The organism is Providencia sp. PROV024 (genome assembly GCF_032709665.1).
In the GTDB taxonomy this organism is placed as follows: Bacteria; Pseudomonadota; Gammaproteobacteria; order Enterobacterales; family Enterobacteriaceae; genus Providencia; species Providencia huashanensis.
Map to the genome: position 1 here is coordinate 2,191,517 of NZ_CP120545.1, position 57,671 is coordinate 2,249,187.

53 protein-coding genes (2 of these 53 running past the window's edge) are annotated in these 57,671 nt (G+C 35.9%); 30 read left to right on the top strand and 23 right to left on the bottom strand.

Annotated features, from left to right (window positions below; translation table 11 throughout):
* Window positions 1-158: the 5' portion of a GNAT family N-acetyltransferase gene (locus P3L56_RS10100; RefSeq protein WP_042843802.1), read on the bottom strand. 301 nt of this gene lie to the left of the window's left edge; the window shows 158 of its 459 coding nt (coding positions 1-158); it begins with the start codon at window positions 156-158; its stop codon lies beyond the left edge, outside the window.
* Between the two features lie 418 nt (window positions 159-576).
* Here P3L56_RS10100 and P3L56_RS10105 point away from each other — a divergent pair, with 418 nt between their 5' ends.
* Together P3L56_RS10105 and P3L56_RS10110 are read left to right on the top strand one after the other, a co-directional pair.
* Complete coding sequence (locus P3L56_RS10105) at window positions 577-963, top strand: cytidine deaminase family protein (protein ID WP_048607185.1); 387 nt, start codon at window positions 577-579, stop codon at window positions 961-963.
* A gap of 23 nt (window positions 964-986) precedes the next feature.
* Window positions 987-1,451: an NUDIX hydrolase gene (locus tag P3L56_RS10110; protein ID WP_166684926.1), complete on the top strand. Its 465-nt coding sequence runs from the start codon at window positions 987-989 to the stop codon at window positions 1,449-1,451.
* Window positions 1,452-1,470: 19 nt separating this feature from the next.
* On the opposite strand, the gene P3L56_RS10115 is transcribed toward P3L56_RS10110, so the two are convergent.
* Window positions 1,471-2,085: a LysE family translocator gene (locus tag P3L56_RS10115; protein WP_272685997.1), complete on the bottom strand. Its 615-nt coding sequence runs from the start codon at window positions 2,083-2,085 to the stop codon at window positions 1,471-1,473.
* Window positions 2,086-2,233: 148 nt separating this feature from the next.
* Between P3L56_RS10115 and P3L56_RS10120 the strand changes: the two genes are divergently transcribed.
* Together P3L56_RS10120 and ddlA are read left to right on the top strand one after the other, a co-directional pair.
* A complete protein-coding gene (locus tag P3L56_RS10120) occupies window positions 2,234-3,112 on the top strand; it encodes a LysR substrate-binding domain-containing protein (protein ID WP_071548078.1) in 879 nt (292 codons plus the stop codon).
* 138 nt (window positions 3,113-3,250) lie between these two features.
* Entirely contained in the window at window positions 3,251-4,354 is a 1,104-nt protein-coding gene (ddlA, locus tag P3L56_RS10125) for a D-alanine--D-alanine ligase (RefSeq protein ID WP_042843797.1), read from the top strand.
* An 80-nt stretch (window positions 4,355-4,434) separates the two neighbouring features.
* Here the strand turns inward: ddlA and P3L56_RS10130 are convergent, their stop codons facing one another.
* Genes P3L56_RS10130 through P3L56_RS10145 form a run of 4 tightly spaced genes read right to left on the bottom strand, consistent with a single transcriptional unit; the run spans window position 4,435 to window position 7,324 of the window.
* Window positions 4,435-4,977 (bottom strand): AAA family ATPase, encoded by a 543-nt coding sequence (locus tag P3L56_RS10130; protein WP_210831786.1) that lies wholly within the window; start codon window positions 4,975-4,977, stop codon window positions 4,435-4,437.
* A 12-nt stretch (window positions 4,978-4,989) separates the two neighbouring features.
* Entirely contained in the window at window positions 4,990-5,463 is a 474-nt protein-coding gene (locus P3L56_RS10135) for a GNAT family N-acetyltransferase (RefSeq protein ID WP_210831785.1), read from the bottom strand.
* Entirely contained in the window at window positions 5,447-6,220 is a 774-nt protein-coding gene (locus P3L56_RS10140) for a GNAT family N-acetyltransferase (protein WP_042843795.1), read from the bottom strand. Before P3L56_RS10140 ends, P3L56_RS10135 begins: the two co-directional genes overlap by 17 nt.
* A 3-nt stretch (window positions 6,221-6,223) precedes the next feature.
* Entirely contained in the window at window positions 6,224-7,324 is a 1,101-nt protein-coding gene (locus P3L56_RS10145) for an NAD(P)/FAD-dependent oxidoreductase (protein WP_042843794.1), read from the bottom strand.
* A gap of 152 nt (window positions 7,325-7,476) precedes the next feature.
* Here P3L56_RS10145 and P3L56_RS10150 point away from each other — a divergent pair, with 152 nt between their 5' ends.
* Complete coding sequence (locus P3L56_RS10150) at window positions 7,477-8,304, top strand: PhzF family phenazine biosynthesis protein (protein WP_042843793.1); 828 nt, start codon at window positions 7,477-7,479, stop codon at window positions 8,302-8,304.
* 54 nt (window positions 8,305-8,358) lie between these two features.
* On the opposite strand, the gene P3L56_RS10155 is transcribed toward P3L56_RS10150, so the two are convergent.
* A complete protein-coding gene (locus P3L56_RS10155; RefSeq protein ID WP_198861410.1) occupies window positions 8,359-9,519 on the bottom strand; it encodes an MFS transporter in 1,161 nt (386 codons plus the stop codon).
* A 469-nt stretch (window positions 9,520-9,988) separates the two neighbouring features.
* Here P3L56_RS10155 and P3L56_RS10160 point away from each other — a divergent pair, with 469 nt between their 5' ends.
* Window positions 9,989-10,909 carry an alpha/beta hydrolase family protein gene (locus P3L56_RS10160; protein ID WP_166696743.1) on the top strand — a complete coding sequence of 307 codons (921 nt, stop codon included), beginning with the start codon at window positions 9,989-9,991 and terminating at the stop codon, window positions 10,907-10,909.
* A 53-nt stretch (window positions 10,910-10,962) separates the two neighbouring features.
* Here the strand turns inward: P3L56_RS10160 and P3L56_RS10165 are convergent, their stop codons facing one another.
* Window positions 10,963-11,745, bottom strand: a complete 783-nt coding sequence (locus P3L56_RS10165) for a GNAT family N-acetyltransferase (protein WP_210831925.1) — start codon at window positions 11,743-11,745, stop codon at window positions 10,963-10,965.
* 177 nt (window positions 11,746-11,922) lie between these two features.
* Here P3L56_RS10165 and yqfB point away from each other — a divergent pair, with 177 nt between their 5' ends.
* Window positions 11,923-12,246 carry a N(4)-acetylcytidine aminohydrolase gene (gene yqfB / locus P3L56_RS10170; RefSeq protein WP_042843790.1) on the top strand — a complete coding sequence of 108 codons (324 nt, stop codon included), beginning with the start codon at window positions 11,923-11,925 and terminating at the stop codon, window positions 12,244-12,246.
* A gap of 197 nt (window positions 12,247-12,443) precedes the next feature.
* Here the strand turns inward: yqfB and P3L56_RS10175 are convergent, their stop codons facing one another.
* From P3L56_RS10175 to P3L56_RS10195, 5 genes are all read right to left on the bottom strand, one after another.
* Window positions 12,444-13,310: an SDR family oxidoreductase gene (locus tag P3L56_RS10175; RefSeq protein ID WP_166684929.1), complete on the bottom strand. Its 867-nt coding sequence runs from the start codon at window positions 13,308-13,310 to the stop codon at window positions 12,444-12,446.
* 21 nt (window positions 13,311-13,331) lie between these two features.
* Window positions 13,332-13,853, bottom strand: coding sequence for a GNAT family N-acetyltransferase (locus tag P3L56_RS10180; protein WP_042843786.1), 522 nt, complete (start codon window positions 13,851-13,853; stop codon window positions 13,332-13,334).
* 141 nt (window positions 13,854-13,994) lie between these two features.
* Window positions 13,995-14,984: a D-cysteine desulfhydrase gene (locus P3L56_RS10185; protein ID WP_210831926.1), complete on the bottom strand. Its 990-nt coding sequence runs from the start codon at window positions 14,982-14,984 to the stop codon at window positions 13,995-13,997.
* Between the two features lie 16 nt (window positions 14,985-15,000).
* Complete coding sequence (locus tag P3L56_RS10190; protein ID WP_048607201.1) at window positions 15,001-16,428, bottom strand: Na+/H+ antiporter NhaC family protein; 1,428 nt, start codon at window positions 16,426-16,428, stop codon at window positions 15,001-15,003.
* A gap of 177 nt (window positions 16,429-16,605) precedes the next feature.
* Window positions 16,606-17,148: a GNAT family N-acetyltransferase gene (locus tag P3L56_RS10195; RefSeq protein WP_210831896.1), complete on the bottom strand. Its 543-nt coding sequence runs from the start codon at window positions 17,146-17,148 to the stop codon at window positions 16,606-16,608.
* A 147-nt stretch (window positions 17,149-17,295) separates the two neighbouring features.
* Between P3L56_RS10195 and P3L56_RS10200 the strand changes: the two genes are divergently transcribed.
* The gene (locus tag P3L56_RS10200; RefSeq protein ID WP_210814279.1) at window positions 17,296-18,150 is read left to right on the top strand and encodes a helix-turn-helix domain-containing protein; all 855 of its coding nucleotides are present in this window, start codon (window positions 17,296-17,298) and stop codon (window positions 18,148-18,150) included.
* Window positions 18,151-18,155: 5 nt separating this feature from the next.
* Here P3L56_RS10200 and P3L56_RS10205 read toward each other — a convergent pair whose 3' ends face one another.
* Complete coding sequence (locus P3L56_RS10205; RefSeq protein WP_071548845.1) at window positions 18,156-19,052, bottom strand: LysR family transcriptional regulator; 897 nt, start codon at window positions 19,050-19,052, stop codon at window positions 18,156-18,158.
* A gap of 115 nt (window positions 19,053-19,167) precedes the next feature.
* Here P3L56_RS10205 and P3L56_RS10210 point away from each other — a divergent pair, with 115 nt between their 5' ends.
* On the top strand, window positions 19,168-20,346 hold the full coding sequence (locus tag P3L56_RS10210; protein ID WP_272685996.1) for an MFS transporter: 1,179 nt from the start codon (window positions 19,168-19,170) through the stop codon (window positions 20,344-20,346).
* Between the two features lie 103 nt (window positions 20,347-20,449).
* Window positions 20,450-21,508: a bifunctional DNA-binding transcriptional regulator/O6-methylguanine-DNA methyltransferase Ada gene (ada, locus tag P3L56_RS10215; protein ID WP_048607206.1), complete on the top strand. Its 1,059-nt coding sequence runs from the start codon at window positions 20,450-20,452 to the stop codon at window positions 21,506-21,508.
* A gap of 212 nt (window positions 21,509-21,720) precedes the next feature.
* On the opposite strand, the gene P3L56_RS10220 is transcribed toward ada, so the two are convergent.
* On the bottom strand, window positions 21,721-22,953 hold the full coding sequence (locus tag P3L56_RS10220; protein ID WP_129465910.1) for an MFS transporter: 1,233 nt from the start codon (window positions 22,951-22,953) through the stop codon (window positions 21,721-21,723).
* A gap of 523 nt (window positions 22,954-23,476) precedes the next feature.
* Between P3L56_RS10220 and P3L56_RS10225 the strand changes: the two genes are divergently transcribed.
* Window positions 23,477-24,643 (top strand): MFS transporter, encoded by a 1,167-nt coding sequence (locus tag P3L56_RS10225; protein ID WP_129465911.1) that lies wholly within the window; start codon window positions 23,477-23,479, stop codon window positions 24,641-24,643.
* A 24-nt stretch (window positions 24,644-24,667) separates the two neighbouring features.
* Here the strand turns inward: P3L56_RS10225 and P3L56_RS10230 are convergent, their stop codons facing one another.
* Together P3L56_RS10230 and P3L56_RS10235 are read right to left on the bottom strand one after the other, a co-directional pair.
* Window positions 24,668-25,858, bottom strand: coding sequence for an MFS transporter (locus P3L56_RS10230; protein WP_105881025.1), 1,191 nt, complete (start codon window positions 25,856-25,858; stop codon window positions 24,668-24,670).
* A gap of 595 nt (window positions 25,859-26,453) precedes the next feature.
* Window positions 26,454-27,611, bottom strand: coding sequence for an iron-containing alcohol dehydrogenase (locus P3L56_RS10235; RefSeq protein WP_071548089.1), 1,158 nt, complete (start codon window positions 27,609-27,611; stop codon window positions 26,454-26,456).
* Window positions 27,612-27,919: 308 nt separating this feature from the next.
* Here P3L56_RS10235 and P3L56_RS10240 point away from each other — a divergent pair, with 308 nt between their 5' ends.
* Entirely contained in the window at window positions 27,920-35,620 is a 7,701-nt protein-coding gene (locus P3L56_RS10240) for a C80 family cysteine peptidase (protein WP_272685995.1), read from the top strand.
* 244 nt (window positions 35,621-35,864) lie between these two features.
* A complete protein-coding gene (locus P3L56_RS10245; RefSeq protein WP_071548846.1) occupies window positions 35,865-36,749 on the top strand; it encodes an ATP-binding protein in 885 nt (294 codons plus the stop codon).
* 51 nt (window positions 36,750-36,800) lie between these two features.
* On the opposite strand, the gene P3L56_RS10250 is transcribed toward P3L56_RS10245, so the two are convergent.
* Window positions 36,801-37,691, bottom strand: a complete 891-nt coding sequence (locus P3L56_RS10250; protein WP_210831781.1) for an alpha/beta fold hydrolase — start codon at window positions 37,689-37,691, stop codon at window positions 36,801-36,803.
* 245 nt (window positions 37,692-37,936) lie between these two features.
* On the opposite strand from P3L56_RS10250, the gene P3L56_RS10255 reads away from it, so the two are divergent.
* Complete coding sequence (locus P3L56_RS10255) at window positions 37,937-38,473, top strand: metallophosphoesterase (protein ID WP_129465914.1); 537 nt, start codon at window positions 37,937-37,939, stop codon at window positions 38,471-38,473.
* Window positions 38,474-38,483: 10 nt separating this feature from the next.
* Here the strand turns inward: P3L56_RS10255 and P3L56_RS10260 are convergent, their stop codons facing one another.
* From P3L56_RS10260 to P3L56_RS10270, 3 genes are all read right to left on the bottom strand, one after another.
* Window positions 38,484-39,113, bottom strand: coding sequence for a transcriptional regulator (locus tag P3L56_RS10260; RefSeq protein WP_129465915.1), 630 nt, complete (start codon window positions 39,111-39,113; stop codon window positions 38,484-38,486).
* Window positions 39,114-39,195: 82 nt separating this feature from the next.
* Window positions 39,196-40,161 (bottom strand): threo-3-hydroxy-L-aspartate ammonia-lyase, encoded by a 966-nt coding sequence (locus tag P3L56_RS10265; RefSeq protein WP_071548092.1) that lies wholly within the window; start codon window positions 40,159-40,161, stop codon window positions 39,196-39,198.
* A gap of 27 nt (window positions 40,162-40,188) precedes the next feature.
* The gene (locus P3L56_RS10270; protein ID WP_210831780.1) at window positions 40,189-40,578 is read right to left on the bottom strand and encodes a RidA family protein; all 390 of its coding nucleotides are present in this window, start codon (window positions 40,576-40,578) and stop codon (window positions 40,189-40,191) included.
* A 264-nt stretch (window positions 40,579-40,842) separates the two neighbouring features.
* On the opposite strand from P3L56_RS10270, the gene alkB reads away from it, so the two are divergent.
* From alkB to P3L56_RS10290, 4 genes are all read left to right on the top strand, one after another.
* The gene (gene alkB, locus P3L56_RS10275) at window positions 40,843-41,478 is read left to right on the top strand and encodes a DNA oxidative demethylase AlkB (protein ID WP_071548093.1); all 636 of its coding nucleotides are present in this window, start codon (window positions 40,843-40,845) and stop codon (window positions 41,476-41,478) included.
* A 187-nt stretch (window positions 41,479-41,665) separates the two neighbouring features.
* A complete protein-coding gene (locus P3L56_RS10280) occupies window positions 41,666-42,691 on the top strand; it encodes a threonine aldolase family protein (RefSeq protein ID WP_166684937.1) in 1,026 nt (341 codons plus the stop codon).
* 394 nt (window positions 42,692-43,085) lie between these two features.
* Window positions 43,086-43,547 carry a YaiI/YqxD family protein gene (locus P3L56_RS10285; RefSeq protein ID WP_042843771.1) on the top strand — a complete coding sequence of 154 codons (462 nt, stop codon included), beginning with the start codon at window positions 43,086-43,088 and terminating at the stop codon, window positions 43,545-43,547.
* A 107-nt stretch (window positions 43,548-43,654) separates the two neighbouring features.
* Window positions 43,655-44,299, top strand: coding sequence for a LysE family transporter (locus P3L56_RS10290; RefSeq protein ID WP_272685994.1), 645 nt, complete (start codon window positions 43,655-43,657; stop codon window positions 44,297-44,299).
* Window positions 44,300-44,361: 62 nt separating this feature from the next.
* On the opposite strand, the gene mnmH is transcribed toward P3L56_RS10290, so the two are convergent.
* The gene (mnmH, locus tag P3L56_RS10295; RefSeq protein WP_071548847.1) at window positions 44,362-45,453 is read right to left on the bottom strand and encodes a tRNA 2-selenouridine(34) synthase MnmH; all 1,092 of its coding nucleotides are present in this window, start codon (window positions 45,451-45,453) and stop codon (window positions 44,362-44,364) included.
* Between the two features lie 159 nt (window positions 45,454-45,612).
* Between mnmH and P3L56_RS10300 the strand changes: the two genes are divergently transcribed.
* Entirely contained in the window at window positions 45,613-45,876 is a 264-nt protein-coding gene (locus P3L56_RS10300) for a DUF3811 domain-containing protein (RefSeq protein ID WP_042843769.1), read from the top strand.
* A gap of 125 nt (window positions 45,877-46,001) precedes the next feature.
* Here the strand turns inward: P3L56_RS10300 and P3L56_RS10305 are convergent, their stop codons facing one another.
* Window positions 46,002-46,253 carry a hypothetical protein gene (locus P3L56_RS10305; RefSeq protein ID WP_042843768.1) on the bottom strand — a complete coding sequence of 84 codons (252 nt, stop codon included), beginning with the start codon at window positions 46,251-46,253 and terminating at the stop codon, window positions 46,002-46,004.
* 633 nt (window positions 46,254-46,886) lie between these two features.
* Between P3L56_RS10305 and P3L56_RS10310 the strand changes: the two genes are divergently transcribed.
* The 11 genes from P3L56_RS10310 to P3L56_RS10360 all read left to right on the top strand — a co-directional run.
* On the top strand, window positions 46,887-47,621 hold the full coding sequence (locus tag P3L56_RS10310; RefSeq protein WP_042843767.1) for a type IV pilus major pilin: 735 nt from the start codon (window positions 46,887-46,889) through the stop codon (window positions 47,619-47,621).
* A 65-nt stretch (window positions 47,622-47,686) separates the two neighbouring features.
* Window positions 47,687-49,336 carry a prepilin-type N-terminal cleavage/methylation domain-containing protein gene (locus tag P3L56_RS10315; RefSeq protein WP_198861417.1) on the top strand — a complete coding sequence of 550 codons (1,650 nt, stop codon included), beginning with the start codon at window positions 47,687-47,689 and terminating at the stop codon, window positions 49,334-49,336.
* An 18-nt stretch (window positions 49,337-49,354) separates the two neighbouring features.
* Entirely contained in the window at window positions 49,355-49,807 is a 453-nt protein-coding gene (locus P3L56_RS10320; RefSeq protein WP_052219277.1) for a TcpQ domain-containing protein, read from the top strand.
* A 15-nt stretch (window positions 49,808-49,822) separates the two neighbouring features.
* Complete coding sequence (locus P3L56_RS10325; RefSeq protein ID WP_042843765.1) at window positions 49,823-51,298, top strand: hypothetical protein; 1,476 nt, start codon at window positions 49,823-49,825, stop codon at window positions 51,296-51,298.
* 3 nt (window positions 51,299-51,301) lie between these two features.
* On the top strand, window positions 51,302-51,844 hold the full coding sequence (locus tag P3L56_RS10330; RefSeq protein ID WP_071548096.1) for a hypothetical protein: 543 nt from the start codon (window positions 51,302-51,304) through the stop codon (window positions 51,842-51,844).
* Between the two features lie 10 nt (window positions 51,845-51,854).
* Window positions 51,855-52,676, top strand: coding sequence for a hypothetical protein (locus tag P3L56_RS10335; protein ID WP_042843762.1), 822 nt, complete (start codon window positions 51,855-51,857; stop codon window positions 52,674-52,676).
* A complete protein-coding gene (locus P3L56_RS10340) occupies window positions 52,664-53,179 on the top strand; it encodes a hypothetical protein (RefSeq protein WP_166684941.1) in 516 nt (171 codons plus the stop codon). The genes P3L56_RS10335 and P3L56_RS10340 overlap by 13 nt, the downstream gene beginning before the upstream one ends.
* A gap of 173 nt (window positions 53,180-53,352) precedes the next feature.
* A complete protein-coding gene (locus tag P3L56_RS10345; protein ID WP_210814873.1) occupies window positions 53,353-54,726 on the top strand; it encodes an ATPase, T2SS/T4P/T4SS family in 1,374 nt (457 codons plus the stop codon).
* On the top strand, window positions 54,710-55,738 hold the full coding sequence (locus P3L56_RS10350) for a type II secretion system F family protein (protein WP_042843760.1): 1,029 nt from the start codon (window positions 54,710-54,712) through the stop codon (window positions 55,736-55,738). The genes P3L56_RS10345 and P3L56_RS10350 overlap by 17 nt, the downstream gene beginning before the upstream one ends.
* Window positions 55,739-55,752: 14 nt before the next feature.
* A complete protein-coding gene (locus P3L56_RS10355) occupies window positions 55,753-56,973 on the top strand; it encodes a hypothetical protein (RefSeq protein ID WP_129465923.1) in 1,221 nt (406 codons plus the stop codon).
* A 1-nt stretch (window position 56,974) separates the two neighbouring features.
* Window positions 56,975-57,671, top strand: partial view of a prepilin peptidase gene (locus tag P3L56_RS10360; RefSeq protein WP_166684943.1) — the 5' portion only. The gene runs 137 nt beyond the window's last position; only the first 697 of its 834 coding nucleotides appear in the window; it begins with the start codon at window positions 56,975-56,977; its stop codon lies beyond the right edge, outside the window.

Below are 57,671 nucleotides of genomic sequence, written 5' to 3' on the forward strand. Positions count from 1 at the left end.
AGTATTTGCGGGTTGTCATGACTACAGCGTTCTATTAGCCGCATACGAATGGCAGAAATATTTTCCCATGGGGGTAAATGCCGCCATTCATGATGTAAGGCACTGCTAATTTGTTCAATAAGTTGTGTGTCCTGAGGTGTAACGACGATAAAGTGCATAGCATCCCTATTGAGCAGATAATATAAGTAATGGTGAAAGGGCGTCTAGTAGACTGAATATTTGCCTATAAATATAACTTATCACTTTATTTTTTTTATGGTTATACGTTTTTATGTGGCAATTCCCAGTATGTACCTAGGGTTTCGCAACGATATAGCGTGTCCATCATCTAATTGGTGAAGTAACAAATGTAGGGTAAATATTAAGTCTGGGTCGCTCCAATAGTGCGAAAATCTGTTATAGGTTATTTTTTCGCAACAGCACAGATAATAACGTCCTATGTTGTAATAATCATTAACCTACAACAGCAAGTGATATTGTTGTGACTAGGCTTACAATAACGCACGAAAAACTTGATGGTTTTTATTCGATTAGTTTTTAATAGTGTTGAATTAAAAGATAAATCTGGGGTTATTTATGCTAAAACATCTAATAGAAATTGCTAAAAATTATGCAAAGCCCGCAACCTTTAATGGGTATATAGAAAGCGGGCATGTAGCAGCTGCATTAGAAACAGAAGATGGTGAAATTTATAGTGGTGTGAGCATTGATTCAGCATGCTCATTGGGTTTTTGCGCTGAGCACGCTGCTGTCGCTGATATGTTAAAGGAAGGTAAGTCAGTAATTAAAGCTATTGTTGCTGTTGACTCATCAGGTTGTATCGTACCTCCTTGTGGACGATGCCGTGAGCTTCTTACTCAACTGTCGGATAAAAATAAAGAAACGATTGTGGGTGTGAGTGATGATGTGCAAGTGACATTAGCACAGTTAATGCCATATGACTGGAAGGTAGCGCGTTGTTAATCTAATAAAAGAATGGTTACAAAATGAATAATGAAGTGAAGCACTATACAGCTACTGCGATGATCCGTAATGATAAAGGTGAGTTTTTATTACATGAACATCGTAAATTAGGGTTTTGGTTACCCCCCGGTGGCCATATTGAAGCGAATGAAGAACCACAGCATGCTGTTTTTCGAGAGGTTCTTGAAGAAACGGGGTTGGAATGCAAGGTTATTGATTGTAGTTATCCTTTTAAATCAAAGGTAAAGGGTGTTCCTCCGACACAAGTATTGCCTTTACCTCTCGCGATTTTAAAAGAATTTATTGCTGATAAAACGCAAGGGGATCATTGGCATATTGATATGGTGTATTTGTGCGAATTATTGTCGCCAGCACAGCCTCCCATTACGCCATTCAAATGGGTTGCATATGAGCAACTCGCCAAACTCAATATTCCTGAGGATGTGATTGAGTTGGCGAAAATGGTCAATGAATATTATCAACAGTGACTGGCAAGCCAACGCAAAATTAGCTCACGTTGAAAAACAACAAAGATAACCCTAACACGATAAGTAAAAGACCAATAACCTTATCCATCACAAGTTGGTAGTTAAGTACTTTATTACGTACAGTTGGGGTTGCAAAAAATAGGGCAATTAAACTAAACCAGACTAAATGGGCAAAAGAGATAAATAACCCGTAGCCTAGGTTTAACCAAACAGAGTTATTCACTTGGATGACTTGGCTATAGACAGAAACAACAAAAAACATTGTTTTGGGGTTTAACGCATTAGTTAAAAAGCCCGTTTTAAACGCGACAAAATGTGATAGCGACTGACCTTGGGAAGCACCTGTTGTTATCTTTGTTTTATTTATAAATGACTTAAAACCTATATAAACCAAATAAAAAACACCAAGAAGTTTCACCACTAAAAATAAAGTGGGTGAGTTCATAATGATCACTGTAATGCCGAAAATAGTATAAAAAACATGCACTTGTACACCGATAGCAATACCTAACGCACAAATTAACCCTGTCTTAACCCCATAGGTATAGCTACTGCGCGTCACCATAGCAAAATCGGGGCCTGGACTAATAACGGCCAAAATAGTAATAGTGGCAACAGCAATAATTTCATTCATATTAATTCCCTAAATGAGTAATAAAAACTTACTGAAAAGTCTTTGTTTTATCTTTCTAAGCTGGCTTATTATTTTTTATTATCAATAGATTGATTAAAACTAAAAAGCGATTTATCCTGACATAAATCTGTCAGTTTTTATTACCTATATGAAACTACCACCTTTAACTTCATTACGTTTTTTTGACGCTGCAGCTAAAGCAGGCAGCTTTGTTAAAGCTGCCGAAGAGTTAAATGTCACTCACAGCGCAATTAGCCGGCAAATTCGTTTATTGGAAGAACATCTTAATGTCGAGCTATTTGAGCGCAGAAACCGAGCTGTTTTTTTAACTGCAGAAGGGGCATTATTACTACAAACAACCACTTCTATATTTGAGCAATTGCGAGAAAGTGTCGAAAAAATCACCGCAAATAACACCTCTAATGTGGTAAGTTTATCTTGTGAGCCGACGATTGCGATGAAGTGGTTAATTCCTCGGTTGACTGATTTCTATCAACATTATCCAGATATTACGGTGCACTTGGTTGCCGCTGGAGGGCCTATTGATTTTACTAAAACCAATGTTGATTTAGCGCTTAGACGAAATGATTTCACATGGGATATGCACATTAGTGCGGTAAAAGTGTGCTCTGAACATATGGGGGTGGTTATTAGGCCCGAAATAGATTTTGCAGGGGGAATTGGCGACGCGACATTGTTATCAACAGCGTCGCGGCCAAATGCATGGCAAACTTGGCAGAAAATGAAAGGGGTATCTTTTCAAGGGAATAAGGTAATCACTTATGAACATTTTTATCTATGTATTCAAGCCGCATTAGCAGGGCAAGGTGTCGCATTGGCATCATTTTTGATGGTCGCTGATGAAGTTAAATCGAAGCAACTTTGTGCTCCAGATGGGTTTATGCAAGATGGCTCAGCGTATTATTTATTGTCGGTAAAACCCATCAAGCCTAAGAGTGCAGCAGATATTTTTACCCAGTGGTTAATCGACCAAGTGAATACAAGTATTAAAACAATCATAAATTAATATAGTTAACTATCAAAAAAGGATATTTTGGTTATTAATTCACCGAACCCCCCTGTCATATAAAGATTTTATGACATAACTATTTCCGTGCGTGCTATATTTCTCTGCTGGGTTTTATGTCTTATGTTGGAGCAGATAATGAGCAAAATACGGGTAGGTGTTATTTTCGGTGGTAAGTCAACGGAGCATGAAGTTTCTTTACAGTCCGCTAAAAATATTATCAATGGGCTAGATCGTAATAGGTTTGATGTATGCCTTTTAGGTATTAATAAAGAAGGGCAATGGCATGAATATAACGAAGCCGATTTCTTATTGCATGGTGATGACCCATCTCGTATTACATTAAATACACCAAAGCGTAGTATTGCGATTGTTCCAGGCAAGACTTCCGAACAATTTATTTCTTTAGAAGACGCAAAGCCGCTCCCTCAAATCGATGTTATATTTCCAATTGTCCATGGTAATTTAGGTGAGGATGGGTCCTTACAAGGCCTTTTACGTATGGCTAATTTACCCTTTGTTGGGCCTGGAGTATTAGGTTCTTCGGCTTGTATGGATAAAGACGTAACGAAAAGGTTACTAAGAGATGCGGGTTTAAAAATTGCACCCTTTGTTACCGTTTTAAACAGTGAGCGCACCACAGTTAACTATGATGAAATAGTGGCTCAGTTAAGCCTACCTCTGTTTATTAAACCCGCTAATCAAGGCTCTTCAGTGGGTATTAACAAAGTCAGTAATCTAGCTGAATTTAACCAAGCCCTCGATTTTGCATTTTTATTCGATACTAAAGTGTTAATTGAAAGCGCAGTAAAAGGCCGCGAAATTGAATGTGCAGTGTTAGGCAATGAAAACCCACTAGCAAGCCCATGCGGTGAGATTGTTTTACATGATAGCTTCTATGCGTATCACACTAAGTATATTGATGAAAATGGTGCTTCTGTGGTTGCTCCAGCTCAGCTAGATGAAGCCGTTAGTGATAAAATTCGTGAGATTGCGTTATCGGCATACAGGGCATTAAATTGTAGCGGTATGTCGCGTGTTGATGTTTTCTTAACAGAAAATAATGATGTAGTTATTAATGAAATCAATACATTGCCAGGCTTTACGAATATCAGTATGTATCCTAAGCTATGGCAACAAGGCGGTATGACATATCAGCAATTAATTAGTCGTTTGATTGAGTTAGGCATTGAAAAGTTCCAACAAACGGCGATGCTGAAAACAGCATGTGATGAAATTTAATCGTTGATTTATACTACCTCGGTAGTCTTTATGGCTACTGAGGTGATCCCAGACTACCAGCGTTAACCTATTAATCTCTCCTAAATTTGCGACTTTATATGTTCAAAAAATAGGCGGGCCTCCTTTGGCGAAGTCAGCCGAACAAACTGAATATGGCGCAAATTGATATTAGCCATATGTTTTAGGTTTCTTCTTTTATTTGGGTAGTATGTTTTTAGCTGCCATAAAATAATCGAATCACGGCTGAAAAAGGCGTTCTTCCAGCTTTCTTTATTACCTGTATTTTCCCACAGTTCTTGCCCTGAACGAATACGTGATAACGTGCGTATAATAGACTGATAAAGGGTTCGAGGTAATGAGTAATCCAGCCAAACCACCATATCAACCTCTTTCCATTTAATGGGTTGAGTCCGTGTATAGTTTCCATCGAGCACCCAGCCTGATACGGATTCATTCAAGGCTGCGCTTAGTTTCTGGTTAAGCGCTTCATCCGAAGAACCTTGCCAATTTTCCAGCCAATATAGGCTATCCAATTCGATTGAAGGCACGTTTAATAGCGATGCAAGTTGTTGGCAAAGAGTCGTTTTACCGCTGCCACTGGTACCAATGATATTAATTTTCATGCAATGTAAATGTCAGATATATTTGTGGTAAATACGTAGAGAAGGCTGACTTAATGATAAATTTAATTGCCATCCACAGCGAATAAGTAAGTTATCAGCCACTGTGGTTGCACAAAAAATATGAGGGTATTGCTGTTTATCAATAACCCATTCAAGTTGTTCAAACAAAAACTTCCCGATACCCTGATTTCGTTTTCTGGGGATAACAAAGGCAGCATCAACCCATGGAAATGCGGTGTTATCAGAAAAAAAAGTATCACTTTTCAATGCAATAAAACCACAAGGTATATCATGTTCAAAGGCGATGATCCCCATACCGACCCCTTCACGATGGCGATAGGAAGCAATATCTTGCCAAACATCACCTTTACCTAGAGGACCATAATGGGAGGGCAACTCTTGAAGGAACCACTGTACAAGCAATGGTTCCAGCTCAGGGAGGTCGTGCAAATAACGCCAATGACGTGAACTATTTACACCAGACATAGTTAATATAGCGGAACAAGGGCTCAAAACCGAATTTTTTATACAGGTCAAACCCTGCTTCTGAGGCATCAAGGAAGCAATGTTCGACACCTTGCTGGCGGCAAAATGCTAAGGCGTAATCAATAAGTTGTGAAGCATACCCATGGCCTTGGTGCTTCGGCTCAGTACCGATATCATCGAAACGAGCAAGGGTACCTTCTATGGTCACTGTCATTGAAGTCGCTGGCTCACCATTGACGAGCAATACGAGGTGAAATTGTGGCGCACCTTGCTGTAATGCATCTTCATGGTAACGAACATACTCTTTAATGACTTCATCGTGTTCTTCAGATAAATAAAATGCAGCCACGAGAGGAGCGGCCCAGAGCGATAAGTCATGATTAGCCAGTACGATATCAACTTGGTTATTGGGCAGAGTGACCTCATTCTGTTTTGCAAGGGTCAACGCCATAGCGGTTGTGACGCTGTCACGTTTGTAGTTTAATGATTCAGCCTGTTGCACAATTTGTGGCAACATTTCTTCAGGGATAACTAATGTGTGGTTTTTTCTTTGTGATATAAATAAGTTATGTGCCTGCATAAATGCATGGCTGGTGGAGTCAGGTTGCAGATAAATGAAATTAAACGCAGGGGAGTTTAAGGGCGTCAAGTAGCAAATGGTATGCTGTGCTATTTGAATACTATGTTCACAAATTGAAGTCCAAAACGTTTTTTCGATCGATTGGTAGTGTCTTAAGTAATAAAGCGGAATATTCATTTGTCAGTTACCTGATGCAAAACGAGTTAATCGATATGGGCCTAAAGCAGCGTGTTTTACACCATGTAATATTTCACTTTGAGCTAACTGGCATATCAAAGGCGCTAATGTAATTGCTGCGTGCATACTGATAATATATAAACCTTCAAAATCAGCAACATTTCCAACAATTGGCATCTGATCTTTAGGCATAGGTCTCATTCCTATGAAAGTTTTATCAAGAGTTAGTGTATTACTACCTATAAATGAATTCTTGATTGTTGTAAGGGCATTTTGTGCGATATTGACTGCACTATGTATAGGCTGCTCATCAATATAATCTTCAGCGCAAACAATTTTACCAGAAGTCTCTGGGCGAAGCTCCATTGCGGGTGTTGAAATGATATGTTGAACCATTTTGACGGTATCTTGTTTCGTAAAATGGACAATAATTGAAGGAGATGCTGAAACTGGCAGCGTTATTCCTAATGAATTAATGATACCAGTTGCTCCAACTCCCGCAGTGACGACGGTTTGATCTGCGATGAAATTACCCTCGCTAGTCTTGACTCCTAAAATACGTTTATCACTAACATTTAAGGATAATACTTCGTGCTCAGGTAAGTATGTTACACCTTGTTTAATAGCAAGTTTTAACAAGGTTTGTGTGGTATTGACAGGGTCAATGCTACCTTCATCAGGGCAAAAAGCAGTAATAGCAGGTGAGATTTTTAAGTTAGGTTCCATCGCTTGCAACTCAATACGGTTTAACGCTTGGATGTTAAAACCTTGAGATTGGTGGCTATTGATGAATTCTTGGGTTTCTTTATCAGTCTTGTGCCAACTGATAGCACCAGACCAATTAATTTTTATTTCACCATGGGTTAATTTTTCCAACTGATGCCAACTCGCTAAAGCTTGCTGACGAAGCTGGCTATAACCATCTGGTCGCCCATATGAAACATTTAACCATGCGAAAGAGTGCTGTGTTACCCCTTGAGCAACATGGCCTTTATCTAGCAAAATAATCTTGCTATCACTCTCTTTTGATAAATACCATGCGAGTGTCACTCCGACAATGCCTGCACCAACGATAACAATAGTTTTTTTATGTTCAGAATGCATAAATTACCCAGACAGTCGCCATATAATGAAAACTACTATAAAGTTAAGGCAACAATTAATAAGCTATTATTTTAATTATATCCGATTAATTCATTAATGGCGCATTATTATTCGAACATTGATGCAGCATAGAAGTAAAATAGGGAAAGTAAATGAAGTACATTTTTGAGCAAGTAACGGTTTTTTCATCTAAAAAAATGGATGGCAATGCTTTGGCTGTTGTTGTAGGGGCTGACGATTTAACAGAAGAGCAAATGAATAAATTTGCAAAATGGACTAACTTAAGTGAAACCGTCTTTTTATTAAAACCAACAACACCTAAAGCGGATTACCGTGTGAGGATTTATACCACGGAAGGTGAACTCCCTTTTGCTGGGCACCCAACTTTAGGCAGTTGTTTTGTATGGCAGCAAACTTATGGTCGACCACTAGACACCATAGTCCAAGAGTGCGGAGTGGGCTTAGTAACAATAAAACGAATAAATGGTAAGCTGGCATTTATGGCGCCACCACTAATTCGTGGTGGTGAAATAGAACAACAAGAAAAAAATAAAATTTTTAAAGCACTTGGGCTTACAGATGATGATGTCGTTGGCTGCAAGTGGCTCGATAATGGTCCTGGTTGGCTTGGTATTGAACTTAAATCTGTTGAAAAACTATTGCACATTGAACCTGACTATTCCCAATTAAAGGGATATGACATTGGATTATGTGCCATTTGCCCTGAAGGTCATGATAAACAATTAGAGGTTAGGGCATTTTGTTGTTCCATAGCCGAAGAAGACCCTGTGACGGGAAGTTTTAATGCGGTGGCTGCACAGTGGTTAATCCCTCAGGGGAAATTACCGCAACAATATACTGCTGGTCAAGGTCAGTGCATTGGGCGCAATGGGTTAATTTATGTAACCGCTGATGATGAAGGGATCTGGGTTGCCGGTGATGTTGTTAACTGTATTAGCGGGACAGTAGAACTGGATTAAGAATGCATCATAAGGTGACTGACTTTGGTCAATCACCTTATGATGTTAAATCGATTACACGCGAATAAAACGTGTCACGAAAGCGATAATAATAAGTAATGCAGAGATCATCAGTAATGAGGTGGCTAATGATAGATGAAAGGCAACAAAACCGATTGCGGCAGGGCCTGCAAGAATACCTAAATAACCTAAGGTTGAAATTGCCGGGACAGCTAGTGATTCAGGCATAGTTTTTTGTTTCCCAGCAGCGGAAAACATGACAGGAACAATATTGGATGAACCAGCACCGACTAAAGCAAAGCCGATGATCGCCAATGTTAAAGACGGTGATAAAACGGCAATAACAAAACCAGAGCAAGCAATCAAAGCCCCTAAAAAAACCACACGTGCAGAACCTACTCGCATAACAATCTTGTCGCCGAATAACCGGCCAATAGTCATCATGGTTGCGAAGGCTGCAAAACCAAGTCCCCCTAAGGTTTCTTTTAAACCGTGATGCTCAATAAGAAACACGGCTCCCCAGTCTAATACTGCACCTTCAGAAAGAAAAACGGCAAAGCAAACAATCCCGATGATGAGCACAATCCCTTTAGGGACCGCAATCAGTGGCCCTGACGGCGCATTGGCATAAGGGAGCAGACCGTTATAGCAAACCATGAGTAAAATGAATGCAATTACAGAGATAATAACTGATGCAAGCACCGCTGAAGCGCCGAGGAGTAATATTAGGCTCATCGTACCGGCCCCCGCAATACCACCAATACTATAAAACCCATGAAATCCTGACATGATGGGTTTATCGGATGATTTTTCGACGATCACGGCTTGTATATTCATGGCACAATCTGTTAAACCGATAAAAATACCAAACAGTAATAAGCCGATTACTAACAAATTAATTTGCGATATGAAAGATAAAATAGGGAAGAGTAAACAAAACGCAATTGTTGAAAAAACCATTAATCGCCGACAACCATATTTTGCAGCCAGAGCGCCAGTCATTGGCATGGCAACGAGAGCACCACCCCCAAAGCAGAGCAGTAACATACCAAGGGTGGCATCATTTGCTGCCGTGTTAATCTTAATATAAGGCACTATAGCGGCCCACGCAGCGGTTACAAAACCTGCAATAAAAAAGATAATTCGTGTAGAAACTTGTTCTTTTTTGGCTGGCGCAGCGTGAATATTAACGTTTAATTGTTGGGTAGAGTGCATTTTTAATTACTTTACAATAAGATAAATAAAATTAACCATTATTTAAAATAGCGAGAATCTGCTCGTGGAGAATAGAGCAATCAAAGACAATAATGGCTCTTTTGCCATCAAAGTACTTGCCTTTAAGTGTACATCAGTAGGTTTAATCATAGGGACTAATAAAACAATATCATAAGGTTCTAGTGCGAATTTAACGCAAAAATAAATTTTTTTGTGGTTAGTGTCATCACTGAATAATATTCTCAGGTATTATGAGTCAATAAGACTAGTTAGGTCAGTATGAACAATAATTAGGCGGGAAAAACTAGTTTGGGAACTCTGGATAGAAGATAGCTTGCTTAATCGGTGGCTAGACTTTTATTGTTATTTATCATTTTTCTAAATTCATATCTTTATTAAGGCATTTTTAGCACCTAATTTACAGGATGGTTTAATATAATCACCTGACTAAAATTTATTTGGGCATATTATGAAGCTAAAAATTGTTGCTTTCTTGTTTTCTATTTACAGCTTAAATGCATTTGCACAGGGAGATAACTGGCAAAAGCAAACTTTACTCCATGAAGGAAAAAAAGTTGATTATTACGTTATTAAGCAACAAGCATTAAACTCAAATGATTTGTTAGTATTATTGCAAGGGTCTGATTGCATAAGCGTGACAAACAACCCTAATATGGTAAAAAATTTTGCTATCGCATTCCCTAAGAATGATATTTTATTAGTTGAAAAAACAGGCTTGACTCGGCAAGTTGGTATTGATGGAAACCCAGTTTCGGAAGAAAATTGCCCCGTTGAATATATGTCCCAAGATTCCCCTTTAGAAAGGGCGGATAATTATATTGCGGTGTTACAGCAGCTAAAAAATGATTACCGGAATATTATTTTATTAGGAGGGAGCGAGGGGGCAACAGTCACTAATTTGATTGCGTCTAAAGTAGATTTTATAACTGCCTCCGTCGCTATTAACGTTGGAGGGCAATTTTTTATTAATGACGTTTTATACAGTATTAAGAATAATACCCCTGCCGACGAAGTCGATAATTCTATTGAGGGTTTTAAACAGTTTGCAGAAGCCGTCAAACAAAAGCAATTAAGAAAAGACCAGTTCGTGAGTGGTCATGGAGCCATGTGGTGGTATGAAATGTTAACCATTGATAATTTAAAATTAATTCAATCGATAAAAACGCCGCACTTAGTTATCCAAACTATGGCCGACACCAACGTTGATGCTTATGCTACGGAAAAAATGATACAAAAAAACCATAATACCAATGTGAGCTTTAAGCAATATCAAGGGTTAGACCATTTTTTCCAAGATAATAAAGGGCAATTACATACCAAGGAAATTATTAGGGATATTCAGAGTTGGTACCAAACAATCAATAACTAATCTTTTCCTATGATGAATAGTTACACCTTAATTTTTAAAGTGTAACTATTAGATTACTCAGCAATAAAACTGTAGTAATTAAATATAGGTTCGAAACCTAATTTCTTATAAATAGATAGCCCATCTGATGATGCTTCGAGTACACATTGCTCTATACCTTGCTGATGACAGAAGAAAAGAGCATGTTTAATTAATTGAGTCGCTAGCCCTTTGCCTTGGTATTGAACATCAGTTCCAATATCATCAAGGCGAGCAGTTTTTTCATTTATAGTTAAGGTTAGAGTAGAAACGGGTTGTTGCTTATCAAATAAGACGAAATGCATCATATTTGTATTTTTATCCATAGCTCTTTGGTGATAACGAATGTATTCGTTAATGACGGTTGAATCGTTTTCCTCTCCTTCAGCTTCAATTGGGAAAGCTGTAATTAAAGGTTGTGCCCAATTAGTTAATTGTTCATTACAGGTTTCAATTCGGTAATCTGTGGCAAGCGGTAGTGCTATAGAATATTGAGATAATGATGCTTGAGGAAGAAACATGGCCGTTGATTCACCATCAGCAATTAAACTTAATTTGGCAATTTCAGATTTGACTTGATGAAGTGCTTGTTCATGAACGACTAGTACATAAGGTTTAGAGCGTTGCTTAAATAAATGTCGTGCATTTTCAAAGCCTGTAATAGTTGCGTCTTTATGTAAATAAATAAAATTAAAAACAGGCAGAGGAAGCTCAGAAAAATAAGCGATGACATGGTCGTCAATATGAGCGGTTTCTAAGCAAATTGCTGACCAAAAATGATTTTCTTGTTGGTAAAATAAACCTTCTTTGTTATTCATTGTAGACCCTGTGATTTATTACGGCTAGTTGCTTTTGGGTTACATTGTATATAATACAATTCAATCGCTATAGCGCTTGAGCCTCTGACAGCACGATTGGAACCATTGCATTTACTGATGGATTTAAAAATTGGTTTTTATGATAAGGTATTTCACTGACAATATAAGGAGAATAATATGAAGAGTGCAGCACCAGAGACCATCACGTTTTTTGAACGTTTACTGCCATTAGTCGTATCAGGAGAAAAAGTTATCACTATTCGTGATAAAAGCGAAAGCCATTATGTGCCAGGTAGTTTTGTTAAAGTATATGCATTAGAAACAAATAAATACTATACGGATATTGAAATTCTTTCGGTACAGCCTATCTCTTACGATGATATTTCTGAATACCATGCTCAGCAAGAAGCGATGACATTAGATACATTGAAAAAACTGATTAGAGAAATTTACCCAACAGAGCAATCTTTGTATGTTATTAGTTATAGGCTAATAAAATAGAGTTATTAATTATGAGTTAGAGTTTCTTACTATTTTAATCAAAAGCCTCTTTTGGTTGTAGCGAATACCATAGGCCACTTGCAAAAGAAATTTTTGTGATTTTTGCTGCCTCTGTTAGCTGGAGGAAGGGCATCGTTATAGGTAAAATGTTCACTAATAAATGTTAGCCCACTATTACATAGTGAGCTGGGTGAGGCTCATATAAAGTATCTTTGGTGTTTTAAAATAAACTGCTTTAATGAGGTTGGGGGCTTACCAGTGATGGTTTGAAAATTATCAAAAACAATACCTGTGCGATCTAACTTACCATTTGTAAAATCTACATAATGGTCATAGATACTTTTCATATAGGCAAGCTCTAGATTGTTATTTAGGGCATGTTGCCAAAATTCATCTGGGTTTTCTGCTTGATACTGAAAAGTTATACCTAATTGTTCTGTAATGAGTTCAGCAATCTGAGTGTAATTTTTATTTTCGTAACCAAGACGATAAATATGACCAGTATGTTTTTCAGGAGCAAGTAAACAATGTGCAGCTAATTCGGCAACATCTGCGCAATCAACCCAACTTAATACAGCATGGCCAAAATAAGAACGTAATATCCCTTTTTGTAAGTTATTATCCCCTTGGTATCCTAATAGATTTTGCATATAAGATTCAGGGCGAAGATGAGTATATTGCATTCCAGACCATTCAATATAACGCTCGATTAACTGATGCCAAGCCCAATGAGCAACTTGCGCATTATCATCGCCACAAGCACCTAAATGAACGATATATTTAACCCCTGATTTTTTTGCCATATCAATAAAAATTTTACTTTGTACAAGCATATCAATGGTATAGCCAGTCATCATGAAAACAGAATCAATACCCTGCAAAGCATTTTCAATGGTTTCAGGCTTATCGTAATCCATGACAACGGTACGATAGCTGGTGTTAGTTATTTTGTTTGGAACCCTAATAGCTAAAACGACATCTTGGTATCCTTTTTCATGTAATGACTGGGTCAAATAACTACCGACTTGACCCGTAGCACCGGTGATGAGGATAGTATTTTTCATAAATATTCCTGATTAAATAAATTAAAGTGTTTTACTCATAATATATTCAAGTGTTTGCTGAGTTTTACTTTTGAATAACACTTCCTTCAGGATGTGTAATCCATTTGACTGATAAAGTTTGATGGCTCTCGCGTTGCTAGCCAAAACATCTAACCATAATGCTGTGCTGCCAGATTGTTTGGCAATATTTTCAATTAATCTGAAAACGATCATTCCATAACCTTTACCTGTGACGTCGGGTGAGAAATAGAGTTTGTTGAGTAGTGTTCCTGTTATTGAGGATTCAGGTATGGAAGATTGGTGAGTTAACTTAACTAACCCGATTGGAGAACTATGTTCTATTAGGTACCATTCAATATTTTGTTGGTTGATATCATTAATAATTTTAACTGGGCTATATTCTTGGTCTAAATAATCTAATAGCTCATCTTGATTATTCCATAAAGCAGCAAAATGGTGGCAATAGCTGTTGATACCTATATCACTAAGTATTGATGCATCTTGTTCAGTGGCTTTTCTCAGTGTAATAGAAACTTGAGTCATAAATATTATCTCCTGTATATCATCAGTTTATAGCAATATGCAGTGAGATAGCTACAGAGGTGAGGGGGAAGAGCATTTTTGGATATAAAGGATTATGCAAGCAAGATAAAAGGGCAGATAAGCCCTTTTGCACAAAGTAGGTTATTTAATTTTTTGGCTAATATCTGAATAAGCAAATAAGGCTTGAGCACCGCCAGTATGTATAAATAATACGGGGGTATTTTCGGTTGACGTTTCTAAGTAATGAATTAACCCAGCCATTGCTTTACCCGTATAAACGGGGTCTAACAAAATACCTTCTTGTTGAGCTAACAGTCTAATTGCCTCTAACCCTTGGCAATTTGGCATTCCATACATAGGCGCAAAAAAATCATCCCATAATTGGATTTCTGGTGTTTGAGTAAGCGCAAACATTTGCGCTAGCTCATTTTGTAGCTTCTCTACTTTAGGGGATTGGTCTTGTTGCTTTCTTGAAACGGTGACACCGATAACCTGGCTTTGAGATAATAATTCTTGTATCCCGATAGCGAGGCCAGCGTGGGTTCCCGCACTACCGGAAGCGACGATAATTTTATCGAATTCAATATGTTTTGGCTTTTGTTGCGCGATTTCAATAGCACATTGAATATACCCTAATGCACCTAATGCATTTGAACCGCCTACCGGAACAATATAGGTGTCTTTAAGCGCTAATGTTTCAATTAACGTTTCCATCTGTGACTGTGGGTCAGTTAATTCATCACACATGACACAACGGGCGCCAAATAAATCAGTTAGTAATTTATTCCCATTATGCAGAAAATTAGGGTTATCACTTTGAATTGGGTTCTCTAATAATGCGACACACTCAAGACCGTACATTGCAGCAACAGCCGCGGTTTGCCTAACATGATTCGATTGTATCGCCCCTGCAGTTACGATGACTTTAGCCTTTTTTGCAAGGGCATCTGCCATCAAATATTCAAGCTTACGTAATTTATTACCTCCCATCGCTAAGGGGGTCATATCATCTCGCTTAATATAAATTTCACGATAAAATTTACGCGATAAATTGTTAAGCCGGTTAAGCGGAGTTGGTGCGTTGAGTAAATCTATTTTTGCATATTGGCTTAATTGTTGTTGAAGAGACATTTAAACTCCCAATAAATTAATAAGAGAAACCAAGGTAAAGGTAAATGGCGAGCACAATGCTGGCAGTGACTAATGCATATGGCATTTGAGTGCGGATATGCTCAATATGTTCACAGTCTGTTGCCATCGAAGCAACAATTGCATCGGCAGAAATTGGTGATGTCATATCACCAAAAATAGAGCCTGAAATTGCAGCGCCAATCATATACTCAACAGGCATTCCTACGGATAAACCTAATTGAACCCCAATGGGGATCATAATGGCAAATGTTCCCCAAGATGTTCCTGTCGCTAACGACATGATGGCACTGATAATAAAGATAAAACCAATAGAGAAACCTGGCGCCATAACGCCATGAGTGACTTCGGCAATATAGGCGCCAGTATTTAATTCAGCGGAAACATTCCCCATTAAGAACGCTAAGATCATAATAGAACTAATTTTCAGCATATTGGCATAGCCGATAAAGAGCTCTTTAAAGAAATCATCAATAGTTAGTAAGCGACGGCCAATAAACCAGCAGAAAGACACTGCTGTTCCAAACATAACTCCCCAATATACAGATGTTGAACCACTTCCTTTACTAAAGTCTCCATCTCCTGTGATATAAAGCGCAATAGGTACCATAAGCACAGTAGATAAAATGGGGATAAAAAAGTTTAATGAAGAATGTGCGTTTGGGTGATCAATAATTTCATCTTCGTCATTTTGCCCTTGGTGCTGAGAGATATTCCCTGAGGCAAAATCTTGTTGATATTTATCTTCTGCTTTTTTCATGGGGCCCCATGAAATATTAGTAAATACATAGAACAAGATTGTGATAATGGATAACCATGCCATCAAGTTATAACCAATAGAGGTAATTAAAATATCAAAAGGTTCGCCACTAATTAGGCCTTGAGATATTTGCACACCGATTAACCCCATAATGACTGCACCCCAGCCATTAATTATGGCTGATGAACACACCGAAACACAGGCTGTTTGAATGATGTAGGACATTTTTTCGGGAGCAACACCATACTGCCTTGCTAAATTTTTAGTCGATGCTCCGGCGACGAGTTGGTTTATTGAACTTTCTATAAAGATAAGAGATGTGATGATTATCGCTAACAGTTGTGTGGCTGTACGGTTTTTAATTAATTTAGTTTTATTGGTGAGTAATTGAACTAGGGCACGAACACCACCAGTGACAACTACCAAGCGCATGATACCGCCTATCATTACCATAAAGACAATGGTGCGAGTATTACCTGCGGATGAAAAAGTATGAATAATCCCATCGACAGTGCCTTGAACACCTAAAAGTAGATTGTGGTCATGAATAACTGTAAAACCGACTAAAATCCCCAACATTAATGAAAGCATTACCTGGCGAGTTAATATAGCCAGAATAATGGTCACAATGGGAGTTATAATTGTCCAAATACCATAGTCCTGCATGTGTTTACCTGTGATCCTTTATAAAATAAAAATGTTATAACTTTATAATTATCGAAAAATCATAGCATTAATAACAACAGGGTAGAATAATTTTATGCAGTTTGAAAAACGTGGGGAACAGTAACCAATGAAAAGCAGCCATATTGAATTTATGGCTGCTTGGTGAGTAATAAACAATTATTGTAATGATAGCCATTCTTGGGCTGTAATTCGGCTAATATCTTCTGTTTTAGTTTCTGCAATGAGCTCAATATACTGTGGGGCGAGGGTTGAATGATATTTGAACCCACATTTCTCTTGGGCTATTTTAGATTGTTGATTGCCTTGAAAATACCCGCACCATAAATTATCTAATTTCAAGTCAACAAAGGCATGGTGCATGATTTCAGACATTGCTTCTGGGATCAAACCTTTTCCCCAAAATGGTACACCAATCCAATAACTCACTTCTGCATCATTATCACCAATCGGGAAATTACTTTCGTGGTTAAAGGATAGGCCAATTAAACCGATAGCTCGATTGTCATTTTTTAGCGTAACAGCATAGATCTCTTCACGCATAAAAATATTTTTTATAATTATTCGACTTTCTTCTTCATTTTGATGAGGGGGCCAACCAGCTATTGGGCCAATTCGTTTATCTTTTGCATAAAAATATAAATCACTTGCATCTGTTTCTTGCCAAGGGCGCAAAACTAACCTGTTGGTATTAAGTATCATCCTAAAGCTCCTTATCATGCCTATTTGATATTGGAGGCTATTTTAGGTATTTATGAAAAAAAAAAAAGGGCAATACATCTCCAATTTGGGTACAAATGACAACTCATTTGCTATGATTTAAACAAATCGAAGGTGAAAGAGGAAAAGATGCTTCGTATAAAAAAACATCAAATTGAATTATTGGATGTGATTTGTTTGGGTAATACGAATATGGATGAAATGCAATTGACCCCAATAAGGCCATCTTATGTCACTGTATGTATATGCAGGCAAGGGGCAGCGGTATTTAATATTAACTTCAAACATTACACTGTTGGCAAAAGTGATATCATGGTGTTATATGATGATACTTTTGCGATGTTAAAGGCTAAATCACGCAATTTTCAGATTGAGTATCTATTGATTGAGAAAAAATTTGCAACTGAAATCGCTTATTCATTGCCAAACCAATTGTTTTCATTTTTTAATGAATATCCGATTATTACTATCCCAGCTGGGAAAAAAACAGTACTTGAAAGCTGGCGGAATATTTTATTTGAAATCGTATCAAGCCGTGGCGAATATTGGCAATTGCAATTAAAAAATCACCTACAAAATCTATTTTTAGAGATTAGCAATGGGGCTCAAAATAAACTAAATAAACCGATGGAAAGAAGCCGACAAGAACAGTTGTGTTGGCGCTTTTGGGATTTAATTACGACTCATTGCAAACAACATAAAGAGGTGAAGTTTTATGCGAATGAATTAGCAATTACCCCTTTTTATTTATCGAAAATCAGCCAAGCCTTTTTTAATGACCCACCTAAAGCATTGATTGATAGACAAGTTACTCTAGAAATCAAAGCATTATTAGAGGTTGGTGAATTATCTATTAAGCAAATAGCGAGTGAATTAAACTTCGAGGATACGTCCTATTTATGCCGTTATTTTAAACGCCATACGGGTATGACGTTAACAAGGTTTAAAAACGCATTACATAAAAAAGACAAGGTTGCTGAATAGAGGATTCAGGATTCAATTTTAGTTGAATATTTTTTTATAAACTCAATAAAACAGCGTAATCGAGGGGAAACGGTTTGGTTGCGATAATACACGGCATTAATGGGTTGCCGAGTCACCACAGTTTTACTTTCCAAAATTTGTAATAATTGCCCACTTTCAAGCGCATCCGCCGTAACAAAATCTGCTGAACATAAAATACCGGCCCCTTGAACAGCGAGGTGAAATAGGACCTCGCCACTTGCAGCTGCAATATTAGGCGTAACTTTCAACAATTTTTCATCGTTGGTTTTTATCGGCCATACATTCAAGGTATCAGGCTGTGTAAAGCCTAATATGCAGTGTTTATTTAGTTCATCAATATTTTGTGGTACGCCATATTGCTTTAAATAAGATGGGCTTGCGACTAACCGTTTTTGGCTATACCCAAGTAAGGTGGCGTTAAGGGAAGAGTCTTTAAGCGTACCAATACGGAAGGCAACATCAATCCGTTTTTCTAATAAATTTGTTATCCCTTCATAATTATGGATTTCAAGTTCAACTTGTGGGTAATGCTGATAAAACAAAGGGACTAATGGTGCAATAACATGAGTGAGAAACGGGGTTGATGCATCAATGCGTAATACGCCAGAGGGAATAGATTGGCGGGCAGATAGCATTTCTTCCGCTTCTTGAGTGAGGTTAACAATTTCTCGCGCTTTTCGCAAAAATGCAGCACCTTCATCACTGAGTTTTATTGAGCGTGTTGTGCGATATATTAAGGTGGTGTCCACTTTTTCTTCAAGCCTAAGTAATAGACGACTTGCAGTTGAGACAGTGACGTTTAACTGCTCAGCAGCAGCGGTAATTGAGCCACAATCGACAACACTAATAAAGGTTTGCAGTTCTTCAAATGTTATTTTCATTATTGCATTTCCGGCAAAAGTCATTTTCACCTTAACGCCTTTTTCATTGTGTTTCAATATGAAAGAATTCGGGTTATTAATCAGCACTCATAATGTATTTTAATAAGGGTTTTGAATGAGAATAAACACAGCATTATTGGCTTTGGCGATAGGTGCGTTTGCTATTGGAGCAACAGAGTTTTCACCGATGGGAATGTTACCTTATATCGCGCAAAATATTCAGGTAGACATACCATCAGTAGGTTCTATTGTAGTGATATATGCATTAGGGGTGATGATTGGTGCGCCAATCATGACATTACTTTTAGCAAATAGACGACCGAAAATGGCTTTAATATTTTTAATGTCAATATTCACTATAGGGAATCTATTATCTGCCATGTCACCTGATTTAGTGACACTGTCACTTTCTCGTTTTATTACCAGCTTAAATCATGGCGCATTTTTTGGGTTAGGCGCAATGGTGGCCGCTAGTGTAGTACCAACGGGTAAACAAGCCAGTGCAATAGCAGCGATGTTTATGGGGCTAACAATAGCGAATATTGGTGGTGTACCATTAATGACTAAATTAACTCAAATGATAGGCTGGCGTCAGGCATTTTATTTGATTTCTGCTTTAGGTATATTGACGATTATTAGCTTGGTTTTGGCATTACCTAGCCATTTGACGGGTAAAAAAGTGAATGTGAAAAGCGAATTAGCTATTCTGCGACGACCTCAGGTATTGCTAGGGATGCTTTCAACAGTATTAGGTGCCAGTGCGATGTTTACACTTTATACCTATATAACCCCAATGTTAATGGAATTTATCCAAGCTTCAGATCAAATGATCACCATAATGTTAGTAATTATTGGTATTGGCTTTACCATTGGTAATTATATTGGAGGGCTGTTTGCTGATAAATCATTGTTTGGTACCTTAATTGTATTTTTTATTATGTTAGCGTCCAGTATGGCTATATTTCCATTTATCGCGGTAAATTCAATCGGGGCTGGTGCTGGTTTATTATTTTGGAGTATTTTTAGTTTTGGTATTGTACCACCAATCCAAATGCTTGTTATGAATGCTGCGACGGGGGCACAAGCTTTAGCTTCTTCTGTTAACATTGGGGCTTTTAATTTAGGTAATGCGATTGGAGCCGCTATTGGGGGAGTTATATTATCTCATGGTTATAGCTATTCAATGATTAGCTTTATTGGGGCGTTAATTGCTGTTTTAGGCATCAGTGTTATTCTGGTTATTTCTCACAGAAATGCTAATACAAAACTCGTAACGGAAGTGGCGTGTAGTTAGCCAGTAGCGATTGAATAATTAAAAAGCAAGGTTCGGAGTTTCTGTGCTAGCCCAATGTTGATAATTAACGCAATAATTCTAAAGTGGAATAGGGGTCATAGCGATGGTTAATATGTGGAAATCTCCAGAGCAACGTTGGCAAGCCGTAGTCGAACGTAATAAAAATGCAGATGGTCATTTTGTTTATGGTGTGAAAACATCATTAATTTATAACCATCCTTCTGCTGCGGGGCGTTTACCGAATAGAGATAATGTTGAGTTTTTCGATAATGAGCAACAAGCCATTAAGCAAGGTTATCGTCCCGGTAAACGTCAACGTACAGAAACGGCACAATTAAACCAATTTTATAAGGAAAAAATAGAAAAGGCCTGCCGTTACATTGAACAGCAAAACCGGCCGTTGACACTGACTGAACTTGCAGAATACGTTGGAATTAGCCGTTACCATTTTCATCGCTTATTTAAGGCGCACACAGGTTTAACGCCAAAAGCTTATGCAAACGGTCTGCGACACGAAAAATTACAAGGTCAACTTCAGCAACAAGAACGAATTACTGATGCTATCTATGATGCAGGATACCAATCAAACAGCCGCTTTTATGAAACGGCAATACAGCGGCTAGGAATGACCCCAAGCGCTTGGAAATCAGGAGGGGGTGGCAGCAAAATTTATTTTGCTCTCGCTGCTTGTTCATTAGGAACTGTATTGGTTGCTCAAAGCCCAATAGGTGTCTGTGCTATCTTACTGGGAGACGACCCTGAGCAGCTATTGAGAGACTTACAAGATAAGTTCCCTAAAGCTGATCTTATCGGAGGTGATGATAAGTTTGAAAAAGTGATTGCGAAAGTTTTGGGGTTTATTGAAGCACCCGAAATTGGTTTTGACCTACCATTAGATATTAGAGGTACTGCATTTCAGCAACGGGTATGGCATGCATTACGTGATATACCCGCTGGTAAAACAGTAAGTTATAGTGAGATAGCAGAAAAAATAGGCCAACCTAAAGCGGTTAGGGCAGTTGCGAGTGCTTGTGCTGCAAATATATTAGCTGTAGCGATACCTTGCCACCGCGTGGTCAGAAATAATGGTGACCTTTCCGGTTACCGCTGGGGAATAGATCGTAAACAAGCACTATTGTTAAAAGAATCTCAACGTAAATGATTTAAATAATAAGTCATTTAGTATTGGTCATCTTTTATGATGAGTTAACTAAAGCTTAATGTGAGTCGATGGTGTAAAAGACGACCCCCAAAAAATTAATCAGTACTTTAAAATTAAAGTACTAATCGCTTAGCTTATCGTTCTACAGCCCATTAGCAGTCATGAGTAAAGTTGATTTAGGTTTATCTTTGGGAGCTTGTGATTATGAACAATTACATAGATTCAGCCTTATTATGTTTAGTGAACAACATATAGATAAGGTATAAAGCCGTAAAACTTGCTGTGTACCCGGTAAATATTAGCCAAAAAGTTTTCCAATCTACAATACCTTCAACTGTATTGAGTTCAATTGCCCAACCACAAAGCACTGCGCCTAAAAAAGTACCGAACCCATTAACTAAAGTAGTGAAAACGCCCTGTGCTGTGGAACGAAATTCAGGGGCGATTTCTTTTTCTAAAAATAGGGCTCCCGCAATATTGAAGAAATCAAATGCACAGCCATACACAACCATTGATAAGAAGAGGGCGATGGTGCCTATGGAGGTGAAGTCACCATAAGCAAATAATCCTAAGCGTAAAATCCATGCAATCATACTGAGCAATAGGATCGTTTCAATTTTAATTTTTTTCAGCAAAATAGGTAAAAGGAGAATAAAAATAATTTCAGAAAACTGTGATATTGATAAGAATATGGTTGGATACGCAGAGAAAACAGAACCCTTAGCCTCAGGAGCTAGAGCCATATCTTGCAAAAAAGGAACACCAAAGGTATTGGTTATTTGCAATACAGAACCGAGTAGCATAGCAAAAAATAGAAATACAGCGACTCTACCTTTTTTAAATAGCTGAATAATATTTTGGCAGCTAATTTTTTTATTTTTTGATGTATTAACTCTTTTAATCGATATAAAGAAAACAGAAAAAATACTTAAAACAATAGATGCAGCAGCACTGATATATAATTGATAAAAACTCATTTCAAGTTTTAATAGACTAATAGTCCACATAGCGACAATAAAGCCAACTGTGCCATAGACTCGTATTTTAGGGAAATAGATATCAGAGCTAAGCTTTTGCTCCTCTAACATTTCAAAAACAATACTGTTACAGATTGAAATTGTTGGCATATAAAACATTAGGTGGATTAATGTCATAATGAACAGTAGGGTTATTGAATGACTATGAGCCATCGCGAGTAAGAATAAAGCAGAAATAAAATGAGAAGCGATATAAACTAGTTTACGGTTATTAATTTTATCTGCAATAAACCCTATGATAACTGGTGAGCATAGAGCGGATATCCCTAATGCACTGAATATTAACCCAATTTCACCACCTTTAAAGTGTAGGGTGTTGAAAAGATAGGACGCAAATGTAACTAACCAAGATCCCCATATAAAAAATTGTAAAAATGAAACTATCTTTAATCGAGTTGTTATATTCATATTTATACATCCTTGCCTAGTCTAAATATACTTTCATGTAATTGTTAAATTAATCACTTACACAAATTCATTTAATAATCATGTATACAAGCATCTATTGGTTATTTCTTGCATATTATAAAATATAATTTTGGGCTTTTTTTTGATGTAAAAGCGGCTTATTATAAATTAAATATTACATTGTTACTTTTATAAGCATTATTACATACTCACCGAAATGTTAATAATTTGTATTTAAGAAGAGGGTTGTTTAGGTAATTAAATATAAGAAATAGTTAACAATAAGGTTAAACTAAAAGTTGCATTAGCCTCGTAATTAGTGTTAAATTAGATGAAACCTACCTAATTACTAACCTAGAATACCCCATTTCACTCACCTCAAACTATGTGACTTTAGCCGAGTTGCGTTCATTTTGACATCTTATAGCCCAAAATCTAATTTCTTCGATTCATTAAATTTAGACTCAATTTATTAAATCTAAAACTCAAATCATATTAATTACTTCACTCGTAAGGGGATACTATGACCTCTAATCGTAATGTATTATTTTTATCTGCTGTTATTGTATATCTAGTTGGGACTACAGAATTTATGTTGTCCTCAATAATGTCGCCACTAGCACTGGCATTTGAAGTTTCGTCTGAACAAATTCCTTGGCTGATATCGTCCTATGCATTGGCATATACACTCACAGCACCTCTAATTGGTTACCTTTCTGACCGAATAGATAAGCGAAAAATTTTACTCACTGCAATATTGTTATTATCACTAGATAGTTTGGCGATTATTTTTTCGCCTAATTTTTCGGTTGCTGTAATTTTCCGCGTTATAGGGGGAGTGGCATCAGCGGCATTAGTTCCCGTTATTTTTTCCCTTATAGCCGATGTAATAAAAAGAGAAAACCAAGCAGCCGCGATGGGGAGTGTCATGATGGGAATGACCGTTGGCATTGTGACTGGGCCAATGTTAGCGGGTATTTTAGTTCAATATTTTTCGTGGTATTCGCCTTTTATATTAACGAGTTTATGTGGCTTATTCGCATTTTCTATATCATGGTTTATCTTGCCGAGTTCTAAAAAAAACCATACCTATCCCCACTCATTGAGCTGCTTAATACAAGCAAATATTTTACGTTTGATCATAGCAAAGGGATTATGGAACGGGGTTTCAGTTAGTATCTTTTTATTGTCAGGGGAAATTATAAGACAAAGAACTGCATTAGAAACAGCTGAGATTGGTATCATTATGGGGTTATTTGGTATTGGCTTGTTCATTGGTAATGCTTTGGTTGCGAAAATAGCAAAATATAAACTACAGGATGCGGCTAAACTAATCCTAATTTTATTAGGAATATTGGTTGCTTTAGTGTTATTTATTACAGGAAAATTACCCTTAGTTGGTGATTGTATCTGCTTGTTATTTATAGGGGTAGCATTAGGGGTGGCTTCACCGGTCAGTACCTCGTTATTGGCTAAAGAGAGTACTAAAAATAAAGGATTAGTATTATCTGTTTCAGAAAGCATAAATAATTTAGCTTTATTAATTACAATACCTGCATTTTCACTGCTGGTGACTGAAAATAATCTCTCAACTTTAGTACTTTCAGTCATCTTAATAATTAGTAGTGCAATTTTTCTCGTTATGGCTACGCTAAATTTACGGGTCAGGAAAAATAGGCGTTACCGTTAATGATGGAGCACTAACGGTAACGCACTATACGGTGCGTAATAATTGTTTTTTGCGTAATCGCATCCCGTTTAACATGGATAACCATGCCAGAAAGGTAATAAACATGAGAATAATAAAAATGAAATGTGGCTGAAGCTCAGTAAGAACAACACCAGTTAACATAGGGTTAAATGCACCGCCCAATAGTCCAAGGGATTGGGCTGAAAAATAACTCGCTTTCATGCCTTCCGGTGCAATACTGTCAATTAACATATATTCTCCTGGGGCATAAATTAATTCACCTAATGTAAAAATAAAGGCGCCTGCCGCCCAGAGGTATAAATTTTCATGTGCATTCATAAAAGTTGCTAAGCCTAAAATAAAGAATAAGCTGCCTAAGGTCATTAATTTTTTTAGGTTATCCGGGGTGATACGCTTCCCTACGGTGTATTGTAATGTAACGACCACGACTGCATTCACAGGTAAAATTACCCCAATAACAACCTGAGCAAAATCACTGCTTGCCACAGTAATTGCATATTGCGAAATCCAAGTGGTAAAAGTACCAAAAACCAATGAACCCAAAAATGTGGATAAAATAAACCATGCTAAGACTTGATCACTTAGCATACTCAGTGGGTTCCATTTACGTATGTTTCCGTTTTCTAATGGCGTTGGTTTTATGCTTTGTACAAAACGTTGTATAAAAAATATTGGTAGAGCAGCTGATATAGCGGCTAAATAGAATGGTAAGTTAATACTGTACATTAATAACCAAGTACCAATGGGGGGGCCAATAGTCCAACCGATATTGATAAAGGTATAATTTAAGGAAAATATCTTTGCCTTTAAAGAGACTGTGAGTGTATCCGCAAAATAGGCTTTTAAGACCGTAGAAAACACAGAATATGAGCAGTTAATAAGAGAAAAGAACGCGATAACTAAAATAGCATTATTTACTGTGGGGATAGCGATAAACCCCAAAATAAAAGCTAACACAGCAAATAACATGCAGCGTTTCTTATCAACCCGGTCAGCAAGCATACCAAAGCCCATACTGAATAAAACACCTATAACCATTGCCAGTGACATGGCTATACCGACAATATCAATTGCCATTTGGTATTCTCGAGTTAGGTAAATTGCCATGAAGGGCAATGTTGCGCCACGTCCTATCGTTAAGAGTAGTGACGATGCAAGTAATGCGCTGTTTGATATATTAAATTTAGAAAGCATTGGCTCACAACCTAACTCATAATTGTTGTTAAAATTTTGTATAAAAGGGTCTGTAAGCTATAAAATACATAAATTTAGAGCAGTGAGAAATGGGGAATAATGCTCTGAATCGAAAACAATATTTTGCTAATGCTAATCTACCATTCACAATTAAAAATCTGGTAATTAAAGCGCCCTTATATCTAATTAAACGTTATATGCTAGATAGATAAATATGAGTAACTTAGGCTAATTATGGCCGATGTAGTTTTATAGGTATGGATGCAAACAAATGGGCGTTCAATCAAGGTAAATGATTAACCTAATTATGATTAATAATGGCTTTAGCGAGTTTGATGGGGGGTGGTATTACAGTGGTTCACTGATTAAAAATCTCCCCTCCAAATAACCGATAAACCTAGATTGAGTCAATCTACAAGGTTAGGTGGTTAGCGCAAAGAAAATCATGTAATACTGGTTTGGACATACTTGAAATTACAATTAAGTAGGTGATTATTTTGTTTATTAGAAATAATCACCTATCAATGCAAATGTGGTCAAGAAAACATTAACGGGCTTCATTAAAAAGGTTGAAGGTACAACCTTTACATAGCCGTTATAAGGCTGCGGTATACACTCGGCGGCTAACGTCCAAAGTAATATCTTGGTGTTCACCCAGCTTGACCATATCATGTGCTTTTAGACTATTGACTAATGGTTCAATGACATCTTGGGTAAGCTGGTAATCACTAAAGCGTGTGCCTACTTGCATTTTTTCAAAAAACGCTCTTGTCAGCTCAATAGCTTTGATGGCTTTCTCTGATTGAGAACCAGCGGTAACCCCCCACACATTTTCTGCGTACTGGGCTAATTTTTCCTGTTTTTGTGGTAGTTTTTCGAGCAGCATTGAAGGAAGTACGATAGCTAATGTTTGTGCATGGTCTAAACCATATAACACTGTAATTTCATGGCCTAACATGTGGGTAGACCAATCTTGCGGTACGCCAACCCCAATCAACCCATTTAATGCTAATGTTGCAACCCACATTAAATTAGCGCGAATATCATAGTCATGAGGTGTTTCAAGTGCTTTAGGACCAATGTCTATTAACGTTTTTAGTAAACCTTCAGCAAATGAGTCTTGTACTTTAGCATTAACAGGGTAGGTTAAATATTGCTCAACAATATGTACAAAGGCATCAACAACACCATTACTGACTTGTCGAGGAGGTAAGGTAAATGTTTTTACAGGGTCAAGAATCGAGAACTGAGGAAAAACATAATCGCTCATAAATGCTAACTTTGAGTGTAATTCTTCCCTTGTAATGACGGAGCCTTTGTTCATTTCTGAACCTGTTGCTGGTAATGTCAAAACGGTACCAAAAGGTAAAGCTGTTTTGATTGTAGAGCCTCTGTTGGTAACAACTTCCCACTTATCACCAGGGTAGTTAACCGCTGCTGCCACAAATTTAACACCGTCAATGACAGACCCACCACCAACGGCAAGTAAAAAATCAAAGCCTTCTTTCTCTATTTTATCAACGGCCTTAATTAACGTTTCATAACGAGGGTTAGCTTCAATTCCACCAAACAGATCAAATTGACGCGTGCCTAATGCTTGCTCAACTTCATTCAATGTACCTGTCCTTCGGGCGCTTTCGCCACCAAACAGGATGAGAACTTTTGCATTTTGTGGAATGAGCCTGTCAAGTTCAGCGATTTTATCTTTACCAAAAACGATGCGTGTTGGGTTATAAAATTCAAAGTTATTCATAGATAAACCTTAGCCTTAAAAGTGGGTGGACTTGGTTTTTGTTAACTAATCAAGTTTAGCGCCTAAATGTATTAGATACAAATTATATAGCTATGGTAGTGATATATAACCAGCATATAATTTCGACTTGTATGATATAAGCGAAACCGCTCTTCAATATAATTATTTTTACATGCTGATGATAAGTAGAAGTAAAAAATAAAAAGTTAGTCTTATTTAACCTCAGCGAATTTTGATTTTTATCTTCATTTGGTATTTTAAATGCCAACTTTATCAATAATGATGAAACCAAATAAAAGGGATACAATATGCCAAATAATTTAAATTTTATGATAAAAGAAAAATTCATTTGTTACGTCAATGACATGATTGAAGGTAAAAACACAGATAAATATTCAGTAAAACCTGTAATGAAGTTGGATTCACAAGGGCGGTTTTTACTCAGCTTTGAAAATTATGATATTAAATCTAAAACTATTAAATATGAAATCCAAAAAAAAGAACAAATTATTTGTTTACAAACAAGGATTGAAAATCAAGGGAGAGTCATTAACCTTATTGAAGCTAATTCAGCTGAGTTAATGCAATATAAAGAATATTTTTATATAAGCAAAGATAAGTTTGTTTATATGTTTAAAGATCCTAAAGTTATGGAGGAAATATATACTAAAAATGAAGATGAAATGAAAAAATTATTCCTTAGATGTGTCTTTGAATTAAATGAGGTAAAAAAAGATGAATATGAAAGGCATAGAACTAATTCAAATGTAAACTTATCAGAGACTGAGTACTTAGACTATAAATATAACCCTGAAAAATCTATTGTAGGGTTAACTCATAAAAATCTAAGCTCTAATTATGATCATCATATTGTTATTCAATTAGGTAGTGATGAAATTACAGCAGATGTTATTTCTGGGCTATACGTCAAACATTCGGAAAATACTACATTAGTCCAATTTGATTTGGAGAGCAAGCAAGCACGTATTTTAAAATCAGCGATTGAAGTAGGTGAAAACAAGAATATTCGTTGGACGTTTGTAGGGCATGGTTTACATGTAAAGAACACAAATAATATAGGTAGTAAAGTAACATTTGAAGGTGCGCTACCTGAAGAGTTCGCCAGTGGAGTCTCTTTTTTAAAAAATAACACATTAAAAAACTTACAGCCAAATAAAATTGTTCTATATGGTTGTAAATTGGCTCGAGGTGGCATTAATGAAAATTTTGCATTAAATACTCATTTGGCTTTAAATAGAAAAGGCATCAATATTCCAATAGTGGCTTATAATAGGTCCATTGGAGAGAGTGTGAACCATATAGGGGTAAAATCAATTAAAATTAAGGGTGAGGAATTTTCAACTAAGAATTTTAAATATGAATATAAAACACATCCTTCATCGAAAAAAACATATATAAATGGGTTTCCTGCACCATTATTTTTTATAAATGAAGTTCGACGTGGGGAATTAAAAATTTCGCAAATTTTGGAAGGTAAAAATACTAATCTACTGGCTTTTTATAAAAAAAATGGAGTGGTTAACAGTGATCTAATAAAGACATTAGCATTTAATCATAAAGCAAACGCTATTTTAGAATCAGAGCTCAAGGGGTATGAGCGCATTATTGATGAAGATTTTTACGATAGGATCTGTCACCTACTTGCCAGTGCTGGTATTGAAGAACCCCCATTATGGCGTATGGTAAATGATGAAAATATTAATAATCGAGTAAATAAAGTTGTTGATGATGGCCTGGCGACCATTATATTACGGGTAAATGGTAGTGAGAGTGGTAGGCTACAGGCAGAGAAAATAGCTTCTAACAATCCTAAAAATACCCTTATTATGCAAGTAGGTAAAGGTGTGGCTGATGGTTGTATTGAATATGGTGATATTAACAAGCTTACGGGGCTAAAGCAAAAAAAATGGGTGTTTATTACTAGCGCATTAGAGATAAATGAATCATTATTACCCCTAACTGATGTAATGGAAAAATTAAGAAAAGATTATAATTCGGATTTTAATAATTCGGTATCCTTAGTTTTAACGGATAATCCAAATGATTTAACCTCCGAAGGGGTTAAAGTTGCTTCTGAAAAGTTAAAAAATACATTAATTAATGCGGGGCTATATGAGCCAAATAAATTAACAGTAAATACTAGATGGACATTAAATGAGAAGGAGTTAAATGATAACGAAAGATTAGAAGGTTTAATATTAAAACTAATTAATAAAAAAATAGTTCCAAGCCAGATAGATATAGAAAAAGATAAGTATATAATAGGTTATTTAACCCATGATGATGGAAATCTAAATCATGAAAAAATATCAATAATTAGAATGGACCCGATAATTAATAAAAGAGTGATGAGCTATTTTAAAAGTGAGAGTAATGTTAAAGGTTTAAAAGAGTGGAATATTCTATTTCAGGATAATGAAAAATATTCTTTGCTACAACAAGCACAAGAATCAATGATATTATTAGAAGCGCTAAAATCTAACCCTGAAATTAATGCATATTTGGGTGAGTCTTCAAAAAACAGATTGAAATCACTATTTCCACGAGGGAATAAATATGATCACAAAGAATTATTATTTACGTTAAAATCTAATGATAGACTAGGAGTAGTCAAAAGAAGACTTCGAGATTTAATATATCTTTACCAAGAAGATAATGAAGCATTTAATAATGGCTCGTTGAAAAAAGCATATGGGTTAATGTGTAAGTTGGAGTATGAACGAAAACTTACAGTAAATTATGTAAAGGAGATGAGTAGGGGATTGTTTTATCATGATTATGTGAAATTTAATGAATTTCATTATGAAGGTAAAAAAACATCCACATCATTATATAATGTTTATTTCAAAAATGAAAAAATGGCAGAAGATTGTTATAATATTTATGAAGAAATTAAATATAAGCATAGGCTAGGTAATGCATCTAGCCATGAAATGGAAATTTTAAAAAGTTATAATGATATCTACCAGTTAAAAAATGAGGGAATAGAGAAAATAGCTTCAACATCAAGTAATCAATCTTTTGAGACTATTTTTAATCAAATAAATAACGATTATTTAGTTTGTATTAAAAGTCCTTTATCTAAAATTATGATTAAGTGTGAATATAAAGTGGAGAGTTATACTTTTCACTTGATGGATGAATCAGGCATTGAATTAGTAATATCTGACCCTAACCTTGCCGTTGCTCGAGCTAGATTATTGAAAATAACTCAACACTATATGCAACAAGAGCTTCAACAACTTGATGGTAGGGTGATAACTAGAGGCAAACAGTTGGGTTTTTTAACTGATTCAGATGAAGGGCTAAGAGCAACAGCATTATATATTGATGCGAGCGGAGAGGGTTACCGTACGTTAGTAAAACAAAGTGAAGAGAAACTGGAAAACACGGTATATAAAAAGAACTTAGAGATCAATAGAAATGTGGCCCTTCAACTGGGAGAAGTTACAACATCGATAAAAGAATTACGCTCACTAGGGGCGATGATAGACAATGTACCTATTCACGCAAAACACGTGGAGGATAAAGGATGGGTGCAGAAAATTAAATTTAATGCTGATGTATTAGTAGAAAAATTAACCTTATCGACAGAACTAGAGGCAGACATTAAACCTCTTGAGGTGACACAACAATTAATCAAAGATAGTAATATTGAGCAAAAAATACACTCAAATGACATGATGCAAAGTCAACAAATTGCTTTAAAGCAATTAAAAATTATTCAAAAATTAGATTTTGGAGATAAGCGTACTGTATCTAAAGGGGTTAAGTCATTACATAATGAAGGAATAAAATTACCCGCTTATGCCCGTATTGCTAATGGTGCCGGTCAAGTTACGGGGGGAGTCGGTGTTTTTATTACACTTAATGGGATTTATCAGTTGATTGATGGTTTAGATAACCCAGACCTTACGGAAGATGAACGTTCTTTAATTACCAAAAAACTGACCATGGCTTGTGCATCCGCCTGTTTTAATTATGGTGACATGATTTTGCAGCCTATTTTATTGAGATTATCATATAAACAGGCTGGGTCATTTAATTCAGGGGCTAAATTAGCCGCTCGAGTCACAATCATATTTAACTTAATTGGGATCGGATTAGACATTTATCAGGCTTATGAAGCTTTTGAGCAGTTAGACAAAATAACGGATGCAAAAGAGCGGCAAGATTTACTTGTTAACGGCTCGTTGTCTATTGCAAATATAGTTGTTGGTAGCCTGACCATCATTGGTATCATCATAGGGTCATCAACAATACCTGTTGTTGGTTTAATTGTTGGTGGTGCATTATTAATAGGTGGAATGGTTTATACAGGTATACGAGCCGTAGAGAGAATCGAAGAGGAATTAGGAAGCTCTTTAGATTGGGATGAAAAAGCTAGAGAAGGGATACGCGCGGCATTTGGTTTTTCTCCTTCTGACGATATATTAAATCGAATTAGCTATAAGCAGCATCTAGCACATTTTAAAAATGTAAATTGGCAACAGGATCTAGATAATTTTAAATCGAACAATCTTTACCAAGGGTTTGAAGAACATCTGCAATTTGTAGGTGAGCCGATACTTACAGAACATAAAAAATATTATATTTATTATCGGCCAAAATTTAGAATCATCAATAGCACTGTATTTGAAGGGGGTGATGACAACCATATTCTTAAAAACATTGCACGTGATGATACTGGCCCTCATTATACGATAGAGCAAATTAATTATATTTGTAATAATTATGATTATGATTCACACTGTAATATATGGGTAAAAATCAGAAAAGGAACACGTAAAATTCATTTTTGCTGTAAGTTTAGTCTTATTAAGAAGAAGGCAGGTGTCTCTTATAAGGACATTGGTGAGAAAAAAGCTGATGACATTCTTATACTCAATACAGAATATGATAGTGATTTATTAAAAGAGTTTCTGTATCGATTTAAATTAAATGAAAAATACAAGAATAAAAAAAAGCAACCAGTCGTTACTCAATTAAGCACATTAGCCGCCTCTGAATTAAGGTTCTTTAGGGCAAGGAATCATCATGGTAATATTTATCATCCAGACTTTGACAGTCACGTACCAATTGAAATTTTAGGTGAACAAATTATTGCTGATCCAGTTCAAATTGCAAAAAAAATACTAGGTGAAGTTCCTGATATTATTTATGAAGGCATGCAAAATATTGGATTACAATATGAGGAAGAAGCTAAGCAAAAAAATATTAATTTTAATTCGGGTAATGGGACTGATATTACTATTGGTAAAAAAAATGCAAGAAATTCTTTTACTATTAGTTCCGGTACTAAGTTTTTAGCTGGTGGAAATCATGATGATGTGGCAAATTTATCACTATTATTTGATTCATCAAGTAATGAAATCAATGATTTATATTTTGATGGAAATGGTGGGAATAATACTTTAATTATTAATGACATACGAATTGGGAGTTATATCTATATAGACCTTAACTCACTTAAATCAAAAATTACCTTTTACAATAAAAAACAGAAAGATCTTGTTTTACGTAATATTAGTAATGTTTTTTTAGTAGGAAGCCGAGATTCAAAAGCGACTCTAGTGGGCAATGATGAAAGTAATACATTAGATGCAGCTTCAGCTTGTGCTTTTATTAATGCTATGGGGGGGGATGACCATTTGGTATTTGAACACGGCGTAATAAATGGTGGAGAAGGTAATGATAGCTACTTTTTACGACGTTTTGATTGGGGAAGTATCCCTGAAAATGAAGCCAAAAAAATATTTAATTTAACAGCAACGATTACGGAAACAACAAAAAGTAGAAGTCGAGTAACCTTAGGTTATTTGTTAAGTGAAATTGAAGAGGTATATGTTAGTGGTAATGATATAATAATAGTCATCTGTAGTAAATCATCAAATTTTAAAGATAAAATAGTAAGCGTCAAAGTTGAACTTAAAAATGTATATTCTAAGTATGAAGATACTAGAAGAATAAATCATCAATACCAATTACATACCAAAGATGGTTTTTTATTAAATAGTAAATTAAAAGACTTAGATGCACAGAAACCCCTTATCCTTAAAGAAGATATTTTTGACATCACCTACCAACAAGAACAAGATGCCATATATAAATACAGTAATGAAACTGTAAATATAAATGATGAAACAAATACGTTAAGTATTGGCGACCGTATATATACCCCTCGTAAATGGGGAAGTTTTAAACTTCATGGTTCTATTCGAAATTTGACTTATCAAGGGACCTCTGGTGATAACCAACTATTGATGGTGAATAGAAATAGCCTGATTATTGTTACTGAAGGCCAAGATTTTTATCAGGTAAGCCCAGAACAATATTTTCAAGGTCAGTTGGTTTTTGACTATTCGAATATAAATAAAGTAAGTGATAACATTGGTGCTACATATATTTCGCTACCTTATGAGAATGGGTTTAGGTTAAAGGTTATAGGCCAATCTATCCTATTATATAACCGATTTAATGATGTTAAGTTAGAAATTAAACTTATTAATTATTCATTAGAAAAACACGGTAGTATTCGTATTCAAGATGGAAATAATAACTATTTCCATGTGGACTTTAGTAAAAAAGAACAAGAAATTGTCTCTGCAAAAGTAATAAACTTACCGACTGAACAAGACGATTATATTGATATCCCAATGGGATATCAATTTCCTTTTCCTATTATCGATGCATCCGATGGTAATGATTTCATTAAAAATGATAATATCACTGGATGTATCGTCAATGCAGGAAAAGGTAACGACATAGTAGTCGTGACTAGTGGGGCAAATGTTCTATATGGTGGGGAGGGTGATGACCATATTTATGGTGGAGATCAAAATGATTTATTCCTTTCAGATTTAGGTAATGATATTTTAGATGGTAAAGACGGTAATGACCATTACCTTATAAATGGGGATTTAGAAGCCGGCCAAACTACAATACATGATGCTAGTGGCGAAAACCATATTCATTTATTTAATTTCCAATCAGAATACGAAGTTATCAGTGAAGATGACGTTATTTTTCATCTTTATAAGTCCAAATCAAATCTTCGGTCTGTGAAAATAAAGGTATTACCAGATAGTGATATGAATATAAACCACGCTCATCACTATGACAGCTTACCTACACACCTGCCAAATTATGCTAAAAAAGATATGGTTTCTTTAATCCGTTATTTAGCAGAACAGAGAAAATATAAAAACGACTTAAATTTAAACACTACATGGCAGCCTATGGATGAATTTAAAGGCATGCTTAACGGGTGGAAACCTTTACCAACTATTGATCTCAAGTCAATGGATATTCGTATTTCTGAAAACTCCACATTTAGTCAGCTTGTTGTAAAAACTAAAGGTGCAAAACAAAATATTTGGGACCGAAGCGGGTATGGGCGGGTGTTTTATGCCGAAGCGGAAGAGGGTGTCGTTTCCGTACCGGATAAAACGCCTGGAAATAATGCTATTTATGCAAGTAAAGGTAAAAATGACTTATCGGCAGGGGATGGAGATGATGTTTACATTATCAACGGGGCAAATGGTTTGCTAACAGAGTTAAAAGGGAAAAATAGCTTTCTCATTAATGGTGAAATAGAAGGTTGGAATACAATACATAGTCGCGGTGGTGATAATGCGATTCATCTGATTGGTTTTGACAAAAAACCTACCCGAGAAGAGCCTAATCATCTAAGTAATGCAACTCAGTTTATTTATCAGTCAAAATTGGGAAGGAGGGTAACAATACTTCAATACCCCAATACTAAAGCACCGGAAATTCGCCTTTATAAAAGTCTAGGTGGTCAAGATGAACTTAGTACACAACAAAAGTTGGAGTATTTAGCTAATACAATTGCAGGGATGCGTATACAAGATGAAATCAGTAGTTTTGGTCGTAAAAGTATTGCGCTAATACAAGCTGGCTGGGACCCAGTCACGCACGTTGAAAGTTATATGAGAAATGCATTGTTAGCAGCACCAATAAACTAGTACTGTATAAGTTATTATTGCTAAAAAAACATAAAGTTTTTAACTATAAATGAGTTCCCGCCCTACTAGGTGATTGAAATAGTTAAATCTTTATGTTTTTTGACATATTAGTTAGCCTAAATCATCTTTATCTACAATGTGTTGTACTAAAATAAACCTTAGATTAATGGTAAAATGTGAGCGTTGAGTAGGTGAATGTTGATTTTTACATTCGTATTTATTGCTACGATGGGAGTGCAGAATGATGAGACGTTTTATTAATCTAGAACTTCCACCAGAGCCAACAATTAATAATAACTGTGTCAGAAAACGATTAAAAAATAGTATTTGTGACAATTGTGCGACGAGTTGTCCGGTTGGTGCGGTGTCTTTTAGCCATATGGCAGCTGCAATTGATAATGAACTGTGCTTTCAATGTGGTAACTGTTTATTTTCTTGCCCTGTTGACGCTATTGAGAATATTGCTCCTCATGAACGAACCTATCAAGGTGACTTTTTGGTGGTTAACCACGATGAACCTGTCGCCAATGCAGATGAGTTAATTGTTTGGCACCGGCAATATGGCATTCGCGGCATACAGATAGCAGAGCCTTTGGTAGACAAGTGGCTGCCAACAGTTGCCTCATTGAATTTAAAGTTAAAAACGCTACAAGAACCGATTTGGCAATTACGTATTGTACAGCCGGCACAGGTGGATACCGGGCGTCGAATGATGTTATTCCGTCAAAAATTGGACGAGAAACCGTTAGATAAAGGCCAAGTAAAAACGGGGTTAAATGCAAGGAAACAATTTTACCCTGAGGATAGCTGGTTTAGAGTAGAGCTTGATACAGCAAGCTGTATTTTATGTGGTGCTTGTGCAAAAGTTTGTGATGAACATGCGATAAACATCGAAAATAACCAATTTTTAATAGATGAAAAGCGGTGTACGGGGTGTATGAGCTGCCAAGTAGTTTGTTTCCCGCAATCTATTCATGTCCACGCGCATACGGCTAAAAATAGCGAACCGATTAGTTTTAACTATTATGATGGTCAGTGCCATACTTGCCATCTACCATTTTCATCTTGGGAAGAAAACATCAATATTTGCCCCATTTGTGCGCAACATAAAAAACAAGGATGGTTATAATCACCTATATTTATGGCTCAGTTATAGAGCCATAAATAGGTACTAACCAAGCTAAACTTGGTTCTGCTTTAAATGAGTAATAATCAGAGTTGCAATTTGTGAGTTTAGAGCCGGAGGTGTTTCATGCCCCATACCCTCAATGATTTCTAATTTTGCATTCACTATATTCTCTGCGATATCCTGACCTGCAGCTAATGGGAACAAAGGGTCAATGGAACCATGAATAACTAATGTTGGTACATCTATACTTTTGATATAAGGCCGAAGATCACCCGTCATAGCCACAGCAACCATTTGCCGTTTAGTTCCTTCTGGGGAATAATTTCGAGCAAGCGCTTGCAGTACATAATCCCGATAATAATTTTCATCAAATGGGCAAATAGAGGAACTAATGCGTTGGTAAAATGCTAATTGACCGCTTAAGTACCCCTCTAAATTTTCTTTAGGGTTGGGGCTTGGGCTCATCAGCATTTGCATTACATCGGGTTCGCTTTGTGGCAGGTCGGGGTTCCCTGATGAAGACATAATTGGGCAAAGGGATAGTATACGTTGCGGGTAATTCGCAGCAACCAACTGTGCAATCATCCCCCCCATTGAGCGGCCAATTATGTGTGCTTTATCAATAGATAATAAGTCGAGTAGGCGAATTATATCCTCAGCCATATCTAATAAAGTGTAAGGAATAACAAATTGTTCCCCAGTTTGCATTTTTCCAATCAATTCACTTAAAACGATTGGTGGAAAATGTTCGATGTGGGAAGACAATCCTGAATCACGGTTATCAACACGTATAACATAAAAGCCTGCATCTGCAATTTGTTGGCAAAACGCCGAAGTCCAGCTGATATTATGGCCACCCAAACCTGGGATCAACACAACAGCAGGGTTTTTCGCTACACCAAATGAATCATAGAAAAGAGAAATTGAGGAAGGATTGGTCATTTTGTTTCCGATATTTTGAATGTTGTATTATTTATGCCGCAATTTCGCGTCCAATGCGAGTGATAAAAACAGATAAAAACTATCAACAATTAACGCTAACCTCTATGTAGGAGGAATTGGATTTTTAGGTCAATTCTGTAAGGTTATTAATTACAAGTACGTTATGATATAGGGGATAGCGCATATTTATTTGTATACTATCATTTTTAACATAATGACAATTAATATCTTTTTTCGGGTTTTATATGATTTACTTTATTTCAGATACGCACTTTTGTCACTCTAATATAATTAATCTTTGTGATCGACCTTTTCGAAGCACTAACCACATGAATGATACTTTAATTCATAACTGGAATGCTTATGTTACGGACTATGATGAGATCTACATATTGGGTGATTTTTTATATAAAGGGAACGGCAGTGATGCAAATAAAATATTACGTCGTTTAGCTGGGAAGAAATATCTCATACGGGGCAACCATGATAAATTTTTGGATGATCCAGAGTTTGACACGACCTTATTTGAATGGGTACGAAGCTACTATGAATTGGAATACCAAAAGCAAAAATTTGTGTTATTTCACTACCCAATTTTAGAATGGCAAGGTTTTTTCCGTGACGCTATTCATTTATATGGGCATGTACATAATTCAGGTAAAGACCCTGAGCAACGTAAACGCTTAGAAATATTGGGTTCACGTGCAATCAATGTGGGTGTTGATGTAAATGATTTTTACCCAATAAGCATTAAAAGTATTTTAAAAAAAGTAAATGGCTAAGGAAGCAAAACTAGCTTGCTTTCTTAGCGTATAAATACACCGAAGCTCTTGAAATCCCAAGGTGTTGAGCAACAGTCTCCATTGCTTTTTTTACATCCAGTAAGCCTTCATTTCGTAATATCTCAATTAAATTTTTCCGTTCCTCAACTTTTAAAGTACGCGCTGTGGTAGCTAACGAAGCTGCATATTGGTCAATACGGATGCGAATTGCCTCTGTGCCATTGGGTTCAATATGTTCTTTTATAGGGCTATTTCCCACTTCGATAAATTGAGACAACATACTTTGCATTCCCCTGAATAGCGTCATATCTAAATTAAGACAAAGCGCAGCGACATATTGCCCAGAATCATCCTTTATACCAATCGAGGTACTTTTTACTGGGCGTCCATCCGTAAACTGGTTGGTATAATTGGCTATGATATTTGGGAAATCAGGAGACTCAATTCTTGCAAGGCCTAACTCTGTTGTAGGTTCACCAATTTGGCGACCAGATAAATTGTTATGAATAGAGAGAATAGAATGTTCAGGTTTTTTAAGATCATGAACCACTACTTCACAAAAAGGGGCAAATGTTTCACTTAATCCTTTTGCTATAATATCTATTTGCGCAAGTAATGAATTTTCTTTTAGGTCTGACATTATTCCCCCTTATTATCTTGTATCGAAACCCTAATTTTAAACTATTTTTAATGTATCTAATAGGTGATAGGCAATTATGGGGTTAGGATATTAACTGAGCAAAGTGATGAATATCCACATTCCCTCCACTGACAATAATCCCCACTCGTTTACCTTGCAGTCGTTCTTTGTTAGCCAGAGCTGCTGCATAAGATAAGCAACCCGTTGGTTCAACGATAATTTTCATGCGTTCAGCATAAAACTTCATACAGTCGATTAATTGCGGGTCAGTAACGGTAAAAATATCATTGACAATATTTTTAATAATTTCAAAAGTATAATGGCCTAAATGTTGGGTTTGGGCACCATCTGCAATGGTTTTTGGGGTATCAATATGTACAATTTCACCGCGATAAAATGACTGTTGTGCATCATTACCCGCAAGTGGTTCGACACCATATATTTGGCAATCAGGGAGTAGTTGCTTTGTGGCAATAGCACAGCCTGAGAGCAAACCACCACCACCTAAGCACACAAAAAGGGCATCTAATGGCCCAACTTCGTCTATGAGTTCTTTAGCAGTAGTACCTTGGCCAGCAATAATATGTGGATGGTCATAGGGCGGGATAATGGTAAACCCATGTTGCTTAGCGAGTTGTTGGCAAAGTAGCTCGCGGTTTTCGGTATATCTATCAAAGTGTATAACTTTAGCCCCGTAGCCTTGGGTGGCAGCTACTTTGACTGCAGGGGAATCATTTGGCATTAGAATTGTTGCTGGGATATCGAGTAACTGTGCGGCCAAAGCAACACCTTGAGCATGATTACCTGATGAAAAAGCAATAACACCTGCTTTTTTTTGTTCTGGACTTAATTGTGCTAACGCATTGAATGCGCCTCTAAATTTAAATGCACCCATACGCTGGAAATTTTCACACTTAAAAAATAATTCAGCCCCAAATTGTTTATTTGCAGTGGTTGATGTTAATACAGGCGTTTTATGGGCAAAACCTAAAATACGTTGGGCGGCATCTTCAATATCTTGATAGCTTGGCAAAGTTAACTCAGTCATGATATTACCTCAATAAATTATCAAATTTTAAGCGTATACAGCGGTGGCTTCGATTTCTAATGCGGCGCCAAAGTGGAGCTCTGCAACCCCAGCAACAGCACGAGCGGGGCGGTAATTACCGATCCACTCAGCATAAATTTGGTTAAAACTATTCCAGTTATTCATATCGGTAATATAAATACGGACTTGCACCAAGTTGGCTTTAGTACAATTGACGGTATCTAGGCAGGCTTGCAAATTATTGAGCACAAGCTTGGTTTGCTCGGTAAAAGACATGTTTGTGGCGGCATTACCCAAAGCATCAATAGGTAATTGCCCCGATATAAAAACAAACCCATTAGCGCTAACACAATGAGAATAATGCCCTTTAGGGGGAATTAATTTAGAGGCATTCACATATTTAATTGATTGGTTCATATTTACCTTGTTATCTATCACAACGGTGGTCTTGTATTGGAATTTTAGTCTAATATTAGATTATATGTTTAGTCAATGTTTTCCATCTAAATAACATGAGGTCTGCGTTTAAACGTGAGCAAAGCTATTCGATTAATGTAAAGAACATCTTTCAGTAACATGGTTAGCAAAAGCGACACTATCCGGTGTTAACGAAAGTTTTGGGGTAGTATAGCGGGCAGCAGTATTATTTTTATTAGCAGCTAATAATGAGAAGTGGTCGATATGCTATTTTCCGAAGAAGAAAACACCATTCAGATTGCCCCTGATGCTTATTTATTAAAAGGCTTTTTATTAGGGCATAGCCAAGGGTTATTGAAGGATTTGAACCTTGTACTCAAGGCGAATCCTTTAAGGCACATGAAAACACCAAGTGGTTATCACATGTCAGTTGCGATGACTAATTGTGGGGATTGGGGATGGGTAACGGATGAACAAGGTTATCGTTATAGTCAGCGTGACCCTGTCACTAATTTACCTTGGTTATCAATGCCAGCTATTTTCCGTCAGTTAGCGACTTCAGCTGCAAATAGCGTCGGTTTTGATGGGTTTAAACCTGATGCTTGCCTAGTTAATCGTTATGCTATCGGGGCAAAATTATCTTTGCACCAAGATAAAGATGAAGCCGATTATTCTCATCCAATTGTCTCTTTTTCTTTGGGGCTACCTGCGCTATTTGACTTTGGAGGGATAACAAGGGATGCCGCTAAACAAGCTATCCATTTAGAACATGGCGATGTGGTGGTTTGGGGAGGACAATCACGGTTAAATTACCATGGTATAAGGCGTATTAAAGCAGGGACTCACCCACTACTTGGCCCTTATCGCTTTAATTTAACTTTTCGCCGTACCCAAAACTAGTGTCGGTTGTATTCCAACTAAAGGGGGGAAATAGGTGATAAATAGCTGCATATTTAGCTTCAGAAAATTGAAAGCTACGTAAGCAACTTGAAACGCATCCCAATAAAAATTTTGTTGAATAATTAATAAGATACACCTATAAATAGTGGCTATAAAATGGTTTTGTCCAGTATTAATAGGTGAATGAATGTATAGCTTCTTAAATGATTACAATGAAATAGCCCATCCAGCAGTGATGAAAACCCTGAATGACTTAGCAGGAAAACGTTTTAAAGGTTACGGCACAGATGAAATTTGTTCTCGGGTCACTGAGCAAGTTAAAGCACGTATTGGACAACCTGATGCGGATATTCATTTTTTTAATGGCGGCACTGTTACCAATTTAACCGTGATCTCCCATGCTTTACGCCCGCACCAAGCGGTGATCGCTGTTGATAGTGGGCATGTAGCTACGCATGAAACTGGTGCGATCGAAGCAACGGGGCATAAGGTGATTACGGTGAGCTCACCATCAGGGAAATTAACGCCAACACTGGTTGCGAATGTGCTGGTTGAGCATAATGATGAACACAGTGTGCAGCCAAAATTAGTGTATATCAGTAATTCGACAGAAATAGGCACCGTTTACCGTAAACATGAGTTACTTGCATTACGTGAGGTTTGCGATAAGCATGGGTTACTCCTTTTTTTAGATGGCGCACGTCTTGCATCGGGGTTAATGTCTAAAGCAAGTGATTTAACCATTGAAGATATTGCTGCAGTCACAGATGTTTTCTATATTGGCGGTACAAAAATAGGGGCTTTAACGGGGGAAATACTGGTTATTTTGAACCCAGCATTAAAATCTGATTTTCGTTATAGCATCAAGCAAAAAGGGGGGTTACAAGCTAAAGGTTGGTTATTGGCCGCACAGTTTGAGCCACTGTTTAATAATGAGCTATATTTTGAGCTTGGTCATCACCTTAATGAGATGGCATCTCAGTTAGCCTTATTTTTTGAGGAACAAGGGTTTGAGTTTTTAGCTCCCGTTGAATCAAACCAAGTTTTCGTTATTTTACCAAACAGCCTTGCTGATAATTTATTAAAGCATTACCAACTGAGCAAAATTGGTAACCCCACAACGGAAACAACGTGCGTACGGTTTTGTACGGCTTGGTCAACAACCCAGCAAGATATCGATAAATTTAAACAAGTTTTTCATACATTAAGTTAAAAATACAGTCAGTAAACCAGTCGATAACCTTATTTTATTGGTTGCTCTATCCTGTTATTTTTACGTATAACGGGCTGTTCAATGAGCTACTTTAGTTAATGTTATCGGTTGGTGTTATCTGTTGTCGATATACTATCTGAGACTTAAAAGAAGAGGCCACTGTGACTGGCCGCAACAAAATTATGATGGCGTAGACACCAATATAGAAAATAAATACGTTTATTTTTAAAACCCTGAGTATGGTGGGGTAACCTGACATAAAATAGTGATGAAATTGTCAATATTGTATCCTGTTTTCATCTGTTCTAGTTGACTCGCTTATAAATCCACACTCGTTGTTTCTATTCTCTGTTATAATCATGAGCCCTATTTTTTGACTATTCTGGATACAATAATGGTAATTTGGGTTGATGCGGATGCCTGTCCTAAAGTAATTAAGGAAATTTTATACCGTGCGGCGGATAGGGAAAATGTGCAAATAACGTTTGTTGCCAATCAGCGCTTAACAGTTCCACCATCACCGTTTTTAAAAACGTTGCAAGTTTCTGCAGGTTTTGACGTTGCGGATAATGAAATTGTCTTACGTGCACAAGTAGGCGACCTTGTTGTTACGGCGGATATACCGTTAGCCGCAGAGGTGATGGAAAAAGGAGCTTCTGCCTTGAATCCGCGTGGGGAGCGTTATAGTGAGGCGACGATCCGTGAACGCCTTAATATACGTGATTTTATGGATACCATGCGGGCAAGTGGCGTTCAAACAGGGGGGCCTGCAAGTTTAAATCAACGTGATAGGCAGCAATTTGCAAATGAGTTAGACAAATGGTTATTACACCGTAAAAAGTCATTAAGTCTATAATAGGAAATAAATTTGCTGATTTAGCTCAGAAAACATGCAAATTAAAATAGAGTTGCTAATAATCTTATGTCTATAATGGTTATCCCTAAATTTTTGAATACAAAATTATGGACCCTTTGCACAGCATTATTATCACTCTATTTTTGTTTGTCTTAACTTTTTTTAACCCTGGCGCAAACCTGTTTATTGTTGTGCAAACAACATTAAGTTCGGGTAAAAAAGCGGGGTTAACTTGTGGTTATGGTGTTGTATTGGGTAATGCGATTTATTCCGGGTTAGGTCTATTTGGTTTAGTTACCCTAATGTCTGAATTTGGTTTATTATTTTCATTGATCAAAATTCTTGGTGGTTTATACCTGTTTTACTATGCCATAACCGTTTTTAAAAATAGGACGCAGCTTAATTTATCTACAGAAAACATTGTCGAAAGCTTTCCTTCCGGTGTTTATTTCAGGCGGGGGGTGATTTCTGATTTATCTAATCCGCAAACAGTTTTGTTTTTCATGAGTATTTTCTCAACAACTATTTCACCTTCTACTCCTTTATGGACCAAGCTCGTCATTTGGTTCGGTATTATCATCGCATCATTAATATGGCGAATTATTTTATGCCAAACTTTCTCGATGACGTCAGTCAGAAGAATGTATTCACGCATTCATAAAATAGTAGGAAAAGCGGTTGGTATAGTACTAGGTACGCTAGCATCAAGGCTCATTTACCAAGGTGTAACTGAACTTGTTGTTAAAAGATAGCAGATGACAACTATACAGTTTCACCGTTTTGAGCATGGGATTTGTATGATATGGATCTAAAATCAGTGCTGAGACGTTAGCCAATATTCAACTTCTTCATAAGTTCCACGAAAAATAATCCGCTGTTGTTTTTTACTTAATTGGTAGAGATACATAGGGTCATAATATTCATTGAGTAAAGGGCATAGCCAAGAATAGTGTGCTTGAGTGTCACCTGTCACTTTTTGTTCTGCAAGAGCAAGATCTAATAAGCGAGTTAATTCAATTGCACGCTGTGAACCTAAACGCTTACGAATAGCAAAGAGACCGTGGTGTAAATATTCGCTGTATTCTTGCCAGCCTTTTTCCTCCCCAAATACATTAAGAAATTCATGTGTCATACGGTCGAAGTATTCCTGTTTAAGGCGTTCGAGCCGTACATCAAAGGGGTCTTCAACCACCGCAATAGTAGCAGAGTCCATTTGACTTTTGAGTACACTGGGTAGGCTATTAGAACCAATTGCACGACCTTCATCCTCTAAAACCCAGCGGTTATGATGTTCTGCTTTTTTTAGTAGCATAACTGCCAAATGATTTTCAAATGTGGCTTGAGGAAATTGGGGTTGTAATGTGCGACCAAAAGACGACCCGCGATGATGAGCAATTCCTTCTAAATCAATCCCATTTGCTAAGTTATGAACAAGCGTTGTTTTGCCATTACCAGTACAGCCACCAATTAAAATTATAGGCCGTAGTGTTAATTCATTGATTGCATCAATTGCGGCTTGCCGTAATACTTTGTAGCCTCCTGCAACGAGAGGGTATTCAATACCAATGTCTTTTAACCATGATTGAACGATATGCGACCGCATTCCCCCCCTAGCACAGCAAATATAGCCACTTTTATGGCTGAGACAGGCTTCTTTCCAAGCAGCTAAGCGTGCTTCTTTTATCTCACCACTCACAAGCTGATGCCCTAATGTGAGTGCTTGATGAGACCCTTCTTGTTTATAGCAAGTGCCAACTGCTTTGCGTTCATCATCATTCATTAAAGGGATATTAATCGCACTTGGCATCGAACCTTGTTGAAATTCGATAGGAGCCCTGACATCAATTAACGTGCTGTCAGTCGCCAGTAATTGCCGAATATTTTTTGAAGAGGGAGTTAATTCCATAATAACTGTGGTATTCATTAAAGTTGCAATAAGGCTAACTATACTCCTAATCTTATCACTTGGCACTTAATGTTAAGATTAAAAAGGCTTAATAGTACTTTGGCGTATAATGATGCTATATTGATGTTGGGTATTTCAATATGAGTAAGGGGCGAGACAATGAAGATGTTAACCATCCAAGAGATGACCGAAACTCAAAAGATGCAAGTTCGTAGTAAGTTGGCGCAAGAAAGAAAAAAACTTGGCCGTGAATTAACCAACTCTGAGCAAAATAAAGTCAAAAAGCAAATCATTACCGAAATATCTATTGAAGTTGATAAGCAAGCAAAGAAACTTCGAGCACAAAAGAAAAAAGATAAATTAATACCAAGTGACCAAACTTACAGTTGGTCTTCGGCAAACCATAAAAAAGGTTATCGATAACTAATTATTAGTAAGAATAGTTAGTAGGTTATTTTATTTGTTAGTGTAGTTAAAAATAAAAAATCGCGTATTTGAGCATGAATAAATACGCGATTTTTTATTAGGTTAAAACGTTAAATATAATTCTATGAATCTAATCGAGAGACATCACAAATGATTTTTTCTTTTAACGCTTCGATTAGATATGAAGAGAAGGAGAGGGAGGTATACCCTTCATTTTTAATATTTTCAAATGCATCAATATATATCATAGGAACTTGTATTAATTTTGCCTTTTTCAAATCTTGTTTAGCAATTGGTGCAGGTTTTGAATTAATAGTAGACTCATGATTAGAGCTAAATGAAGTGCCAGTAAAGGATAATTTTGGATATGTCATGTTTATAGTCTCATATCAGGGCTATTTACCATACAACTAACGATAGTAATAGCGGTAATTGGTAGTAAAAGTAGTGTTTCGACTAAAAAACAGAATTACTCAAGTGATAATAAATAAGCAATATACAAAGCACGTTTATTATCCCGAATAGGAGTATTTAGCCGAATAAAGAGTAAAATATATTAATATTATTTAATTGTATATATTTAATCGGTAGTATTTTCATAAATAATGTAACTGAATATTTCTTATTAAATTAAAATAGATTAGGAATAATCCTAATCGGTGGGTTTTTATATACTGAATAGATAAATGGTGCATACATATTAAATATGCTTTATGTATAAGATATTAAATAAAAGTTAATAAAGATTACAAGGTGATTACGACAATTAAATTTATAATAATAAAACCATGTTGACTGAAAAATAATTTGAACTAATAATTATTGCAATGAGAGGTAGTGATAAAAGGATACAGCCAATAAACATTTAATATAAACAAAATAAAAATCTTGAAAGGTAATAAATAGAGTTACTATTAATAAAGAGAGTAACTAATTTAAATAATATATAATTTATCAATGTTATTGAATTTATAAAAACATATCAAATCAATATTTGAGGAATAACTATGTTCAAAGTGTATCAACAGACTCAAAATTTAAAAATGAAACTCCTAAAAAAAGTATCCAAATACCACGAAGTAAAAAATCAGCGTGGTATGACATTACTCGAAATTATCATTGTATTAGGCATTGTCGGAACAATTGCAGCAGGTGTCGTCGTATTAGCACAACGTGCATTCGATAGCCGTGCAATCTCAGACTTAGTGAGCAATACAAACTCAATACGTATTGCAGCTAAAGAAGCTTATCAACGCGCTCCAGGTTACCCAGCAGAGGCAGGAACAGATTCTGCGAACTATACATTTGAGTCAATTAAAGACGCAAAAGAATCTACAGCAATTGTGGCACGCTTAGTTCAGTTAGGCAAAGTTTCGACAGACGAAGCGCGTAATAATATTTCTAATAACTTTATTGCGATCTCTGGAGCCATGACAGTAACGGGGCAGCCAGCAACGGGGCTGCGTGGGTTTGTTGTGGAATTAAATGGACTTAATCAAGAGCAGTGCCGTGCGGTTATTTCCCAATCAGGAAATTTATGGGATTACGTTGAAGTCGGTGTAGCAGCAGCTGGAGCAAGTAGCTTGACTGCAACACCAAAAAATCTCGCTGTAGAAATAACAGATGATTCACCTATCCTGCGCTCATTGCATGCCGATGGTAATAAAAACATTAAGCCAGATGACATCGCAACAGTTTGTGTCGATTCGCCAACTAACGCAGTTATTTTAGGTAGTCGTTAATAAATAGAGACTAATAACTCGCTAATAAAACCTCTCTTTAATTAGAGAGGTTTTGAGAAATAAAGATGAAAAAAAGTAAAATAGCAGGTTATTCATTACTTGAAGTTATTATCGTCCTTGGAATAATTGGTGTGATAATGGTTCCATTGAGCCGCTTTATTATTAATAGAATTGAAGATAACCGTCGCCAACAAATTTCAGATACAATCGTTGATGAAATGTATCGTTTTATAGACTTTGTTAATAGTGACGAACTAGAAACAATAGATGGGAACCTCAAGCGAAATCCTTTATTTCAAATAGGAAATAAAAAGCCAGAATACAGTAAGCGTGTGAGTAACTATAAAATTGAAGATGAATTAACTCATGATAATTTACACTTTAATTGGGGAAATGGCATTGGAAGTGAACGTAATTACTTTACCGATGAAACTTGTCAAGGAAGCCTACTTGAATTATCACTAAAAAAAGAATTTTTGAAATGTACAATTGACCCTTTAATTAGCCAACAGCCTGTTTTATCTATAGAAAGAATTGATCTTATTGGTGACACCAAAAGAAAAACAATTGAGCGAACTGATTTTATCGCAATGTACCACCCACAAAAAGAAGAAGAAAATTTATACATTGACAATTTATATAATAACTTTATGCAATCATTTAAAGATAAGTCCCTATATTTAATTCAAGCTGATATAGTTTTTAAAGAAAAAAAACATAATGAAAATACTAACTGGAAATTATTAAAGAAAAATGATCAAAATATCAAGTTTGGAGAATTAGCACTAAATGCTGATACTTTAAGTAATGATAATTATAATTATGGAATACGTTTTAGCTTCAATAGTAAAGCAGGGAAATATTTAAAATCCGATGGTTCTGTTAATACCGATAAATTATGTTGGAATACAAAAAATAGTCAATATGGTCCTTGTTTGACAGCAAAAGATGAGAATAAACTTGTATTAACGAGTGGCGCTCCAGATAAAAATGAAAAAATGCCTGCTTTATGTTGGGATACTCAAAATAAAGCAAAATCTGTTTGTTTAGAATTGAAAGAATTACCCGGAGACTTCAGTATAACGGATGCTCAATATTTAGATGACAGTAATTTTATACTCACCAAAGAAGATAATAAAGGCAATCAAATAGCAGGAACATTGGTCGCTAATGTAGTTATTGAAGATAGTCATTATGAAGGCTCTAAATTAGTCAAAGAATATCGTACCGTCCCTGAAGTAAGTTATCACAGTTTTACAGGCAATAATAAGAGCATGATTGTTGGTGAGAATTATGTTGGAGATGATCTCAAAGAGGATGGGGTCATTACTATACCAAGAAAGTTATGTCCGGTAGTTAATGACGTAAGGTTATGGCCAAGGTTGACAGTCGCAGTTTCATCAATGACGCCAGTTGTATTTGATGATGAAAAAAATATTTTAGATGTTGACCTCTCTCACGAGTCGAGTACAAGAATAAACAAAATAAAAAACGTAGGGTTATCTGCAGGCGTCGTATTACAGGCTAGACATGGCAGCATTGCTGGCACAGCAACGACACCATTTCAACCGACTTGGATTATAAGTGCTTCATTAGGTGTAAATAATCCAGAGAACGGGGATTCCAGTACTTATGTTAACCCTAAATCATTATCAATTATGGCAGTTGAATGGTGCAGTTCAATTAAAGGGGATTATTCTACTTCATATGATTAGTAATAAGGTATTCATATAATGAAATATAAAATGAGCGTGTTTATTTTATGTAGTTTAGCTTTCTCTTCTATTGCTAACTCAACAATAGGTCAACAAGGATGGGTTAATTTAAAACCGATGAAAGAAATTAAATCGGTTTCTGATTCATCAAAAACTGAACAGCAAAATATCAATATAGAACAAATGACTGGTGATAAAAAAGAGGGTGAAGAGCAACGGGAGGTTATGAGTCATTTAATACTAAAGAAAAATGAGCTTTTAAGCCAAAGTATTGAAGAGTGGACAAAATTTAATGGCATTGATTTTATTTGGAATAGCCCAAAAGATATTGTCATTTTTAATGAGATCACAATTGATGGTACAGATAGGATACAAGTTTTAGAAAAATTAGGTAAACAACTGTCTTACCAAAAAGCAGGGTTTTATTTGAAGTTTTATGAAGAAAACAATGTTCTCGTGATTGATAATTGATAAGTAGAAAATAAAATGAAAATGTGTAAATTGGTTTATATTCTATTGCCATTACTACTTCAAGGATGTAGTAGTTTTTTTGAAGAAAAATATAATGACAAAGAATTATTTGATAGAGTAACTGACCTTCAAGATATTGATAGTAGCAAACAAGAGACATTTTTATCTCTAGGTACATCATATTTAGGAAAAGAAGTCAGTTACGATCGTCAGCAGAAAAAAGTACTCGATAAAGAAATTAATTTGACAACTTATGCACCTGTTAACATTTATACCGTATTAGAAATGTTAGGTGAACAAATGGAAATTACCTATAAAGTTGATGCGAGTACTCCTCAAGAGTTGGCTGAGAAAGCTACGGCTGGTGAGGATATATTAAAAAACACAGTATATACTATTAATTTTAAAGGTAATCTAGACGAATTTATTGGTTATTTATCAAATTTGTATGATGTAAGTATTCAACTGAAGAAGAATAATTTACTAGAGGTTAACTTATATTCAAACTTTGCGATCAACCTTGATTATTATGGGACAGATAATAACTATGAAGCTAGTTTAGATATATCAAGTAATGAGGCAGCCTCATCTAGCGGGTTAAAAGGTAAATCAACAACCTCATTTAAATCCTCGTTCTGGGCAGATGTGAAAGATATGATGGATAAATATATCTCTTCAGGGGTATATAATATATTTCAAGACTCATCTATTTTGACGTTTGTTGGAAGGCAATCAGAATACAATCATGTCAATAAGGTTCTAGAGCAATACAAACAAGCAAATAGCCGTCAATTTGTTGTTAGCTATAAAATTTATATACTCGACAAGTCAAAATCTAAAAACTTAGAAGCAGAGTTGGGTTTTTCTTACAACAGTGGTGGTACGCAAGTCGGGTTTAATCAAAGTTTGCTGACTAAGTTAACTGGAAGTCTTAATGCTAATTCAAATTTTCATGGTGGTGAAAATGCCAAATTTCGCTTAGCCGCACAACTTGACGCTGTTTATAATTTAACTGGAAGTAAAATTTTGCAAAGTGGGTCTTTTATTACTCGTAATAATATGCCAATCCCGCTAAATTTAACTAAGACTCAACATTATGTATCTGGCATGACTTCAACTAAAAATGCCAATATGGATATTACTGAGAATCAGTTAACAACCGATCAAATTGTGACAGGGAGCAGTTTTATTATTACTCCGAGAGCCTTATCTGATGGGAAAATTGAAGTTGCTAGTGGATTTACACGTAAAAATCTGATTGGCATAGAAAAATTTGATAATGTTCAACTGCCTAATTATACAACAACGGAAATGTTTAATACTTCTGTAATTAAACCGGGTGATTTACTGATCGTTGGTAAATATGATGAAAATACAGAATCTGATGGACAAAAGGCAGGTATTTTATCAGCTATCTTAAAAAGTGAAGATGCGAATTCAACTATTATTATGATTGTAGGGATAGACAATTACTTTTCAATTAATGAGTAAGCCATGACATTAGCAGAGTTACTAAAGAATAAGCTGACTATTGGTGGTATATGGATTGATTCGAGCCAAACAGAAGAGCATCGGCATCGATTTTGGCTTGAGTCAACCAAAAAAAAATGTAGGAAAATTAGGTATAAAACTCGTAATGGTATGAAGGAAGTGTTATTTCCTAAGCAAGTGAAATTACACGAAATATTAGCTTTATATATTAAAGAACTTTATGGCGATGGCATGTTTTATGCTCCTATAGTTGAGGGTGATATTACACATTATTATTTAATATGCATTAAAGATGATTGTGTAATCTCTCCAATCGATACAATCATAACGGAGGGAATGCTCTCCTATATTTTGAGTCAAAAAGATACATCAATATATGGCTCTTTAGATGTGACGGTTATTAATGATGATATATTTGATGCAATTTATGAAGAGTATTTGAATCAGGAAAAAAAGTATCGTAATACAATCATTAAAGTTTCAGCGGCAATTGCTTGTGGGATAAGCATATTCACAATCATTATTTATATTCTATCCTTATATTAGGGTTATTAGTATGAAAGATATTCTTTCTGGCTGGCGTGAGCATGGCTTATTGAAAAGTAAGTATATGCTAATCATTAGTATTGTAATAGTATTAATTATAACCATTTCTGGTGTAATGTATTATTTACATTATAAAAAAACAGAAAAAGAGGCATTAGAAAAACAACAGCAGCAGTTAGTTCTCAATGATAAAAAGAAAATTACAAATTTTTATTTATCTCAGTTTCATGGGTATCAAGCTGATGATCTTATCATTATATTAAAACAAATTTTACTCAGTAGTTATGCATTTACAGCAAGTGGCTTCAATGAGGATATGTTTACTTGTAATGAAGATAACTGTCAATTTTCATACAAATTAAAGCCTGGTGCTATTTTTAATGTTCAAGATAAATTTTTTTTCAATGAACGCTACGAAGGGATTATTAGCCCAGATAGCTTGGATTTTTCTAATTTACAATTGAAATATACTGATAATAGATTGGAAAATAAAATAACTTCTCCTGAGGCAAAATTGCATGTACCTACTTGTAATGATTATATAAACTATGTTTATGCATACAATTCATCAAAAGATAACGAGAAAAAAAAGATAAAATTAAATGAATTACCATCTTCCTCTGTGTCAAATATAGAAAGTAAATATTCAGGGTATCCAGATAGCCATAATTTGTTATTTGCAAAATTTGAAATGACTTTCAAAAATAACCCATTGGAAATTAGTTACTTATTAAACGGTCAACCTTATATTGATTATTATGTTTTTAAATCAATAGAGAAATTAGATGTTAACAATATTAAAGTTACAGGAGTTTTTGCATGCAAAAGATAATGTTTTCTATTTTAACATTAGGTATAAGCCTACAGTTCGCTTATGCAGATCCGCAAGCAGAAAGTATGGAATTACCAAGCATTGAAAATAAAGAAGTATCAGTTGAACAAAAAAATATTGTTGACTTAATGCAACGAAATCTTCAATTTGAATCAGAAAAATTACATATTGAAAATCAAATTACGCTAGCTAAGTTAAAAAAAGAACTAAAAGAGGTCAATGAAATTTTAAATGAGTCTCCTAGTCAAGAAACTGTAGCAACCAAGGAAATGGATAATGATGTCGAGGAACAACGAATTAATGAACTGATGGATACTCCCGTTAAACCAATGGATAAGCCAAAAGTTATTATGATTTCTTATGTTGCGGGTATAAAAAAAATAGGGGTGGTGAATAGTGAGAATAGCCGCATTTCTTTTGTTAGTGAGAATAAACCATTTAGTATGAATGGAATGCGATATCGAGTTATTCTAAAAAACAATCAATATAAAGTTGTAGATTAATAATGTTCCAATCAATTGATTTTATTAACATAAATTGTATTGAAGGTGGGGTAAAGGCATTAGAAAAATGCCACTTTGAGTTGCTTGAAAAAAATTTAATCATTGTTGATTATAATAAATCCAAGTATTTAGTTATCAATAAAATTAAGATTGATAAACTAGAGAGTATATATATGGATTTATATTATACGCGTTCAGTTTATAAGAAAAATATTTGTGGGTTTATGTTGAGTACTGAATCTCAATATTACCAAATTATTGAAAAAGCAACTCGAGACAAGAGCAGTAACCTATTATATGAAACCAGTGATGTCCAAAAAGAACTAGAAAGTTTATTGCAGGTTGCCGTTGATACTGGGGCGAGTGATTTACATATTACTCGTGGGGATGTTATTTCAAAAGTAGAGTTTAGGGTTAATGGCTCTTTAATTTTATATTCTCAGTTAACATCTGCTAGTTGTGATGAATTGGTGTTTGTATTGTATAACGTTGAAGCGACGACTAAAGAGACAACATGGAATCGCCAACAACCGCAAAGTGCCAATATTTTGTATGATTTGAAAGGTAAAAAATACCGGTTTCGTTATGCACATTTCCCAATATTTGGAGAGACAAGTGATTGTTATCATTGTGTATTGAGAATTATACCTGCTTCTATAGATACTAACCCTAACCCTCAATTGGAGAGTACAGGGTTATCTGAGGTAGAAATTGAAGATATTAAATCAATACTAAGTAATCCATATGGTGCTTATTTTATTGCAGGAACAACGGGGTCGGGGAAATCAACAACATTAAAGACAGTTATTGAATGGCTACAAATAAATCGGTTTAACAACAAAGGTTGTTTTTTAACGGTGGAAGACCCCGTTGAATATTATATCTATGGTACCAAACAAAGTTCAGTATTAGATGTCGATGGTGGAGGGTTTCATTCCGCGATTAAATCCGCATTACGTCGTGATCCAGATGTACTTATGATAGGTGAAATACGAGATAAAATTTCAGCTAATGCATTATCTGGTGCAGTTGAAAGTGGCCATTATTGTTTCACAACCGTTCACGCAGGGAGCATTGTAACATTATTACAGCGGCTATCGGCACTCGGTATTACAGGAGACAAACTGTGTACACCTGGTTTTATTGCGGGCCTACAGTGTCAAAAGTTAATGCCAGTACTATGTTCGCACTGTAAAAAATCAGAGCTTGCCATTTTCGGTTCCCGGGAAATTGAAATATCAGTGCTTAACCAAGATGGCTGCCAGCATTGCAAATATACGGGTATCAAAGGACGTAAACTCGTTATCGAATATATGCGGCCATCAATTGATGAATTATCTGCAATAGCGAAAAATAATTGGCTTGAAGCGTATATGCACTGGCGTAAAAAAAGGCTAATTGGAAAAGGAATTGGTGAGGGGTTTCAAATTAAAGAAAAAACGCTGTTATTAGTAATTGAAAATAAAGTTTGTTACCACTGGTTTACTCATGAATTTGGCGCTATTCCAGCAGAAGATATGGAGGTAATTTTTGAAAAAATTCACTAAATCTCAGCGATTATATTTATATCAATTTTGTGCTGATATGATTAACTCTAACCTTCCGATTTATGATTCAATCATAAAACTAAAAAAAGAAGGGGAAACGGTTATAGGCAAAGGGTTTGTCAATAAATTGAATTATTTATTAGACAAAATGGCGAATAAAGAATCTATTGCATCCGTTTTTGATGGGATGGTACCAAAGAGTGAATTAAGTTTAATCTATTCTTCAGAGAAAAGTGGGGCACTTGCCAATGGCTTTACCAGTATCGTTGAGGTTATTAAATATAAAGACCAATTAATGTCAAAAGTCATCAAATCAATAACATTTCCTTTGATTATGTTGGCTTTATCTTTAATTGTGATAGCAGGTTATGCGGTCAAAGTTTTCCCTGCCTTTGAACGAGTACTACCGGTTACGCGTTGGCCTGTTGTGACCAGTTCATTATATGAATTTGGCTTGGCTTTATATAATGGGTTATGGGTTTATATTTTAGTAGCAGTCATCCTATTAACGATAATAACTAGGGTTATTATGGCAAATGTAACTGGGTTATTTAGGGATAGGTTTATGGACAGAGTAGTACCATTTTCTACTTTCAAACAATTAAATGCTTCTATTATATTAAATAGTTTGTCAGGGATGTTAAAAAATAAAATCCCTATTAATGATGCATTGACAATATTGAGTTTAAATGCCAATAGATGGTTAAAAAGTCATATTAATATTATGAAAGTTAATATGGCCAAAGGTCAAAACTACGGAGAAGCGCTGAATACAGGGTTATTAAATGTACATGAGCTTTTGAATATTAGTTTGTATTCCGCATTACCATCATTTCATGATGTATTAACATCAGTATCTGAAAAGTCAAAAATTAATATTAATGACAAAATGGATAAGCTTGCAGGATTATTAAAATCATTTTCAACATTAATATTAGGCGGTTGTGTCATCTGGGTGTTTATTGCACTATTTTCGTTATCAGATCAGTTATCTAAGATGTCCCAAATGTAAGTGAGAGGTTAATAATGAAAAAAGTAATTTTTTGTACCGTGTTGCTGCTGCCCATAATAGCGGTTGCTAAAACAACAAAAGGTGTTAATTATATTAATAACACTGCTTCTAATCCAATAATGTCGGTTTGTGCTAATACATCGACGCCATTACCTATATTTATTTCTACATTACGTGATTTTGGTTTAACATCTAAATTTAGTAATCGAGTAAATGTATCGGTTACTGCAGAATATTGGACTGAAGAAGAACGGGGTATTCCTATAAAAATTGCTAACTTTTTTGCAATGGATACGATACGGAAACCTGATGGTAGAACGCCGTTACTTGGGAATTATTCTACAAAAAAAGAGGTTTCGCCCATACCGATGAGCGCAAGAGAGTACAGTGGTATGTCAATCTCGGATGCAGGTTTGGGAAAACCGACAAAAACTGATCGGAAACGTACTTTTGAGTCTTATAATAGCCAAATACTCTATATCAAAAATCGAGGTGTTTACAACGCTAACTATTTTCCAAGGCAGCAAGCTGCACCAACTACTTATGGCGGTGGTGAATACTTTCGACAACCTGACGATATTATTTGGTTACCCGGACGCGCAATAAAAAAACTGACAATTCATATTTATGATTCAAACCCACCAGCATCTCCACCCGAACTAAAAGGGAGACCGGCACCTACAGTTACATTTGAGTGGAAAGCCAAAACAGGTTATAACCCAAAATCATCTGTTCCGCCTATACTGGAATTAACAAGTGTGACTTATTCTGGACAAGGTAATAGTTCTTGGGGGTCGGAATCTGCATCAGATAATGATATTGACAAGACGCTATATGGTAATGCAAGTGTATTAAGTAGCATAACATTAGGGGAAAAATACACATTAGCAATGGACTGGAACCGAAGCCCTATTATTAGAGACCTTGCGACTAACCCATTTTATTCTAGAGCATACCAATTAGAACGGGATGCATTTAAAGCGGGAGATCTGGATTTTGCTCAATTAGTCAATGCGATAAGTCAAAATAAAAAATTAAGTGCTTATGATATTAACCTTAAAAAAACAGATTTTATTTATACCAATATTGATGCAATAGATAGAGATCTGGGATGGGGGCATGGAGGAAAATATAAAATAACCTATTTTAGAGGCAGTATCAACGCTTATAATAATGTATATATTGATCAAAAAAAATATGAAAAAGACGGTTCAATAATGAAGATTTGTGACTAGTATGTTAGAGTTTATTCATTATTATTATACTGTGATTGCCATTATTATAGGCTGTTGTGTTGGTAGTTTTATCAATGTAGTAATATATCGTTTGCCTATTATAATATTTACACGGGGAGAGGTGGGGAATTTTTCATTAAGTTTTCCTGGCTCTCGATGCCCAACTTGCAAAAATAAAGTATATAAACGGGACAATATTCCTATATTAAGCTGGTTAATTTTAAAAGGGAAATGTCGACATTGTCATTGCCCTATATCGAAACTTTATCCTCTTTCAGAATTTATTTTTGGCTTTTTTTTTGGTTTGGTTATTTTCTACTATTATTTTGATAGGGAACTCGCTACATTGGTGATGTTTTTAGGGTTATGTTCCGTTTGCTATGTTATATTTTTCATTGATCTTAAATGGTTAATTATTCCAGATGAACTGAACTATTTGTTAATTTGGCTCGGGTTATTAAGTTCTGTAATGAGCTGGACAAATATAACTCCTTTGCAATCTGTCACAAGCTGTATGCTCGTATGGTCAGTGATTAAAATAGTTATTTGGGGGTTCAAATTGTCGACAGGTAAAGATGGGCTCGGTGATGGTGATGCCAAACTGTTTGCTGCAGGCGCCACTTTTATTGGGTTATTTGCGATCCCTTGGCTTATTTTGTTATCGGTATTATTTGGTTTATTAACTTATTTAGTTGTTA

Coding starts and splice junctions, on each gene's coding strand:
- P3L56_RS10105 (WP_048607185.1), top strand. CDS start 577: ATGCTAAAACATCTAATAGAAATTGCTAAAAATTATGCAAAGCCCGCA.
- P3L56_RS10110 (WP_166684926.1), top strand. CDS start 987: ATGAATAATGAAGTGAAGCACTATACAGCTACTGCGATGATCCGTAAT.
- P3L56_RS10115 (WP_272685997.1), bottom strand. CDS start 2,085: ATGAATGAAATTATTGCTGTTGCCACTATTACTATTTTGGCCGTTATT.
- P3L56_RS10120 (WP_071548078.1), top strand. CDS start 2,234: ATGAAACTACCACCTTTAACTTCATTACGTTTTTTTGACGCTGCAGCT.
- ddlA (WP_042843797.1), top strand. CDS start 3,251: ATGAGCAAAATACGGGTAGGTGTTATTTTCGGTGGTAAGTCAACGGAG.
- P3L56_RS10130 (WP_210831786.1), bottom strand. CDS start 4,977: ATGAAAATTAATATCATTGGTACCAGTGGCAGCGGTAAAACGACTCTT.
- P3L56_RS10135 (WP_210831785.1), bottom strand. CDS start 5,463: ATGTCTGGTGTAAATAGTTCACGTCATTGGCGTTATTTGCACGACCTC.
- P3L56_RS10140 (WP_042843795.1), bottom strand. CDS start 6,220: ATGAATATTCCGCTTTATTACTTAAGACACTACCAATCGATCGAAAAA.
- P3L56_RS10145 (WP_042843794.1), bottom strand. CDS start 7,324: ATGCATTCTGAACATAAAAAAACTATTGTTATCGTTGGTGCAGGCATT.
- P3L56_RS10150 (WP_042843793.1), top strand. CDS start 7,477: ATGAAGTACATTTTTGAGCAAGTAACGGTTTTTTCATCTAAAAAAATG.
- P3L56_RS10155 (WP_198861410.1), bottom strand. CDS start 9,519: ATGCACTCTACCCAACAATTAAACGTTAATATTCACGCTGCGCCAGCC.
- P3L56_RS10160 (WP_166696743.1), top strand. CDS start 9,989: ATGAAGCTAAAAATTGTTGCTTTCTTGTTTTCTATTTACAGCTTAAAT.
- P3L56_RS10165 (WP_210831925.1), bottom strand. CDS start 11,745: ATGAATAACAAAGAAGGTTTATTTTACCAACAAGAAAATCATTTTTGG.
- yqfB (WP_042843790.1), top strand. CDS start 11,923: ATGAAGAGTGCAGCACCAGAGACCATCACGTTTTTTGAACGTTTACTG.
- P3L56_RS10175 (WP_166684929.1), bottom strand. CDS start 13,310: ATGAAAAATACTATCCTCATCACCGGTGCTACGGGTCAAGTCGGTAGT.
- P3L56_RS10180 (WP_042843786.1), bottom strand. CDS start 13,853: ATGACTCAAGTTTCTATTACACTGAGAAAAGCCACTGAACAAGATGCA.
- P3L56_RS10185 (WP_210831926.1), bottom strand. CDS start 14,984: ATGTCTCTTCAACAACAATTAAGCCAATATGCAAAAATAGATTTACTC.
- P3L56_RS10190 (WP_048607201.1), bottom strand. CDS start 16,428: ATGCAGGACTATGGTATTTGGACAATTATAACTCCCATTGTGACCATT.
- P3L56_RS10195 (WP_210831896.1), bottom strand. CDS start 17,148: ATGATACTTAATACCAACAGGTTAGTTTTGCGCCCTTGGCAAGAAACA.
- P3L56_RS10200 (WP_210814279.1), top strand. CDS start 17,296: ATGCTTCGTATAAAAAAACATCAAATTGAATTATTGGATGTGATTTGT.
- P3L56_RS10205 (WP_071548845.1), bottom strand. CDS start 19,052: ATGAAAATAACATTTGAAGAACTGCAAACCTTTATTAGTGTTGTCGAT.
- P3L56_RS10210 (WP_272685996.1), top strand. CDS start 19,168: ATGAGAATAAACACAGCATTATTGGCTTTGGCGATAGGTGCGTTTGCT.
- ada (WP_048607206.1), top strand. CDS start 20,450: ATGGTTAATATGTGGAAATCTCCAGAGCAACGTTGGCAAGCCGTAGTC.
- P3L56_RS10220 (WP_129465910.1), bottom strand. CDS start 22,953: ATGAATATAACAACTCGATTAAAGATAGTTTCATTTTTACAATTTTTT.
- P3L56_RS10225 (WP_129465911.1), top strand. CDS start 23,477: ATGACCTCTAATCGTAATGTATTATTTTTATCTGCTGTTATTGTATAT.
- P3L56_RS10230 (WP_105881025.1), bottom strand. CDS start 25,858: ATGCTTTCTAAATTTAATATATCAAACAGCGCATTACTTGCATCGTCA.
- P3L56_RS10235 (WP_071548089.1), bottom strand. CDS start 27,611: ATGAATAACTTTGAATTTTATAACCCAACACGCATCGTTTTTGGTAAA.
- P3L56_RS10240 (WP_272685995.1), top strand. CDS start 27,920: ATGCCAAATAATTTAAATTTTATGATAAAAGAAAAATTCATTTGTTAC.
- P3L56_RS10245 (WP_071548846.1), top strand. CDS start 35,865: ATGAGACGTTTTATTAATCTAGAACTTCCACCAGAGCCAACAATTAAT.
- P3L56_RS10250 (WP_210831781.1), bottom strand. CDS start 37,691: ATGACCAATCCTTCCTCAATTTCTCTTTTCTATGATTCATTTGGTGTA.
- P3L56_RS10255 (WP_129465914.1), top strand. CDS start 37,937: ATGATTTACTTTATTTCAGATACGCACTTTTGTCACTCTAATATAATT.
- P3L56_RS10260 (WP_129465915.1), bottom strand. CDS start 39,113: ATGTCAGACCTAAAAGAAAATTCATTACTTGCGCAAATAGATATTATA.
- P3L56_RS10265 (WP_071548092.1), bottom strand. CDS start 40,161: ATGACTGAGTTAACTTTGCCAAGCTATCAAGATATTGAAGATGCCGCC.
- P3L56_RS10270 (WP_210831780.1), bottom strand. CDS start 40,578: ATGAACCAATCAATTAAATATGTGAATGCCTCTAAATTAATTCCCCCT.
- alkB (WP_071548093.1), top strand. CDS start 40,843: ATGCTATTTTCCGAAGAAGAAAACACCATTCAGATTGCCCCTGATGCT.
- P3L56_RS10280 (WP_166684937.1), top strand. CDS start 41,666: ATGTATAGCTTCTTAAATGATTACAATGAAATAGCCCATCCAGCAGTG.
- P3L56_RS10285 (WP_042843771.1), top strand. CDS start 43,086: ATGGTAATTTGGGTTGATGCGGATGCCTGTCCTAAAGTAATTAAGGAA.
- P3L56_RS10290 (WP_272685994.1), top strand. CDS start 43,655: ATGGACCCTTTGCACAGCATTATTATCACTCTATTTTTGTTTGTCTTA.
- mnmH (WP_071548847.1), bottom strand. CDS start 45,453: ATGGAATTAACTCCCTCTTCAAAAAATATTCGGCAATTACTGGCGACT.
- P3L56_RS10300 (WP_042843769.1), top strand. CDS start 45,613: ATGAAGATGTTAACCATCCAAGAGATGACCGAAACTCAAAAGATGCAA.
- P3L56_RS10305 (WP_042843768.1), bottom strand. CDS start 46,253: ATGACATATCCAAAATTATCCTTTACTGGCACTTCATTTAGCTCTAAT.
- P3L56_RS10310 (WP_042843767.1), top strand. CDS start 46,887: ATGTTCAAAGTGTATCAACAGACTCAAAATTTAAAAATGAAACTCCTA.
- P3L56_RS10315 (WP_198861417.1), top strand. CDS start 47,687: ATGAAAAAAAGTAAAATAGCAGGTTATTCATTACTTGAAGTTATTATC.
- P3L56_RS10320 (WP_052219277.1), top strand. CDS start 49,355: ATGAAATATAAAATGAGCGTGTTTATTTTATGTAGTTTAGCTTTCTCT.
- P3L56_RS10325 (WP_042843765.1), top strand. CDS start 49,823: ATGAAAATGTGTAAATTGGTTTATATTCTATTGCCATTACTACTTCAA.
- P3L56_RS10330 (WP_071548096.1), top strand. CDS start 51,302: ATGACATTAGCAGAGTTACTAAAGAATAAGCTGACTATTGGTGGTATA.
- P3L56_RS10335 (WP_042843762.1), top strand. CDS start 51,855: ATGAAAGATATTCTTTCTGGCTGGCGTGAGCATGGCTTATTGAAAAGT.
- P3L56_RS10340 (WP_166684941.1), top strand. CDS start 52,664: ATGCAAAAGATAATGTTTTCTATTTTAACATTAGGTATAAGCCTACAG.
- P3L56_RS10345 (WP_210814873.1), top strand. CDS start 53,353: ATGGATTTATATTATACGCGTTCAGTTTATAAGAAAAATATTTGTGGG.
- P3L56_RS10355 (WP_129465923.1), top strand. CDS start 55,753: ATGAAAAAAGTAATTTTTTGTACCGTGTTGCTGCTGCCCATAATAGCG.